We start from the raw sequence: 57671 nt of genomic DNA on the forward strand, positions 1-57671 counted from the left end.
AATGCGCCATAATGTCGGAACAACGGCAAGAGCGTCAAAAGCCTTGGCCGAAGCGAAGGTGAATATCGAGATGATCAACCAAGGCTCTTCGGAGGTAAGTATGATGTTCGGTGTGAAAGGGCATAACGAAGAGACGGCAATTCAGGCATTATATCACGAGTTCTTTTGAGTATGATAGTTTAGGGACCTCCTTTTAGAAGGGGGTTTTTTGTGATTAATCTTTTAGTCATTACATACGGCTAGTGGTCTTTTCATCTGGTTCTTTATGATAGTGGCAATGACCGTGGGGGAAATCATTCCAAGCTAACAGACGCGCTGTAGGGTTCAGGGCGTCTGTTTTAATTCAATACCCTTTCCTTCAAGTGGCTAAAGCAATTTGAGGGGAACGGAGTCGACGCTCTTGAAACGGATCAAAAGGGGCGTCCAACCTCTGAATACTTTTCTTTCACCAAATCATAAATGAAAGAGATGTCAATGGCGCATCAAGTTTCCGGGCCAAATGATTCACTGGCACCAATTGATTTAAAGTAATCACTTCGAGTTGCCTTTGCTGAATAGAATCATGTTTAGAAAGCATCCTTATCACCTCAAGTTTAATACCTCTATATCATACAAAAAAGAATGTAGGAATAAGTTCTATCAATATGTTAAAACAAAGTTGATTGGAGTGTAAGGTGCGGGACTCCTGCGGGAAAAGTCTAGGGGAGACACCTCAGAGGATTAAGCCGAGGAGGCTCCCGGACCGCCCGCGGAAAGCGAGTGCCCTACGTTACAATCAACGTTCGAATTGTAACAGCCATAAAAAAACTGTAGCCAAACTCGATTTTCATCGAGTTTGGCTACAGTCTGAGCCTCCAGTTGAGAATTGAAGGTTTCCCTTTTATATTAGTCCATAATGGTCAGTATTTGCTCGATCTCTTTCCTTGGACGTGGAGTGGGGATCATATCGGGATAGCCGACGTGAAGGCTGCCGACGATCTTCTCGCCGGGTTTCACGCCTAAAGCTTCACGAAACTCCATGCTGTGTATCATGCCGTATGTTTCCCATATCATCCCGATTCCTTTTTCCCAGGCAAGCAGGCTGAAATTCTGGATCAAGGCACTTGTAGCCGCATAATCTTCTTCACGTGTCATGGGATTCGGATTCTCTTCCATGATCACCGCAACAAACATCGGTACACCTATAAGTTTATTATATCCTCGCTGTCCGGCCGCTTTTTTCTTTTCAGGGTCCTTCTCTTTGCCTGCCATGAAAGCACTGGTTGCCTCCGCGAGTTTTAAACGGCTTTCACCATGCACCACGACGAAGCGCCATGGTTGGGTCATCTTATGGTTCGGTGCCCATGTCGCAGTTTCCAATAATGATTGGATGGTATCAATAGGAACAGGAATGTCCTTAAATCGTTTGATGCTGCGCCGTTCTTTAATGATATCTTCCAGTTTCATGATCATCCTGCTCCTTTAATCATATATGTAAGTTTAATAGTTGAAAAAAAATAATCCCCGGCTGCCTAATATGCTTTCAACGTGAATAAATTACTTGAATAAAGAGGGGGCAATATTCTAGTGACTTGCATTCGCTAATGAGCATATAATTTTACTAGGCACAGAGAAGCCGGGGCGACATTGTAGCTATGTACAATATCAAAAGGGTACGATAAGAGAATATCGTAATTGCTTATCAAATTTCAGAGATCGATAATGAAATTGAAAATCATTATCAATTAGAATTTTCGCTTATTTCGTGTAATTTGTCAAGGGTATTTATTAAAAAAAATTCAATATATTTACCAATCCTTTATAATAGTTAAATCTTTTAAAAAATCTGTATAAAAATGTATAATGAAAGGATGAAAAGATGCTATCTACATATGAATTAATCGAAGGGTGTCATAGATGAAAAATTTGTCCTCATTTCTTAAGCCATACTGGCTTTTGATCATTCTTGCTTTATCCTTAATGATTGTCGAGCTCGGGGTAGAGCTGTTACAACCTCTATTTATAGCAAAAATAATTGATGATGGCATTTTGCAGAAAGATTTATCGGTGGTGATTAAATGGGGAAGTGTCATGGTTGGACTTTCCGTTTTTTCATTCCTTGGCGGGATCGTTAATTCCTTTACGGCATCACATGTAAGTCAAAGCTTTGGACATGATGTAAGGAAAAGCCTTTTTGGTAAAATACAGGCGTTTTCTTTTGCGAATTTGAATAATATCCCTACTTCCTCGTTGATAACAAGGATGACGAATGATGTGACCCAACTTCAAAATACGGTTTTTATGGGCCTGCGTATCATGGCAAGGGCGCCATTGATCGTAATCGGCGGGGCGATAATGGCGATTACGGTCGATTTGAAACTATCCCTTGTTTTGGTCATTTCAATTCCAGTTCTTGTCTTCTTCCTTAGATGGGTGATGAAACGAGCGGCCAAGCTGTTTAAGCTCGTACAGAATAAACTCGATAATGTCAATGGCGTCATGAGGGAAAACCTGATAGGCATGCGATTGATCAAAGCTTTTCTTCGTAAGGAGCATGAAATCGGCCGATTTGACGATGCGAATGAAGAGTTGAAAAGAAAGACTGTGACTTCCCTTCGTTTAATTGAAACGACGATGCCTATGTTGATGCTTGTCATGAATGTGGCGATTCTGATCATTCTCTGGCTTGGAAGCGAATTTATAACAACGGGAGATATACAGGTAGGGGAGGTGGTGGCGATTGTCAACTATGCCACGAGGATTGCGGCATCCCTTTCCGTTTTTTCATGGCTGATCATGGTCATTTCCCGTGCGAAGGCTTCAGCGGAACGTGTGACGGAAATATTTGAAACTCCGATAGATATTGATGAAGGCAAGGCGGAAAGTAAGAGTGGGGACATCAATGGGGGAGGCATCAAGTTTCTGGATGTATCTTTCCGCTATCCTGGAACCGATACCCCGATATTGAAAAACTTGAGCTTCTCCATCGATCCTGGAGAATCGCTTGCCATCATAGGAGCGACAGGATCAGGGAAAACATCACTGTTTCAGCTGATTCCGAGATTATACGAAGTTGAAAGCGGCTCCATTCGAATTGATGACCAGGATGTGAAAGATATTCCATTGAATTCGCTGCGGAAAAGGATCGGCTATGTACCGCAAGAGGCCCTGCTATTTTCAGGAACCATAAAAAATAATGTCGCTTGGGGAAAAGAAGATGCCTCGATGGAGGAAATCATGACAGCGGCCATGCATGCCCAGGTCCATGAGACCGTAATGAAACTTCCGAAACAATATGAAACCCAGTTAGGGCAAAAAGGTGTGAATCTGTCCGGAGGGCAAAAACAACGCTTATCGATTGCAAGAGCATTGGTGCGCAGACCTAAGATTCTCCTTCTGGATGATAGTACGAGTGCCCTGGATTTGAAAACGGAAAGTAAATTGCTTGCCGCTTTAAAGGACTATACATGCACAACGCTCATCATTACACAAAAAATCAGTACGGCCATGGAGGCGGACAAAATATTGTTGCTGGAAAGTGGTCAAGTAATTGCGCTGGGGAAACATCAGGATTTGATGCAAATAAGCGATCTTTATCGAAAAATCGTACACTCACAGTTTGGCGAGGAGGGGATTTCTCTTGAGTCCAAGAACATCTCCCGATAAGGCAAGGACTAAACCGGTCAACTCCTGGAATACGATAAAAAGGATCATTCCCTACTTAGCAACGAATAAAAGCCTGCTATTTTGTGTCCTTTTCATGGTACTGATAAGCTCGGTTTTGGGATTGCTTGGCCCTTTTCTTGTTGGGATGGCCATTGATGATTATATTGTCACAAGAGATAGCGGGGGGCTGATAAGCCTTCTTTTCGGACTTCTCGGGGTCTATATATTCTATTCCTTATCCATGTGGCTTCAGAATTATTGGATGATCGGAATCGCGCAGGATACGGTTTATGCAATGCGCAATCAATTGTTCAAAAAGCTTCACCAGTTGTCCATTCCTTTTTTTGACCGGCGTCAGCATGGTGAATTGATGAGTAGGGTCACGAATGATATAGAAAATGTCAGTTCCACTTTGAATAGTTCAGTCATCCAGATTTTTTCCAGTGTTCTGACACTGGTCGGGACAATCGGAGTTATGCTGTATTTGAGCCCTTTATTAACTGTTTTAACCTTATTAATCGTTCCTCTTATGTTCTTCGGTCTGAGATGGATAACAAACCGGACGGGAAAGCTGTTTAAACAACAGCAGAAGAATCTTGGTGAACTGAATGGTTTTATAGAAGAAACGATTTCAGGACAACGGATCGTGAAGGCTTTTTCACAGGAAGATATAGTGATCCGGGATTTTGTCATCAGGAGTGAAAATTTAAAGAAAGCTGGTTTCTTATCACAATCATACTCTGGGCTGATTCCGAAATTGATGAATTTACTGAACAACTTAAGCTTTACGGTAATAGCCGCTGTCGGCGGGTTTTTGGCGCTGAGTGGCATAGGGACGGTTTCCATCGGGGTCATTGTCATTTTCACCGAGTATTCAAGGCAATTCACCCGTCCGCTCAATGACCTCGCTAACCAATTCAATACACTTCTCTCGGCTGTTGCCGGTGCGGAGCGGGTTTTCACCATACTTGATGAAAAAGAAGAGGAAGTGGATGAGAAACAGGCCTCTGAGCTTCGTGATATCCGTGGTGAGGTGGAATTTGAGGGTGTTTCCTTTTCGTATAATGATGAGGAGCAAACGATATATGATGTTGATTTCCGTGCGGAAAAAGGGGAGACCATCGCGCTTGTAGGTCCCACTGGGGCAGGTAAGACTACGATCATTAACCTTATTGCCCGTTTTTACGAGCCGAACAGCGGCCGGATATTGATTGATGGCCAGGATATCCAACAGGTGACGAGGTCCAGTCTCCGTAAGCACATGGGCTTCGTTTTACAAGATTCTTTTTTGTTTCAAGGTACGATTCGTGAAAATATCCGCTACGGTCGACTGGATGCCGAAGATGAAGAAGTGGTGGATGCAGCGAAGCTTGCCAATGCCCATTCCTTTATCATGAAATTGCCGGATCGGTATGATACCATCTTGAATCAGGATGGCAGTGGGATAAGCCAGGGACAACGCCAGCTATTATCGATTGCCAGGGCTATTCTAGCCGATCCCGTTCTCTTGATTTTGGATGAAGCTACAAGTAGCATAGATACGATTACAGAGCTTAAAATCCAGGAGGCTTTACACCGTTTGATGGAGGGGAGGACAAGTTTTGTCATTGCCCACAGATTGAATACAATTCAGCAAAGTGACCAAATCCTTGTTCTTGATGAAGGAAGGATCATTGAAAAGGGATCCCATGAAGAATTGTTGCGGCAGAGGGGTTTTTATTATGAACTGTTTCGCAGTTCATTAAGGGGAAACCAGATTGGATGAAGAAAGAATGTGTGCCGTCAGGGCGCACATTTTTTGTGTTGGTCCCCATTATTAGGATATTAAACTTGGGGATTGCATTCTATTCATATAATGAAAAACCTTCTAAAAAATGTGGATTTTTCACCCAATACGGCTTTATAAAGCGTGAAAATCATCAATTCCATCTTGGTGGGAACCGAGGGAATTATCGACAAAATAATGGAAAATACTTTACAAATTGACTAGTTTGCTATTGCTAAAAAACCTTAAGGTAACATATAATTCAGAATATATATAAAATTCTTTAAATTTAATGGGCTAGGGGAGGAATATAGCCCTGGCCCCTTATGAATGAGGTTTTTTATAGTTGCAACCAGTTCAATAGAGAGGAGATGGAAAAAATGAAAACGCTTAAATCGGTCATCCTTTGGGGGATCATATCTGCGTTGGGTGCGGTGAGTTTTGGTTTCGTCGCGCTAAACCGGGGGGAAAGCATCAATGCCATGTGGATTGTCACTGCAGCACTCTGTGTTTATTCAATTGCATACCGCTTTTATAGTAAATTCATTGCACGGAAAGTGTTTGAGCTAGATGACAATCGCCAGACTCCATCTGAAGCGAATAATGATGGGAAAGATTATGTTCCTACAAACAAATGGGTGTTGTTTGGTCACCATTTTGCAGCGATTGCCGGAGCTGGCCCTCTCGTTGGTCCCATCCTTGCAGCGCAAATGGGATATCTGCCAGGGACACTATGGCTTGTAGTCGGAGTTGTATTGGCTGGTGCCGTACAGGATTTTATCATTCTCTTCGGTTCGATGCGCCGTAACGGCAAATCATTGGGAGAGATGATCAAGGAGGAAATTGGACCGATTACAGGCTTGATAGCGATGATCGGTATCCTGGGTATCATGATCATTTTATTAGCGGTTCTTGCCCTGGTTGTCGTAAAGGCGCTCGTGGGAAGTCCGTGGGGGATGTTCACGATTGCCTCGACCATACCGATCGCTGTGCTTATGGGCATTTACATGCGCTATATAAGGCCTGGACGGGTTGGCGAAGGATCGATTATCGGAATCATACTATTGATGCTCGCGTTATATTTCGGTCGCTTTGTATCAGAGAGCGCAACATTGGCGCCAATGTTCACTTTCAGTGGGGAAACGATAGCCATCATGTTGATTGTATACGGATTCGTTGCCTCCGTTTTGCCTGTATGGATGTTATTGGCACCGCGTGATTACTTAAGTACATTCTTGAAAATCGGTACGATCATCGGGCTTGCACTTGGTATCTTTATTGTCATGCCGAGCCTTGAAATGCCTGCCGTCACTCAATTCATCGATGGAACAGGACCCGTATTTTCCGGAAACTTATTCCCGTTCCTATTCATTACGATCGCTTGTGGGGCGGTATCAGGTTTCCATGCACTCGTTTCTTCAGGAACAACTCCTAAAATGATCGAACGTGAATCCCATTCACGTCCAATTGGATACGGGGCGATGTTGACTGAATCCTTTGTAGCCATCATGGCGATGATAGCAGCTTGTGTACTGACTCCTGGTATCTATTTTGCCATTAATAGCCCGGGTGCCGTTGTGGGAACGGAGCCAGCACAAGTGGCTGCCACGATATCCGATTGGGGTTTCATTTTGACACCTGAGATGATTACCGGACTTGCTGACGATGTTGGGGAAGAGACCATTATATCCCGTACTGGAGGAGCTCCAACCTTTGCTATCGGCATGGCCCATATCTTTTCGCAAGTGATTGGCGGAGCATCCCTGATGGCGTTCTGGTATCATTTCGCGATCCTGTTCGAGGCATTGTTCATATTGACCACCATTGATGCTGGAACCAGGGTAGGGCGTTTTATGATACAGGATATAATCGGGACCTTTTACAAACCTTTTGCCGAAACGAATAAATGGCTGCCCAATATTATTGCGACTGCCATTTGTGTAATCGGCTGGGGGTACTTCCTTTATCAAGGGGTCATTGATCCTCTTGGCGGAATCAACACCCTTTGGCCATTGTTTGGAATTGCGAATCAAATGCTTTCCGCCATTGCGTTGCTGCTTGGGACGACGGTCCTTTTCAAAATGGGCAAAAAAGCGTACACATGGGTCACTCTTGTCCCTACTACATTCTTGTTGATAGTGACCATGACGGCTGGGTGGCAAAAGCTGTTTCACGAAAACCCCGCTATTGGCTTTTTGGCACATAAGGATAAGTTTAAAGCTGCCTATGATAATGGGGAAATTCTTGCTCCGGCAGCTAACCTTGCCGAGATGAAACGGGTTATCGTCAATGATTATGTGGATGCTGCCCTATGTGCCATCTTCATGATCGTGGTGATCACGGTCCTGATTTCCGCCATTAGGTTATGGATAAAAGTCTTGAAGAACCAAAAAATAGATTTACATGAAACACCTTATGTATCAAGGACGTCATAAGGGAGGGAAGGCAATGTTGAAAAGATTGATTAAAATTCTCAGCTACAGAAAGCAATTCGTCAGTTTGCTAGTCGGCGTGCCAAGTTATGATACTTATGTGGCCCATATGAAAATGCATCATCCTGAAGACCCTGTGAAAACCAGGAAAGAATTTTTCTGTGAAGCCCAGGATGAGCGGTATAATGCTAAGGGTGGAAAAGTGTCTCGTTGCTGCTAACTGAATATCTTTTGAAGGGCCCTCAATAGGAGGGTCCTTTTTTAATGGGGTTTTTTAGGACGGGACATAAGTAGAGGGGGAAATGTAATGGGAATGGAGTCGTGAAATTGGTGAAATGTATTTTTAAAACGAAAAAACCCATTATTTCTGATCCTTTATTCATATTGATGTGATATAACCTCACATATTTTCGTGAAAAATAAAAATTAAGTTGAATTTTTAGAAAATTAAGTATATGATAAAAAACATAACATTTAAGTGTTAATAAACATAACATATATATAAAACAAGGGGGAAAAAACAGTATGCAAATGGCGGATTCGGTATTCATGTTTTTGGCGACGATGATGGTTTGGCTAATGACACCAGGGATTGCCCTATTTTATGGAGGGATGGTAAAAAGTAAAAATGTCCTGAATACGGCAATGCATAGTTACATGCCACTGGCTGTTATTTCGATTCTTTGGGTGCTTATTGGATATTCATTATCATTTTCACCTGGTAATACATTTCTAGGCGGTCTGGACTGGGTTGGGTTAAAGGATGTAGGCTTTGCACCTGGACCATACAGCGAAACAATTCCTCATAGTTTGTTCATGTTATTCCAAATGACTTTTGCCGTGTTAACAGTCTCGATCATTGCAGGTGGCATTGCCGAGCGGATGAAGTTTTCAGCATTCCTGATTTTTACGATCCTTTGGTCTTTATTCGTATACGCTCCCGTTGCACACTGGGTATGGGGAGGCGGCTGGTTAGCGGAATTGGGTGCGCTTGACTTTGCAGGTGGCAACGTCGTCCATATTTCTTCAGGGGTTGCGGGTCTGGTTTTAGCGATCATGTTAGGTAAAAGAAAAGAGTCGGGTGACAGTGCACCACATAATCTTCCTTTAACATTCCTCGGAGGTTCATTAATTTGGTTCGGGTGGTACGGCTTCAACGTCGGAAGTGCATTGACAATCAATGAAGTGGCGATGAATGTATTCGTTAATACAGCAGTTGCAGCTGCTGCTGGTATCATAGGCTGGCTGATCGTTGAGTATATGGCTAATAAAAAGGCAACATTGCTGGGTGCGGTATCCGGAGCCATTTCTGGCTTGGTAGCCATTACACCTGCTTGTGGATTCGTAACCACTGCCTCTTCCATCATCATTGGTGTCGTCGGCGGTGCCGTATGTTTCTGGGGCGTATTCTTCCTGAAGAATAAACTGGGTTACGACGATGCACTTGATGCTTTTGGATTACATGGGATCGGTGGGACATGGGGAGGCATCGCCACAGGTTTGTTTGCGACCACTTCCGTAAATGAAAGCGGGGCAAATGGTTTATTCTATGGCGATTTCAACTTATTGTGGAAACAGCTTGTAGCGATCGTCGCGACATATATTTTCGTTGCCGTGGTCACTTATATCGTTGCGAAAGTCATAAACCTTTTCGTGCCGTTGCGTGTCAGTGAAGAAGATGAGTCAATGGGGCTTGATCTTACACTTCATGGAGAAAAGGCTTATCACGAATCCATTTAAAAGGGGGGGCTCATATGTCCGAGGTTTTAACGAAAATAGAAATCATTACTCGTCCAATCAAGTTTGAACAATTCAAAGCGGAACTTGCAAAAATAGGCGTAAGCGGAATGACAGTTTCGGAAGTAAAAGGAACGGGTCTTCAGAAAAGTTATGTGGAAACATATAGAGGCAGAAATCGTGAAATGTCATTGCATGACCGAATGAAAATCGAAATCGTCGTGTGTGAGGTGCCAGTTCAGGATGTTGTGGATGTAGCAAGGAAGTTCTTGAGTACCGGTAAGCCTGGGGACGGTAAAATCTTCATATATGAATTGGCGAATGTTGTGAATATCCGGACCGGAAAAGAAGGTCATGATGCGTTAAAGAATGATATCTGATGCTGTGATTAATTCGGCCGTATGTGCCGGATACAGTGGATAAGGAAAGGGAGCTGAAAATGGGGAGACTGGTCCGAATTGTTAATGCGAAAAAACAAAAGATCGTTAATACGCTCATTTCAGAGGATGTATATCAACCTGATGACCGACCCTTTTTATTGGAATTGCCACTGAAGAACTTAGAAGAGATATTATCCCTTCGAATAAAATCCTCGTTTCAAAATCCCCGTTTTAAAAAATAACCTTTCAGCCGTTATCCAATAAAGGGAGAGCGGCTTCTTTATGCTTTGATGCCCAACCTCGGCTATGGGGATTATATGTTAGGTATAAGGAAGCTTTTTTCTAGAATCCCCCATGGAAATCAGGGCGCTTTCCAACTATAATGAATAAGGATATAAATTTAAATACGATTTTTTTGCTTTTTTTGACGTTTTTCGCTTAGTTACTTCCATTTTTCTTTATTTTGCGAAACGCGAATTCAAAAAAATGTAAGTTTTCCAGAAAACGATGAATTATTTCATGAATGCCCTGTTTAATAATAGGGAAATTATTAATATGTTCTTTTAAGAGGTGAAAGGAAATGGATCAATTTACGGTCGAATCCGTTTTGAATATCATCAGGGAGTTTGTACCGAAGGATGCTTCAATTTCTGTGGCTGATTCTGAAAAATACATTTATTATCAACCGAGCAAACAAGTTGACTTAAGAATAAAACCGGGTGATTTAATCAGTGAAAAAACGGCGACATATAAAGCGTTGAGTGTTCGTAAAAAAATAGGGGTGCAAGTTGAAAGTAATGTATTTGGCGTACCTTACTATGGGCTGAGTGTTCCTATAATGGACGAGGGCAATCCTTTAGGGGCGGTAACGGCCATCTTGCCGTCAAAGCCATTAATTTTACCGACATCATTCTTGACCATTAAAACAGATGACCGCTGGATACCGCTTCCATATGATGAAATAATGTATTTGGAAGCTCAAAATAGGAAAACTAAGATTCAGTCCGAACGTGTGAGTGGATTTCATAAAATGAACTTAAGTGAACTGGAATTCATTTTACCTAGTGATTTATTCATTCGCGTGCATCGTTCGTACATCGTCAATATCAATTATATACAAGAGATCCTTCCCGATTTTCATTCTACATTTTTACTGATAATGAAAGACAATTCCAAAATCCAGGTCAGTCAAACATATGCAAGTCAATTTAGAAGGGCTTTGGGGTTTTAGTGATTCTCCTTTGTGTGAAAAAAATGCTGGTTTATGCTCTATTTAAGGCTTTTCATTCAGAATCGAATGTGATGATTACACAGGATTGGTAAAATTAAGTGTAAGAAAAGCGAAAAATGGGGGTCTTTTGTATGAACGAAAGCGTTTTCAAAAAAATTCGCAACGAACAATTTAAGGGGAAAGTAGTTACAGCGGAAGAAGCAGCTTCATGGATTAAAGATGGGATGAAACTCGGTATGAGCGGATTTACCCGTGCTGGGGATGCTAAAGTTATTCCGATGGCTCTAGTTGAAAGGGCTAAAACTGAAAAATTCAAAGTTGACGTATATACAGGTGCCTCATTAGGACCGGAAGTCGATCAACATATGGCGGAAGCGGGTATCATAAACAAACGTTTGCCGTTCCAAGCGGATAAAGGCATTCGCAATAAAATCAATGCTGATGAAGTCACTTATGTGGATCAGCATTTATCTCATACAGCTGAACAAGTTCGTCAGGGCATTGTCGGCCCTATAGATTTTGCAATCATCGAAGCATTGGCGATTACGGAAGATGGATTAATCATCCCGACAACTTCTGTAGGAAACTCAGCCATATTCGTTCAAGAAGCTAAACATGTAATCATTGAATTGAACGTGTCCCATCCAGAAGGATTGGAAGGGATGCATGATATATACACACCAGCTAAACAAGGGGAACGCGAACCGATCCCTATGACTAAAGCAAGTGATCGCCTTGGATCGATCGGTATTGCGGTTGATCCTGAAAAAGTAATGGGAATCGTCGTTTCCACGGATCTTGATGCACCTTCTACAATCGTGCCGCCGGATGAAGAAACAGCAACAATCGCCAACCACCTTATTAACTTCCTTCGTGAAGAAATCAAGGCTGGCCGTTTAACTGAAAGCCTTGCTCCGCTTCAGTCGGGTGTAGGTTCAGTCGCAAATGCAGTATTCGCTGGCTTCCTTGATTCTGAATTTAAAGATTTGGAAGTTTATTCAGAAGTGCTGCAAGATGCGGTATTTGATTTAATCGATGCTGGAAAAGTTAAATTCGCTTCGGGTTGTTCGATTACATTAGCTGAAGAAAAAGGTAAACAAGTTTACGGTGAGCTTGAAAAATACCGTGATAAACTAGTTCTTCGTCCACAAGAAATATCTAACCATCCTGAAATCATCCGTCGCCTTGGCTTGATTTCAATCAATACAGCGTTAGAGTGTGATATCTACGGTAACGTGAACTCGACACATGTTTCTGGGACAAGAATGATGAATGGAATCGGTGGATCTGGTGATTTTGCCCGTAACTCACGCCTAGGCATTTTCGTAACGAAATCATATGCAAAAGGCGGCAAAATTTCTAGTATCGTTCCTTTCGTTTCACATGTGGATCATACTGAACATGATGTGGATGTATTAGTGACAGAGCAAGGGATCGCTGATTTACGTGGTTTGGCACCAAAAGAACGCGTAGAGTTAATCATAGAAAACTGTGCGCATCCTGACTACCGTCCACAGCTTCGTGCATACTTCTCTGAAGCTGTTGCGCAAACTGGCGGGCATCAAACTCCACACATTCTTGAAAAAGCATTTTCATGGCATACAAACCTAGCTAAAAACGGTACGATGCTTGAAGCAGTACTTCAAGATCAAAAATAAGACTCAAAAAACCCCGCCAATACAGCGGGGTTTTTTTATTTGGGTCCGTGTCCCTTATTGGTGAAAACAAACCCATGAATCTTTCGACACCACTGGAAAGGAATATTTTAAAAAGAAGCTTAACCATCAAAAAGATAGGGAACTGTATCTTTAGGCTTTTTCTTTTATTTTTGTATATAATTATTCATTCAAGTTATGAAAATATGGTAAACTGCTAACAATGAGAGATTATCATACATAGGATTTTTCGCATTTATGATGTTGTTTCCTTAGAAATAGGGAGTTAAATAGAATGGTTATAGTGGAGGAGATAATTTGTTCAAGACAAAATTACATTTTTGGACGTTAGAGTTATTACTATTGTCTTTACTTTTTTATGTTGGTACAAAGATTTCTTTTCTTTTTGAACCGATAGTCATCTTTACATCTACATTGTTCTTTCCAATCTTGATTTCAGGTTTTCTCTACTTTTTGTTCAACCCCACTGTTGATTTCCTCGTTAAAAGGAGAATGCCAAGGGGATTGGCGATTTTATTGCTTTATGTATTTTTCCTGGGATTGATCAGTTTGTTGGTCGGTCTGGTCGGCCCGTCACTGTCCAAACAGGTTACGGATTTAGTCAATAACCTCCCGGATTATTTCAATCAAACAAGGAAGTTCATTGAAGATTCAGCTGAGTCAAAATGGTTTTTGTGGACGGTAGAACAAGATTATGTACCACTGCAAGAAGTAGGGGATTCGCTGCAAAAATATTTGACGAACTTACCTAGTAATATAACGAACAGTTTAACTTCCGTTTTCAGCGTGGTGACGAATATTACGTTAGTGGTCGTAACGGTTCCTTTCATCCTGTTTTATATGTTGAAGGATGGGGATAAACTTCCGGCCGCTATTATGAAATTCGTCCCGGTTCGCTATAGAAAACCGGCTTTAACAGTACTTCAGGAAACTGGCGGGACGCTTACCACATACATACAAGGGCAGATGCTTGTTTGCATGTTCGTCGGGATCGGAACGTTCATCGGGTATTTGATCATTGGTTTGCCTTACGCGTTCTTATTCGCGCTGATTGGTGCTGTAACCAATATCATCCCATATGTAGGTCCGTTTATCGGAGCGGCTCCTGCGGTCATTGTGGCGTTGATTCATTCACCGACCGAGGCGTTACTGGTCATTCTGGTTGTAACGGTCATTCAGCAACTGGATGGTAATTTCATATCACCGTTAGTCATCGGGAAAAAATTGAACACACATCCGCTCACCATCATCATCCTTTTGCTCGTCGCCGGAAACATTGCCGGTATCATCGGCATGATTTTGGCCGTTCCGACTTACTCTGTTGTTAAAACGATTGTATTGAATATCGTAAAATTCATCAGGATCCGAAAAGAAGAAAAGCTTGAAGAAGATATATTGGAATGAAAAAACGGGCCCGACTCAATTAAGTCGGGCCCGTTTTCTTAGTGAAGGAGCAAAAGCGCCTAAACAGGTTACAAACCTAAGGAAATATATTTTACTTCCAGGAATTCTTCGATGCCTTGATGTCCACCTTCACGGCCGAGCCCGCTTTGCTTGAATCCGCCAAATGGAGCTTGCGGAACGGAAGGAAGTCCATCGTTCAAGCCAACAATGCCGAATTCAAGTGCCTCGGTGAATTTGATGCCCTTGGTGATATTTTCAGTGAAGACGTAAGCTGCCAAACCGAAGATGGAGTCATTCGCCCTCTTGATTGCCTCTTCATCAGTCTTAAAGGAGGCGATGGGAGCTAGAGGACCAAATGTTTCTTCCTTCATGCAGAGCATGCTGTCATCAATGTTGGATAGTACAGTTGGTTCAAGAAAAAGACCGCTTATTGATTTACCGCCAGCTTCTAGCTTAGCACCGCTGCTGATTGCTTCATCAATTTGTTTTTGAACCTTATCAACTGCATTTTGATCGATAAGCGGACCGATATCGACACCATCCTCCAGTCCATTTCCTACCTTTAGTTCTTTGACCTTGGCAACGAGCTTTTTGATGAAGGCTTCTTGAATGGCTTCGTGGACATAAATGCGATTTGAACAGACGCATGTTTGTCCTGCGTTACGGAATTTTGAACTGATGATGCCATCAACCGCTTTATTAAGGTCGGCATCCTCAAGAACGATTGCGGGTGCGTGACCCCCGAGTTCAAGCGAAATTTTCTTTACCGTGTCAGCTGAGCCCCTCATAAGGGTTTTACCGACTTCTGTAGAACCGGTGAACGTCAATTTACGAACCCTTGTATCTTGAAGCCAAGTTTCGCCGATTTCTGATGATTTTCCTGTCACGACATTGATGACTCCTTTTGGAATGCCAGCTTCTTCAGCTAATTCAGCCATTTTTAGAGCTGTTATGGGAGTCAGGTTTGCCGGTTTAATGACGACTGTGCAGCCGACTGCAAGCGCTGGTGCAACTTTTCTTGTAATCATGGCTGCGGGAAAGTTCCAAGGCGTAATGACAGCTACAACTCCGACAGGCTGTTTTGTCACGAAAAGCCGCTTATTGGATACGGATGCAGGAATCGTTTCGCCGTATACCCGTTTTCCTTCTTCGGCAAACCAAGATAAAAAGCCATTTGCATATGTCATTTCACCAAGAGCCTCTTTAAGGGGCTTGCCTTGCTCTTCAGTCATGATTTTGGCTAGTTCTTCTTTATTATCATCGATCAATCGATGCCATTTCCAAATTAGTTCAGCACGTTCATAGACTGAGAGTGCAGCCCAGCCCGTAAAGGCTTCATATGCGGCATCTGCAGCCTTCGCCGCTTCAGTTGCACCGCCTTTAGGAACGGTGGCAACTACTTCATCCGTTGCCGGGTTTCTCACTTCAATTTTATCCAATCCAAAATCCGACCACTCACCGTTAATAAATAATCCGTAATCCTTCATGATAAAACCTCCCAATTTGGTTAAATCCATCAAACTACTAAAACTTTTAACTATATACTTTTACCTGTTACATAAAAGTATAAACACTTTTCAGTGATTCTGAAATTTATTTGATTGGCTATTTATAGAAAATCGGCTGTTCATTGATAGAATGGGAGCAAGACATAAAAAAAGAGGTGCAAGTTGCACACCCCTTCATTCAAGACTCGCTTATTTTTCCGATGAGACGGCCACTTCACCCATATCGCCTGAGATGGCTTGATTTGGATTGAATTCACCTTCCGATTTAGAAATGACCACTGTAGCAACACTGTTACCGATTAGATTGGTGATGGCACGTGCTTCAGACATGAAACGGTCGACTCCCAGCAGTAAGGCCATTCCTTCAACTGGAATCATTGGGAAGGCAGCTAATGTTGCAGCAAGTGTAATGAAACCGGATCCCGTTACACCGGCAGCTCCTTTGGATGTTAACATCAAGATTCCGAGAAGGGTCAATTCCTGCCAGATGCTTAAATCGACACCATAGGCTTGGGCGATGAAAATCGCTGCCATGGATAAGTAGATCGATGTGCCATCAAGGTTGAAAGAATAACCCGTTGGGACAACTAAACCGACTACCGATTTTGAACAACCATATTTTTCAAGTTTTTTCATTACGCTTGGTAAAGCCGATTCCGACGAAGATGTTCCTAAAACTAAGAGGATTTCTTCTTTTAAATAGGCTATGAACTTGAAAATATTAAAGCCGTATATTTTTGCGATCGAGCCAAGGATAATAATGATGAATAGTGCCATTGTGATATATACGCTACCCATTAATTGTCCTAAAGAGCTTAGAGAACCAAGGCCGAACTTACCGATTGTATAAGCCATTGCTCCAAAAGCCGCCAAAGGAGATACTTTCATGATCATACCGACGATGCCGAAGAAAATATCGGCAATATGCTGAAAGAAAGAAACGACTGGCTGCACTCTCGGTCCCATTGCCGCCATTGATAATCCGAATAATACGGCAAAGAATAGAATAGGGAGTAAGTCTCCGCCAGCAAGTGCGGCAACGGCATTATCAGGAATGATATTAGAAATGAAAGCAACGGCGCCGTGTTCCGTTTCGGAAGCGGCTGTTGTATATTGTGATACATCTCCGCCCTCGACTGAATCGATGTTAAAGCCTTTACCAGGTCCCAGCAGATTGACTACGATGATTCCGATGGCAAGTGCGAAAGTGGTTACGATTTCAAAATAGAGCAGGGCCTTTCCGCCGATGCGGCCAACCTTTTTCATATCACCCATACCGCCAATACCGATTACGACGGTTAAGAAGATGATTGGTGCAATGACCATTTTAATCATTTTAATAAATAAATCAGCTAATATCTTCAGCTGTTCACCGAAAGCAGGGAAGAAGAAACCGACTGTTATACCCAGAATGATACCGATGATGACCTGAACTGTTAGATTTTTTAATATTTTCAAGGTGCATTCTCCTTTGTTATATGATAGCGCTTTCTTAACCTGGTTATAGTGTAACAGAAGGAAGAATCAGAATATTCTTTTGGTGATATTGTTTTCTTTTTGTTCTTTTTGGTCTTGGGATTTTTAATAACTGAAGGGTGGAAGAGGAATTAAAGTGTCTATTAGGGTTCATGATAGATTGATAAACTGCAATAAAAAAATACCGGTGGGGCGCCGGTATTGGGAAAAATCAATTTTCGAATGGTTTTATGAGTGCATAAAGGGTTCCGATCACAGGAAGTCTCAAACCGGCCTTGTCGGCAAGGCGCAGTGCACCGCCCTGTAAATGTTCCACTTCCAGGGTTAGGCCCTTCCGGCGGTCCTGGTGCATGGAAGAGGTGGATTCATCAGGTAAACCTGCCATGTTTTCCATCGCCTGGGCAATATTCTCCATAGTAATTCCGACACCATGAGCATTTGCGAGCTCCTTCATTTCAACAAGGACCTTTTCCAGCAATCCATTGGTTTCAGGGAATCTCCGTATCGTGCCGATAGGGAGGTTGGAGGCAGTTGTCACACCGGAGAAAGCGGTGATGAACATGTATTTGATCCACATCCTGATCAATATGTTTTCCGTTCTGCCAGCCTTCATGATAGCTGATCCGGCCGCCTGTTCGAATTCATCACAAATCTTTTTTTGTGACGGATGAAGCGGGCCATAAATTAAATCGTGATTATCATTGGAGTGAATGACATGACCTTTTTCATCAAGAGTGGCGATGATAAAGGCGCTTCCTCCCAAGACGGCTTCATCGCCCAGTTCTTCCTGTAAAATGGATATATGTTCCAACCCGTTCAAAAGCGGGAGGACCTTTGCGCCTTTTTCGACAAGGACCTTTAAATCTTTAAGGGTGCCTTGCAGATGCTGGCCTTTTACGGCGAGAATCACAAGGTCGACCTTTTCGATATCATTTACGTTCTCTGTGATATGTAGGTCGTTAAATTGGTAGTTTCCATGTGGGCTGGTTATGCTGATACCGTTTTCTTTCAATTGTTTGGCGCGGTTTTTTCGGACAAGGTATTGAACATGCTGCCCCGCCTGCTGCAACCTGCCTCCAAAGTAGGAGCCGAGTGCCCCTGCCCCTATAATGACAATATTCAATGTGCACACCTCTCTTTTGATTAAGATGTACTAATCATAACATTGACTGAAATTTCAGTAAATATTTCCGTTTGAAGGGAAACTGGTTGTTTAGGTGTTTATAAGAATGGGAAAAACAAAAGACCAGCCTGAATTAGGTTTCAGGCTGGTGCTTATCATTATTTATAGATTTTTACTTTAACGGTTTTTCTGCCCCAATTGATAGCTTTTGATTGAGAAGAGTAGAAGACGTCAATTTTATTCCCTTTGATTGCGCCGCCTTTATCTGCCGCAATGGCATCCCCGTATCCTTCTACATGAACCTTTGTTCCTAGTGGAATGACCTTAGGGTCGACTGAGATGGCTTTTACGTTAGGGTTTTTCTTTAAGTTAAGACCCGATGCTGTAATACCGCTGCAACCTTTGCAGTTCGCAGTGTAAGCTGTTGCCTTCACCGTGATCGTTTTATATTTCTTGGATGATGTCGTTTTAGCTTTAGGTTTAGCAGAGGTCGATGTTTTCTTGACCTTTAAAACTTGTTTTGGATGGATGTTATCTTTTTTCAGGTTGTTCCAACTTTTGAGTTGATTGACTGTTATATTATGTTTATTGGCGATACCCCATAGTGTGTCGCCGCTTTTAACTTTGTATGTAGTAGTAGCAGCCGATGAAACTCCGGAAAAACTAAATACCAAAAAGAAAGCAGTGAATAGTGGAAGTAGTATTTTTTTCAAAATGAATAGTCTCCTTTGTTTTAAATCGTAGACTTAGAATAACAGGTCTTTATGACAACAATGTTTCGCTGGAATAGTAATTGTGTTACAAAAAGGTTTCCCTTGATAAATAAATGTAATATAAACTAGGACAAAAGGACTTATCTATTAAATGTAAATATATTATTTTTTTTGTCAGTATAGGCGTATTTTTGGTAAATAGTGTTGGTGTTGTGGCGTATCTTGTTTAATGAGGGAAAATGTGGATGTGCATTCCCTGGATTAAAAGTCCTGTATATTTTGTAAAAAAACTACGCAATAATGAACAATTGAGTGCCGTTTATTTTAGTAGGAAAGGATATTCGGAGCATGAAAAAAGCCGGCATCTATGTGATGCCGGCTTTTTTCATGTTTTGGATTAATTTAAAACAAATTCAGAAGCGAAATCGACTAGCATTTTTTGATAGACTGCTACTGATTCAAGGTTGACGCATTCCCTATCTCCATGCCAGTTCTCACCTTTTGGACCGAATTCAATGGCTGGGATACCATATGCCGCAAAAAACACGGTATCTGCGGAGCCGTGCTGCCCAAAAATGGCAGCGTCCTGCTTGGTGTTCCTTTCGATAATCGGGCGGAGCAGAGTGATGAATGGATCTGACTCTTCGGTTTTTACAGGTTTACTGTACATATTAATATGGACAGTATTTCCTGTCACACTTTCGATCTGAGCAATGATATCTTCCATTGTTTGCGTAGGAAGGTAGCGTATATCAAGGCTTAGCAAACAGGCATCCGGTACCTTATTATAAACATCCCCGCCTTTGATTTTTGCTAGGTTAAGAGAAGGGGAGGAGTAAAGGGGAGTGTGATCCCGGGTGAAAGGAAGTTCCTTTATTTTTTGATAGAGATCATAGGCCTTTTCAATCGCATTCACACCTTCCCATGGACGGCTTCCGTGTGCAGATTTGCCGGATACTTCAATATCGAGACGAAGGGCACCCTTTGCCTGGAGTCCGATCCCCAATTGCGTTGGTTCAGCACAGATTACAAAGTCCCCTCTATACCCATGTTTCGCTAAATATCCGGAACAGTTCAACCCGCCAATCTCTTCATCCGATACGATCTGCAACTGGATTTTTAAACCTAAGTCCTTATCTTTCAGTTCGGTAAATGCACACATCATCCCTGCAACTCCCGCCTTCATATCGGCTGTCCCGCGTCCATATAAGTTTCCTTCATGAATCTCAGGGAAAAATTGATCCGGCGTTCCGCTGACAACATCGACATGGCCATTCCAAATTACGGTTTTATCTCCGCTGCCAATCTCGCTAACAAGCATTTTATAACCGTTATTCACGATCACATTCACGGTAATTCCTTGTTTTTTAAGCCAGTCCGCACAGTAATCAACTGCCTGGTTGGCCCCTTCTTTCGCTGAACTGTCAATAGATACTAAATCTTTAAGTAACTCGATGAGCAAAAAGAAAACCCCCTAAAAATGTGCATACTATTATTATATATACCCTTTCTAAGTAAGGGTTAACTTAAAAATATTTTCCCGTTAAATAACGTTTTCCTTTTCATCCCCTGGGGTATGTAAAGGGGGAGCGACAATTTACATTCTTTAAGGAGGATGATAGATATGGATAAGCGTATAATTGGTGTATATGAAACTGGAGAAGAAGCCATAAAGGCTGTTGAGTCATTACAGGCCCAAGGGTATGATCGTGAAGATATTTCGGTGGTAGCTAAAGATAAAGAAGAATTAAATACAGTGAATGAAGAAACGGGTACAAAAGTTGAAGAGGGGCTCGCAGCTGGTGCGGCGACCGGAGGTATTTTGGGCGGTGCTGCCGGATTATTGGCTGGTGTGGGTGCTTTGGCCATTCCGGGAATCGGACCGGTACTGGCAGCCGGGCCGCTTGCTGCAACATTAGCCGGAGCGGCTGTAGGTGCTGGTACAGGAGGATTGGCCGGTACATTAATCGGAATGGGCATACCTGAAGACGAAGCTAATCGTTATGAAGCGGATGTAAAGAGTGGCAAGCTGCTTGTTTTAGTCGATTCTGATGCGAGAAAATCCAGTTCTTCTTACTCGGGAATAACTGAAACCGATGAAACGCTAACGAACAGTAGAAGAACTCTATAAATCGTAAGGTAAAAGGACGGGTCCCGTAGGACCCGTCCTTTTTTTGATTAGAATGTGAATTTCTTTATTTCTTTGTGCATTTCCTCGGATAGGGCATCCAATTCACTAGCCAGGGCATTTTATTGTTCCATGGAAGCTGATACTTCTTCAGTTCCTGTCCAAGTTTCCTGACTGATTGAATTTAATCTTTCTGTATTGCTCGCCATTCGTGTGACTTCGTTTACCATATCGTTCATCATCTTTTTGATTTCATCGAAATTGCTGAATGTGTTCGCGATAATGGATGCAATGTGACTGAAGGCATTCTCCGTATCCGTTACAGAAGTATCCTGAAGATGGATTTTTTAATTGACTTGATCAATCAATTGAACGGTATTGGTTGTATCGGTTTGCATGGCTTGAATGATTTCAGAGATTTCTTTCAGTGAGTTTTCCGTCTGTTCGGCCAATTTCTTCACTTCATCGGCAACAACTGCAAACCCTTTTCCGTGCTCACCGGCCCTGGCTGCTTCGATGGCGGCATTAAGAGCGAGTAAATTCGTTTGTCCTGCAATCCCGCTTATAGTCTTTACGATTGCACTAATATCATCTGAGCGCGCATCCAATGATTTGACTGCCTTACTCATCTTACTGGAAATCAGTGACGTTTCATTGAATTGCTGTTATAGGCCTTGCACTTGAGTGATTCCGTTTTCGGAAGCCTTGAACATATTTTCGGATTCCGTGGCCATTTTGCTCGCTTGTCCTTCAAGATCATTGATTTTGTCAGCCAATAGCTTTACAGCCATTTCGTTATTCTGCCCGACTTCAATTTGGTCTATGGCACCGGCCGCTATTTGCTCCATCGTCATGGCGACCTCGTTAGCCGCCGCTGAATTTTCATCTGCACTAGCCACTAGCGTCATGGAGGATTCCGATACTTTATTTTTATAGCTCATGTAAGAGATGGCCATTCCGCTTATCATGATCAATGCTAAAAAAGGAATCAATATTTGTTTTTTTAGCGAATTAAAATACCAGTCTGTCAGTCTTTTCATATGTACAATTCTCCTTATATACCTCAAATTAATTTAGGCTTCTATAGATATTTCGGCCTGCATTGACTTTTTTGAAGTTTCAAGTTAGAAAATTCCCAATATTAATTCTGAGGTGAGTGGAAGACAAATATTCAAGGTATAGAGGATGAAAAAAGAGCTGACTGCCACCGTCAACTCTTTGATTTTTGATTACTATTCGACTTGGATATTTTTTGTCCTGTCCATATACCATGTGTAAAACTCGTCTGCATATTCAACGGATACATCCTGGAGCTTTGTATGGTGTACAGGCTTGGAGCGGTTGATCGTTTCAATTGTGGCAAGACCGAAAAGCTTTTGCAACTTCGAACGTTCCACCTCAATTTGAATGACCTTGCTTCTTTTGGTAATGAATAGCGATGTTTCCAAACTTCCGGACTTGAACTGAATGAACTCATCATTTAACAAGTAACGGCTATTTTTGTAATCCATTATTCTCAATGAATAAATGAGGACGAGTAAAATCAGCGATATATACCATAGGGAGGGTTTAAAATAATAGATTGCCAATGTTGTGAGAATCCAGAAAAAGCTGGGCCGCAGCATTCGGATTTTGAAGGCCTGTTTCGATAGCGGCTCCATTGACCGTTCCACTTTGTAAGCGGGTAAAATCTCTTCTACCATCCCATATGCCCGTTCGATCGATAAAAAAGGATAGAGTGTATTCGTTTCCAACTCTTCACCGCCCGTATTTCCTGCACTGACCAGTTTCACTTCTGCCAAGCCTAGCAATCTTTTAATGATTGATTGGGTGATTTCTACAGCTTGTACTTTTTCTTTCTGAATGGAAAAAGCGGATTCATCCAATACACCTTTCATGATATATATACGCTCGTGATCGGATGAAATTTCATATTTTCCATATTTGACGAATGTGGAGACGATTCCGAAGGCAACGGCGACACATACGAAGCTTGCAAGAACGATGGTTATGATCCACCACGTATCCAACTTGGCAAGAAACCCTTCAGCGTTCTCCAAATTGATAAAATCATCGAGTGTATTATATAACGTAGCCAATATCGGGATAAGAGCCAGGAAGCTGAGTGATGTAAAGGAAGCTTTCAGCACATCTTGCTTGGTTGGTGTGAAATGGATCGTTTTTTCATTGATTGGTTCAGCTATTCGTTCTTCGGGAATATCCACTTCGATAACCGGAATTTCCTGTTTTGAAGCATATTCCCCCTCAAGCCGTTCGGCCTCTTTTCGGGAAATCACCTCGAAAGGTACGGTACCCTGATCACCAGTCATCCCCGTTTCGAATGTTAAAGAGGTTAAACTGAAAATCTTATGAAATAACGTCGTGCGTTGCTGAACGTTCTGTACCTTATGAAGCGGGACCGTCCGATACGATTTCGAGATGAGCCCTGAAGTAATATATATGGTTCCTTCTTTGATTTGGTATTTATACGTATACCATTTTAGGATGACGGAAATGACTTTCCAAATCAGATAAACTAGAAAGCCGACTTGGAGTACCATCATATACATCTTTTCAGAACCGAAGTTCAGGACATAAAGCATGATGATGAAAAACGCATTTCCTTTCAGCAATTTCCAAAACTCGAAGGGGATTTTGAAAGGGTGTAATCGTTTTGCATGTTCTTCCATCATTAATCCACTTCCTTAATTTTTGCGAAATGGGCAATTTTATCTCGTAATTCATAAGCTTCTTTCTCGGGGATGGCAGGTATGTCATGAGAGTCCCCCATTGTTCCGATGCTAAGGGAATAAAGGTTATATTTTTGCAAAAACGGTCCTTGGTTCAATTTGACGGATTGGACCTTCGTCATCGGAATGAGTTCATGCGTTTCACTCCAGGCTCCACGTTTTGTTTGAATGAATTATTCGTTCACATCGTAACGCCAATACTTTTGCAACAAGATCGGTTCAATGAAGATGGACCAGATTGCATGAAAAAAAGATAATGCGATAAGTCCGTTTAAAATCCATCCAATCCATTCTTTCCAAGTGAAATAATCATCAACAAATAATAGGATGCCAAGGACGGTGAGGATAATGAGATGGGTAATGGCTTCAGTCATCCGCCAAACCTTCACTGATTCTTTGGAGATTTTCTTGGTTGGTGGCTGTATCTTTGAATACATATATTCACTCCTTACTATGTCTATATACTTATACGGATTAGCCGACAAGAAAGTTCCTTATTATCCTTTTGTGCAAAGAAATCATGAAGTCGGGTTCCCTATCGATTCCGTGGGATGGCAGCCGAATAATCCTCCAGTTTCCTGAGTATGTATAAATAAGGACTTCGAGTGGATCTTTTCTTTTTATATGACTGTAAATTGGACAAGATAGAAGTGGTGAGCATTTAGAGTGGGAGTGATACGTTTGACATACAAAAGGAAGTTGAGTTTTATATTCTTCCTGTTTTTGATCTGTTTTTTTAATGGAGAATCGATGCAGGCTGCGAATGATGATGGAAACCTAGGGCAGGAAATTCAACAAATATTGGATGAATCGCCGGGATTGGCTGGCGCGTTAACGGGAATTTCCATCCGTTCAGCTGAAACGGGGGAAATGATTTATGAACGGGGGTCGCAAACGAGATTGCGTCCTGCTTCGAACCTTAAGCTATTGACTGCAGCAGCTGCGCTGGAAACTTTAGGGGAAGATCATGCTTTTGAAACGGAACTATACATAAAAGGAGTGCAAGTTGGCCAGGTTCTGCAGGGCAATGTATACCTGAAGGGAAAAGGAGACCCCACATTATTGGAAAAGGATTTCGATGAGCTGGCAGCTTCACTGAAGCACAGGCAAGTTAAGCTGGTTCACGGGGATCTTATAGGCGATGATTCTTGGTATGATGATGTTCGTTATTCCCAAGACTTAGTTTGGAGCGATGAACAGGAATATTACGGGGCAGCCGTTTCGGCTTTAACCGCTTCCCCGAATGAAGACTACGATACCGGTACCATCATCGTGGAGATATCACCTGGGAAAAAGGCTGGTAAAAGGGCAATGGTGAAGCTGAAGCCGGAAACGGATTATGTGAAGGTCATCAACAAAACGAAAACTGAATCGGAAGACGGCAATAATAAAATTGAAGTCGAAAGGTCTCATGGCACACAAGTCATTACGGTGACCGGAACCATTCCGGAGCATGCCGGGGTGATCAAAGAGTGGATTTCCGTGAAAGATCCCACAGTATATGCCCTGAGCTTATTTGAAAACTCAATGAATAAACAAGGAATTAAAGTGTTGGGAAAAAGGGAAAAAGGGAAAACGCCAGTAGGAGCGGACATGATTGCCACTCATCGGTCCATGCCGCTTTCACAACTGCTTATACCTTTCATGAAATTGAGCAATAACAGCCATGCCGAGGTTTTGGTGAAGGAAATGGGCAAAGAGGCAGAAGGGGAGGGAAGCTGGAAGGATGGTTTGAAGGTTGCTCGAAATCAGCTGAAGAGTATGGGTCTCGATATGCAAACGATCATGATGCGTGATGGATCTGGAATTTCACAAGTCAATATGATTCCAGCGAATGAAATAACGAAGCTGCTGTATGCCGTACAGGAAAAAACGTGGTTTACTGCTTACTTGAATGCTTTGCCGATTGCAGGCAACGACAATCGGATGGTGGGCGGTACGCTAAGAAAGAGGATGAAAGGAACATATGCAGCCGGGAATGTTCGCGCTAAAACAGGGACGATTTCAGGAACGAGCTCCTTATCAGGTTACGTTACGACCAAAAGAGGGGAAAAAGTCATATTTTCGATCATCTTGAATAATTTTGTAGAAGAAAAAGGCATTACGGCAATCCAGGATAAGATAGCCGTGATGCTCGCAGAAAAGGAAAACCGGTTGGGGAGTGGCCTTTAGTATCCATTTGGAAAACAAAGTTTGAAGTTCAGGGAAAGCTGCTAGAAACAGTTCGGCCTCTGCCATTTCATTTTCTTCGGCAAATCCGAATTGGCAGCAACTGCCGATAAGCCATTTATGACTCGATGTCGGTTTCGATCGCAAATCCGAATGGCGTATTCAATTCGATGGTCATTAGAATAACATTGCCAGCACCTCCATCTAGTTTTTTTCATTTTATCCTCTCAAGGAAGGATTTTGAGGGAGGGGGAATAGAAATAAGTAGTATAGGAGGAATGCTCATGAATTTTCCAACACTTGATGGACAGTATACGATTAGCAGCCTTATAGCTGAAATTCACGAAATTTCCAAAAAACGATTTCCATATATATTGGCCATAGATGGCCGGGGCGGATCTGGAAAAAGTACACTCGCTTCCCGTATCCAAACTGAGTGTCCGGGTAGCACGGTCGTTCATATGGATGATTTTTATTTGCCATCATCGGATAGGGTCCAACTGCCTCCATCCCAAAAGCAGATTGGTGCGGATTATGATTGGGAACGGGTGTTTAACCAAATTCTGAGACCGCTTACAAGCGGGCGGGATGCAAGGTATCAAAGGTATGATTGGAAAACGGACACTATGGCCGAATGGCATGATGTTCCTGCTGAAGGCCTTTTAATTATAGAAGGGACATATTCCATCCGTAAAGAATTGGCAGGGTACCATGATTTTACGATTTGGGTGGAATGTCCCCGTGATCAGCGTTTGAAACGGGGGCTTGAGCGGGATGGTGAAGAAGCGCGGCAAATGTGGGAGGATAATTGGATGGTGCATGAAGATCTTTATGTGGGTGCGCAAAGGCCTCAAGAAAGAGCGGATCTTATTGTGGACGGAACGAGCTGAATCCTTTGATTTCTGGAACTCGCTTTTAATTGTAAAGGTTTACCTATAAAATTGTATGTATGTTTAGATAAAGCCGAGAAACTTGGGGGGAAACTATGTTTACTAATGAAGAACAAGCTGCCGTTTATAAAGCCATTTATAACCGAAGGGATATCAGGAGTTTTTTGCCTAAGCCCATTTCAAAGGATATACTCCGCAGAATTTTGGATGCTGCACATCATGCGCCGTCTGTAGGATTCATGCAACCTTGGAGTTTCATCGTGATTTCATCTCAGGAAACCAAGAACAGTTTGGCATGGGCAGCGGATAAAGAAAGAAGGGCACTCGCCATTCATTATGAAGGAGATAAAGAAAATAAGTTTCTTAGTTTGAAAGTGGAAGGGTTAAAAGAAGCACCTTACACCATTTGTGTTACATGCGACCCGACACGGGGCGGCTCCCATGTTTTAGGGAGGAACTCCATTCCGGAAACGGATATCCTATCCACAGCCTGCGCGATTCAAAATATGTGGCTGGCTGCCTGTGCGGAAGGGTTGGCAATGGGATGGGTAAGCTTTTATAAGAAAAATGATATTCGTGATATTTTGGAGATTCCGCCGCATATAGAACCCGTCGCACTCCTGTCGATTGGCTATACGGATCAATATCCGGATAAACCCATTCTTGAACTTGCTAATTGGGAAAAAAGAAGGCCGATGGATGAACTTATTTTCAAAGATAAATGGGGTAATAAATAAAACTATATATTATGATTCTAGCCCCTGTTTCAGGGGTTTTTTGTTAGAGTGGAATTGATTTTTCACAAAAAAATGAAATGAAGCAGTGAAAAAGTAGAAGACCCTTACGATGGATACATCCTTTGTAAGAGTCTTTTAGAATACGTCATTCCGTAATGTGGACACAAAATTTGGTTGATTTTAAAATCTGCGCCGTTTTGAAGATCCCGGTATACCGAGATCTTCACGGTATTTTGCAATAGTGCGGCGGGAGATCTTCATCCCTTCATTTTCGAATATTTGACAAAGTTTCTGATCTGAAAAAGGCTTTATCTTATCTTCATCGGCAATCAAGACCTTTATTTTTTCCTTGATGGTGGTCGTTGATTCGGTTGCTTGGCTATTCACGCGGTTTACCCCTCTAGTAAAGAAGTTCCTAAGTTTAAAGAGGCCATGCGGCGTCTGGATATATTTATTGCTCGTGGCCCTGCTGATTGTTGATTCATGAACCTGAAGTTTTTCCGAAATGTCTTTCAGTGTCATAGGTTTTAGCCCCGTAATTCCCTTCATGAAAAACTCTTGCTGCTCGTCCACGATTGTCGCTGCCACCTTGTAAAGTGTCATTTGCCTTTGTTCGAGACCTTTTAAAAGTAATTGGGCATCATTTATATGCCTTTTTATATAATCTTTAGCTGGATTAACAGGATTCAGAGAGATGTGGTCCTTGTAGAAAGGACTGATGGAAAGTTTAGGTGTGCAGCTATCATTGACCGTTATCAGAAAACCTTCTTTTTCTTTTTCCACGTAAACGTCCGGAGTGATGTAATGAGTCAAATCATTGGAAAAGTGACTGACGGGACGCGGGTTTAACGTACGGATGAAATCCGCTGCTTCTTGTACTTCCTGAATGGTCACTTTGTAAAGGGCGGCAATTTTCCTGTAGCGTTTTTCTGCTAAGTCCGTTAAGTGCTTTTTAACGATCTTATACGCCAATTCATTGTGATCCTCATGCTCACGCAGTTGAATGAGTAAGCAATCGGTCAGATCTTTAGCCCCGACTCCAATCGGGTCAAGGGATTGCAAAACTTGAATCATTTTTTCTATTTCTTCGACGGACACGGAAAAGTGCGAGGCAGTCCAATTGGCATCCAATTCAAGAAACCCATATTCATTTAAGTTCCCAATTAAAAATTGGAGAATCCTCCTTTCAATTGCTTTCAACGAACTTAGTAAACTCAATTGTTCCAGTAAATGGCTTTCCAATGTTTCTGTGTTGATTGAATAATTGTTGATTGGGTTGTAATCATTATCCCCGTTGAAACTTTTACTTTTAGAGGACCGTTTCAGAGAATGTATTTTAGGTGTACGAATGCTAGATTCGGAAAGTGATGCGGAGGGGTCTTTAAAGCTTATTTCTAGAACGGGATTTTCATAAGCCTGTCGGTTTAGGAAACCTATTAGTTCATGTGTCGAATATTGAAGGATCTTGATCGATTGCTGTAATTCAGGGGTTAATGATAATTTCAAGGTTTGTTTTTGGTACAGTTCGAATCCTACCTGCATATACATCAACTTCTTTCGTTTAGATTAACATGGCGATTCAAGAGGGATGAAAAAATATTAACACGATAATAATACAAATCTTCCGAAAATTCAACATTATGTGTCAGGTTTTATAACATCAATTAGAAAATAAAGTGGGGGACTTGTAATTAAGTATTTATTCTTATGAATGAGTGTTGGTTGATTCGGATACGAATCAAATGATTTATATATGAATCAACTCAAACTCCTAATGATTTATATATGAATCATTTTAACTTGAATACCTTTAATATAAGGCACATATAATTTGGCATGCATCTTGCTATATCTAAATATATAAATAAAAAAATAAACTAGCTTGAAAAAATCCACTACAAGAGAAGGGTGTTTTTTACATGATCAAAGAAACGACGGGTATTCAGGAATTAATCGATTTGGATAAAAAGCATTTTATTCATCCGACTACGGCAATCGAGCAACAGCAAGCAGATGGTCCAAGTTTCATCTTTAAGGAAGGGAAGGGAATATATCTTACGGATGTCAAGGGCAGGACTGTCATTGATGGCATGGCTTCACTTTGGAATGTGAATATTGGGCATGGACAAGAAGAGATGGCTGAAGTCGCGAAGGAACAAATGACGAAGCTGGCTTTCACCTCAAGTTTCGCCACTTTCAGCAATGAGCCGGCAATCCGGTTGGCGGCCAAAATCGCTTCCATCGCTCCTGGGGATTTGAATGCAGTTTTCTTCACTTCAGGTGGATCGGAGTCGAATGATACGGCCATCAAACTTGCTCGTCATTACTGGCTTTTGAAAGGGCAGCCTAATCGTCAAAAAATCATTTCCCGCTCGAAATCCTATCATGGAGTGGCAATGGGAGCTACAAGTGCGACTGGCCTGAAGCCGTTCCGGGACTTCACGAATTCAATCGCACCGGATTTTTACCATGTGGACGGTTCCTCCATTGAGGAGTTGCGTAAGGTCATAGAACAGGAAGGGCCGGAAACGATTGCAGCATTTATTGCTGAACCGATTCAAGGGGCTGGTGGCGTGAACCTTCCTCCTGAAGGCTATTTTAAGGAAGTAAGGGAAATTTGTAATGAATACGGCATTTTAATGGTGACGGATGAAGTCATTACAGGTTTCGGAAGAACAGGGACTTATTTTGGGATTGAACACTTTGGGGTTGTACCTGATATGATGTGCTTCGCAAAAGGTGTGACGAGCGGATATGCACAGTTAGGCGGGGTCGTCCTGAATGATAAGATGCATCAGGATTTCATTGCCCTTTCAAAAGGCACGCTTTTACACGGCTACACATACAGTGGCCATCCTATGGCATGTGCGGTTGCTTTGAAAAATATTGAAATAATTGAACGTGAAAACTTGATAGAAAACTCAAAACAGCGTGGTGAAGAGTTGCTTGCCGGCTTTAAGAAGCTTCAAAGCAAACACCCGATTATTGGTGATGTCAGGGCACTTGGATTAATTGGAGGCATCTCCATCGTAAAGGACAAACAAACAGGCGAAGGCTTTGAGACACAGCTTGCTCCAAGACTGGTTGCTGAAGCGGCGAAAAACGGCTTGATTTGCCGGTCTGTTACGTTTGATCAAGATACACTCGTATTCGCACCGCCTTTAATCATTACTAAATCGGAAGTCGAAAGAATAATTGAAATCCTTGATGAGACATTTACTGCTGTCGAAAAAGAAATTTTATAAGAGGTGAAAGTGATGGTCATGACGGAAACGCTGAAAAAAAAATTATTCATTAATGGTAAATGGCAAGAATCTGAAAAGTTCACGACACTAAAGTCTCCCTATAGCGGGGAAGTTCTAGCGGAGATTCCTTCGGCAAGCCTTGAAGATGTTGAGTTGGCAATAGAATCAGCCCATCAAGCTAGAAAAACAATGGCAGCTTTACCTAGTCATAAACGTGCTGCAATACTTGAAAAGCTTGCGAGCCTTTTGGAGGGCCGCAAAGATGAGGCAGCTGAAATTATTGCTAAAGAGGCAGCGAAACCGATCAAAACGGCAATGGTTGAAGTATCCCGGACGATTGCCACATATAAATTTGCAGCAGAGGAAGCAAAAAGGATTCATGGGGAAACATTGACGATGGATGCTACAGCTGACGGAGAAGGAAGGATAGGATACACAGTCCGTGAGCCTCTAGGCGTTGTGGGTGCGATTACTCCTTTTAATTTTCCGATGAACCTGGTTGCCCATAAAGTAGGCCCGGCCATTGCTGCCGGAAATACACTTGTCCTGAAACCTGCGAGCCAAACACCGCTATCTTCACTATTTCTTGCTGAACTATTAGCCGAAACTGATTTGCCGGCAGGTGCGTTTAATTTAGTTACCGGAAGCGGTTCGGTCATTGGTGATAAATTAGTCACCGATTCACGGGTGAAGAGCATTTCATTTACTGGAAGTCCTGCTGTCGGAATCGGGATCCGCAATAAGGCCGGATTAAAGAAAGTGAGTCTTGAACTAGGTTCGAATGCGGCTGTCATCGTTGATAAAGGGATCAATATCGATAAAATCATCCAACGCTGTGTATCGGCAGCATTCGCTTTTCAAGGGCAGGTCTGCATTTCCTTACAGCGCGCATATGTTCATGAAGAGGTATATGATGAGTTCGTCAAAAAATTCACAGAAGCAACGAATGGCTTGAAACTAGGAGATTCTTTGGACCCGTCTGTGGATATTTCGGCATTAATCAGCGCTGGTGATGTACAGCGAAGCCTGGATTGGATCGGTGAAGCTAAACAACACGGTGCGATCGTTGCAGCAGGAGGTAAATCTGAAGGGAATATCCTGCATCCGACTGTATTGCTGGAAGTGGATGCAATGCTTAAGGTATCTTGTCAGGAAGTCTTCGCTCCCATTGTTTTGATCAATAAGGTTTCTTCTGTTGAGGAAGCGATTGACTTGGTCAACGATTCCGAATTCGGATTGCAGGCAGGGATTTACACAGAAAATATCAATCTGGCTCTTTCTGCTGCAGAACAATTGGAAGTCGGCGGTGTTATCATTAATGATATCCCAACTTACCGTGTTGACAACATGCCGTATGGCGGAGTCAAAAAAAGCGGGACGGGCCGCGAAGGGTTAAAATATGCCATTGAAGAAATGACGGAAATGAAACTGGTCATTATTAACCGAAATTAATCAGAAAAGAGATGAGCAGCCGCTCATCTCTTTTTTTGAGCTGCCGGTTTATTTTTCTATGAATCTTGAAAGAGCTTGAGATGAAGGATTGCCCATATATTATGCAAGAATGAATAGGTAATTCACGATTGAATTTAAATGAGACAGGAAAGGGTAAAAAAACGTGTTTTACCTATTATTTCAAACTGGCATGAATCTTGCTCATATCTTATATATAGGTAGATAACTTAAAACCGAGGAGGAATTTACATGCAGGAAACTTTGCAAAATAACACGAAAAAAGAAGGAACGGGAGCACTGGACTTAAAGATGTTCATCAATGGGGAATGGGTGAATTCGACTTCAGGAGAGAAGAGGGATGTATTGAATCCGGCCACCGGGGAAGTTATTGCCAAAGCTGCGGAAGGAACACAGGAAGATGTGGATGCAGCGGTCGAGGCAGCAAAATATGCTTTCTATGAAGGTGGTTGGTGGGGAACTCCTGCAGTGGAAAGAGCTCGCATTTTATTCAAAATAGCCGATAAAATAGAAGAAAAAGCTGAAGAATTAGCTGCATTGGAAACATTGGATAATGGGAAACCATTGCGTGAAGCTCGTTTTGATATAGCGGATTCAGCAGCCTGTTTTAGATATTATGCAGGATTGGCTACAAAACCGACTGGCCAAACTTTTGAAGTTCCTGACGGTCAGCAAGCGATGGTCGTAAGGGAACCGATCGGTGTATGCGGGCAGATCGTTCCATGGAATTTCCCGCTAATGATGTCAGCATGGAAACTCGCCCCGGCGCTTGCTGCAGGAAATTCCGTTGTGTTCAAACCATCTGAGATCACCCCTGTGACAGCGGTCAAACTATTCGAAATCATGGATGAAGTCGGATTGCCAAAAGGTGTCGCAAACCTTGTGTTAGGAGCTGGCCCAGTTGTAGGACAAGCCATTGCCGAACATGAAGAAATCGATAAAGTGGCCTTTACAGGAGGAACGGCAACAGGACGTAAGATCATGGAGGCTTCACTGGGTAACCTAAAGAAAGTGACATTGGAGCTCGGCGGGAAATCGCCTAATATCGTATTTGCGGACTCTGACTTTGAGACTGCCGTTGATTATGCTTTATACGGGATATTCTGTAATCAAGGACAAGTGTGTTCTGCAGGTTCTCGTTTACTGTTGGAAGAGTCCATTTACGATCAGTTCATTGCAAGTCTTACTGCGAAGGCGAAAAAGATCAAAGTAGGTTCAGGTTCTGATGAAAGCAGCCAGATGGGGCCTATCGTTTCAGAAGCCCATATGAACAAAATATTATCGTATATCCAAATCGGAAAAGAAGAAGGTGCCAAAATAATCGTCGGTGGAAATCGAATGAATGAAGAAGGCTTGGATAAAGGTTACTTTGTCGAACCTACTATTTTTGTTGATACGACACCGGACATGCGGATTGTGCAGGAAGAAATTTTTGGACCGGTGCTTGTCGTTCAAAAGTTCAAGGATGAAGCGGAAGCACTTCGACTGGCCAATGATACGAAATATGGTTTGGCGGGAGCGGTGTTCACGAATGATATCGCAAAAGCGTACCGTGTCATTAAAAAAGTGCGTGCCGGCATCACGTGGATAAACTCATATCATCCGACTTATAACGAAGCTCCTTGGGGAGGGTTCAAGCAAAGTGGAAATGGACGCGAACTGGGAACTTTCGGTTACGAAGCTTACACCGAAGTGAAGCAAATCAATAACAACTTGGATATCCAGCCAACAGGCTGGTTTGATGAAGAATAAATGGCTAGACGAAAAGGCTGTTCCTTTGGGAACAGCCTTTTTTTGTGAAACTGCAGATAAAATGCCGGAATCGGAAATATAATCCGGAAATCGCAGATATAACTCCGAAAAGTGCAGATATGATGCCAGAATCGCAGATATATTTCAAAAATCGCAGATATAACTCCGAAAAGCGCAGATAAAATGCCGGAACCGTAGATATATTCAAAGATTGCTATACATTGATTTACTTTTGGTGGACTTTTTCAAGATCAACCCGTCCTGAAAAGAAAACGGCGCCATTACCCATATCTGAGAGGCGATCTGGGGTAAGGGAATTGATGTGTTGTTTTGTTTCAGGTATATTCTGCCACAAGCCTTGGCTTACAAGAACGCCGGGTAACACATTTTCACCGGGAGCAGCGGTAAGCAAACATTCACCGCGACCGTTCCAGATTTTGACCATATCTCCAGAGGCTATCCCCATTGTTTTGGCATCGGCGGCATTCATGTGCAGCTTCGGTTCCTTTTCCATGGAGATATGTTTGGCATTATTTGAAAAGGTTGAATTCAAGAAATTGTGATTAGGTGCCGGAATGAATAAAAATGGCAGGTCGCTGTCTTTTATGATTGGCGTATATGTTGGCAAAGGCTCGTATCCATCCTGCTTCATCCGTTCGGAATAAAGTTCGATTTTACCGCTTGGTGTCGGGAGTTTGCCTGGGAACATCGGCTGCATTTTGGCTTTGACAAATTGATTCCTTGAAAGGGAGTCATAGGTGATGCCATCTAAATGCGGGTTATCGGGAAAATCCAGCGCCTGGCGTATCATCTCTTCCTCTGAATCTCTAAATGCTTGTTCCTCAAATCCCATTCCAGCAGCTAACAGTTTGAACAGTTCAACATTCGATTTCGACTCGCCATATTTTTCGATTACAGGTTTTTGTATTTGCACGTAATTATGCCAGTATGAATTATAAAAATCCTCCGTTTCATAAGATGATGTGGCAGGGAGGACGAGGTCGGCAAACATGGCCGTTTCGGTTAAGAATAGATCATGTACAACTGTGAATAGATCTTCCCGCATTAGGCCTTCCTGCACCATATTTGCATTCGGAGCGACAAGTGCTGGGTTGGAGCCGTATACAAACATGGAGCGAATCGGGTTTTCCTTTTTGAGGAGAGCTTGACCGATTTGGTTCATATTAATGGTCCGGGTAGCTTTATTATGCAATAAATCAGGACGTCTTAAGGCATTTGTATTAAAAGCCAGATATCCAGAATTCCCTTTGATGGCTCCGCCGCCTTCGGTCATCCATTGGCCGGTAAGTGCCGGCAGGCAAGCAATGGTACGTACCGCCATGCCCCCATTGTCATGGTGCTGCAGGCCATTGCCTATCCGAACGAATGATGGACTTGTGGTGCCGTACATCCTGGCTAATTCATATAAATCTTCAATTGGAACGCCAGTGATTGCGGATACGGTCGCAGGGTCATAGTGGCGGACGTGTTCACGCAATTCGGCAGCCCCCACTGTGTATTCATCCAAAAAGGGCTGGTCGACTAGATTCTCGGCATATAGTATATGCATTAATCCGAGGGCAAGCGCACTATCGGTGCCAGGCAGAATAGGAATGAACCAATCTGCCCACTTGCCGGTTTGGTTTTTATGTACGTCAATGACAACTACTTTGGCCCCGTTTTTTCGGGCTTGCTGGGCAAGTGTCACTTGATGCATATTTGTGCTCACAGCGTTAATGCCCCACATGATGAAAAGCTTTGTATGAATCGTTTCTTCTGGATCGATGCCGAATGAACCACCCATTGTATAGCTGTATCCGACTGAGCCTGCCGCGTTACAAATGGAACGCTCGAGCACGCTTGCACCGAGTTTGTGGAAAAAACGGCGATCCATACCCTCGGCGCTGAGGTTGCCCATGTTTCCGTAAAAGCTGTAGGGAAGTATGCTTTCCGGACCGTGCATTTCGATCAGGTCTTTCCATTTTGAAGTGATTGTGTCAATGGCCTCTTCCCAGCTTATTGGAGCAAAATTCCCTTCTCCTTTCGGACCGATGCGCTTTAATGGCTGTTTTAAGCGATTGGGGTCATATAGGCGGGCAGTCATGTTTCGGACTTTGTTGCAAATATTCCCTTTTGTGACTGGATGATCAGGATCTCCTTGAACTTTAATGATTTTCCCGTCTTTTTTGTGCAGCAGTAAACCGCATTGATCAGGACAGTCAAGAGAGCAAACAGAGGGAAAAACTCCATCTGGCTGATTGATATAGGATTGCATGGCGTATTCCTCCTAATGATTTAATCTAATAAAATGAATTTTCTTAATTATATTGAAAGTGAAATCGTTGAAAGGTGCAAGAACTTCTTAACATATGTTTTTTTTTCTGATAAGCTTACAAGATGAAAATTAACCTATAAATAGGAGGATTCATTTTTGGATTATGGAATTATAATATCAATTGGAATATACATGGCAGGCATGCTGTTAATTGGTTATTTAGCCTATCGGAAAACGGCCAACTTAACCGATTACATGCTTGGCGGCCGGAACTTGGGCCCGGCTGTAACTGCATTGAGTGCAGGAGCTTCCGATATGAGCGGCTGGCTGTTGATGGGTCTTCCCGGTGCTATGTACATAAGCGGGTTAAGTGCTGGCTGGATTGTCGTCGGCCTGTGTGCAGGGTCTTATTTAAACTGGTTATTCGTGGCACCAAGACTTCGGACATACACGGAAGTGGCCGGCAATTCGATTACGATCCCGGACTTTTTGGGAAATCGGTTTAAAGATGGCTCTAGGGTCTTAAAAGTGGTATCAGCATCGGTCATTTTAATTTTCTTTACCTTTTACACATCTTCAGGCATGGTAGCGGGCGGTGAGCTTTTCCGCTCCGCTTTCAATTTGGATTATCGGTGGGGCATCTGGCTGACGGCGAGCGTTGTTATTCTTTATACATTATTTGGCGGATTCCTGGCTGTTAGCTGGACCGACTTCGTACAAGGTACAATTATGTTCATTGCCTTAATTCTAGTACCAGTTGTCACGATTGTAAATATTGGTGGCTGGGATCCTACCTTCAATGAAATAAAATCGATCAACCCGAATTTATTGCATGTTTTTGAAGGAACATCGACCATTGGAATCATATCTCTTCTGGCATGGGGGCTTGGTTATTTCGGGCAGCCTCATATTATCGTTCGATTCATGGCGGTTTCATCTGTTAAAGAATTGAAAAGTGCACGCCGAATCGGTATGGGCTGGATGATTTTTGCTATCGTCGGAGCAATGTTCACCGGATTGGTGGGGATAGCTTATTTTAACCTGACAAATAGTCCTTTAGGGGAAAAAAATGCTGAGTCCGTCTTCATCATTTTATCTAAAGAACTGTTTCCTTCTTTAATTACAGGCTTCTTGTTGGCTGCTATCTTAGCAGCGGTAATGAGTACGATTGCATCACAGCTGTTAGTATCGGCAAGTGCTCTGACCGATGATTTCTATAAGCAGTTCATTCGGCCGAATGCATCTGATAAGGAATTAGTGCTTGTAGGTCGGTTTGGTGTATTGGCGATATCTGCCATTGCCTTATTATTGGCTTTTAATCCAAGCGGTACGATCCTTAAATTGGTGGGTTATGCATGGGCTGGTTTTGGAGCGGCCTTCGGTCCTGTCATTCTGTTAAGCCTGTACTGGAAACGGATGACGAAATGGGGAGCCCTGGCGGGAATGATTGTCGGTACGGCAACCGTGATCGTCTGGGATATGATCGATAAGTTCGCTGAAGTATACGAAATCATTCCGGGTTTCATCGCTGGTTCAATAGCGGTAGTCGTTTTCAGCTTATTATCGGCCAAGCCTACAAAAGATATAGAAGAAGAATTCAATCAAGCCATTAAAAACCTCTCTTGATCATTGAAGGTCCAGTAAAAATGGTGCTGGTTTTTTTAGCTATATAAAACAATGAATGCAATATATATGGTACAATACCGATAGAGTCCTTATGTTGAAAACATGAGGGCTTTTTTTGAGTGATTTGGGAATAATAAACCAAAAAACAATACAAAGGAAAAAATATGAACCAATCTCATAAAATTGCATGTAAAGTGGCTTTTATATATATAATCATTGGGGTCTTATGGATTATCGTTACGGATTACATCTCTATGACACAGGCAAGGGCAGATGTTCAGATATATGCAATGTTTCAACATTCCAAAGGGTGGATGTTCATTTTCATAACCGGGCTTTTCCTATACTTCATAATCAGGTATTGGACGGGGAAAATGTTGAGATCCCAACAGGAATTCATTCTGAAGGATGAACAGTATCGGTCGCTGTTCAAGCATAACCCGGATTGTGTCCTTGAGCTGGACCTCGAAGGAAATGTTGTTTCGATAAACCCTGAAGCTGAGAAACTATTAGGTCATAACAGTGACAATTTGAAAGGCAAGAATGCGAATCATCTCCTCAACTGGAATGAAAGTGATAAAGTATCTGTATTCTTTAAACAGTCCCTTCAGGGGGAGGCTGTAAAATTCGAAACGACCATCCAGAATGGCAGTGATGAAGAACGGATAATCCGTGTAACCTTTTTACCGATCATCGTTCACGCGGAAATGCTTGGAGTATATGCAATCGTTCGGGATATTACTGAATTGCGGCGCGAAGAGGAATTGATGATCATGTCTGAAAAGTTATCTGTAATCGGACATCTGGCTGCAGCGGTCGCACATGAGATACGGAATCCCCTGACATCGTTAAAAGGATTCGTACAGTTAATGGATATGACGCAGGAGGTGAACCCGCTGCATTCTGATATCATGTTGAAGGAAATTGACCGAATTAATATTATCTCAAGTGAACTTTTGATTCTTGGGAAGAAACAGGATGTTGCGTTCCGCAGGATCGATCTTGCCGACAGTTTACAACAGGTATTCACGTTGATGAAAGCAGAAACGAATTTGAATAATATCGAAATGGGGTTCAGGGTTAAAACCGCCGAACCGATTTATATTATGGCTGATCCAATTGAAATTAAACAGTTGATAATCAATATCGTCAAGAACAGCATTGAAGCGATTGAGGATAATGGGAAAATTGATATATCGCTGCAAAACGTCGATGGACAAGCAATGGTCAGCGTGAGTGATAATGGCATGGGAATGGTGCCCGAGCGTCTTGAACGGATTGGTGAGCCTTTTTATTCGACAAAAGAAAAGGGCACAGGGATCGGGCTGGCAATTTGCCGGAAAATCGTTCATCGACTTCACGGGGAAATGCATTTTGAAAGTGAGATAAACATAGGGACGACGGTTACAATTCGTATTCCATTGGCTACTGGACAAGAATAAATGGTACTATGAAAGATAGGAAAAGTTATATTTTAAAGGAGAAAGATATGAGCGAATTACCTGAATTAGTGAACGATAGAAAAGCATATATACAAGAGGTCTGGAAAAAGTCCGGATTCGGGCAACTTACCCCGATTCAAACGAAAGCGATTCCGGTGATTGTCGAGGGAAAAGACATCATGGCCGAATCACCGACTGGTACGGGAAAAACATTAGCATATTTACTGCCATTGCTAGAAAAGATAGATCCTGAAAAGAAATCGCCCCAAGCTTTGATTTTGGCATCATCACGAGAACTGGTCATGCAAATCAATGAAGAAATTCGCAATTGGTCAGAGGGAAGCGGCATTACGGGTGCAGCATTCATCGGCGGTGCCAATGTGAAAAGGCAGTTGGACAAACTGAAGAAGCGTCCCCAGGTGATTGCTGGAACACCGGGGCGGATTTACGAATTGATTGCCCAAAAGAAATTGAAGATGCATGAAGTTAAGACGATAGTACTTGATGAAGGTGACCAATTGATCACTCCAGAGCATATGGGAACGATCAATAATATTATCAAAACAACGCTAAAAGATCGGCAAATCATGGTATTTTCTGCGACCCTGCCGGAGGAAACGGAAAAAGCCGCCCGGGGATTCATGAATGAACCCGAAATGATCAAGGTCGATAAGCATGAAAAAATGGAATCAAAGGTGGACCATCTTTACTTTGTTGTCGAGAGACGGGAAAAGTCCAAGATTCTGGAGAAAATCACAAGAATTAAAGATGTGAAGGCCCTTGCCTTCCTGAATGATATAGCGGAGCTGAGCGTCCTGCATGAAAAGCTGAGTTATAAAGGTATTGAAATGGGCGTGCTTCACGGTGAATCCAATAAAGTCGACAGGGAGAAGGCGTTGCGCAAGCTTCGTTCGGGAAAATCCCCAATGCTGATAGCAACGGATGTAGCGGCAAGGGGGCTTGACATTAAAGGTCTTACTGCGGTCGTTCATATTGATATGGCTGACAACATCGAACAATATATCCATAGGTCTGGGAGAACTGGGCGAGCAGGTGCAGATGGCACTGTCATTTCAATCGTAACGGAAAGAGAAGAGCGAGAGTTGAAAAAAATGGCTCGTGAACTGGAGATTCCATTAACGAGAGTAACCTTCTATGGTGGAAACATCGTAGTCGATGAATGATTCGAAAAAAGGGACGGCCATGGCGGCTGTCTTTTTTTTTGCTAATGCCCGTTAAGATTAAAAATTTAAAAGTTGCTCATTGTACGGAATCCCCACTACATGCTTTTCCACTTTCTGAATATGGTGGGATTCCCAGTAGAAATGGGAAGGTGCTTGTTTTTTGAATAAAATTGAACGATGAGTGCCTAGGCAAAGGAATGTTCAAAAAGAAATGATCCAATAAGATCAGGATAATATAGCCGCATAGCATTTGACACTATAAATATTCGATTGTGAAATTAGACTAAATTCAGGAGTTCATTAATGGGGGATGATCATGAATGAAAACGCTTCCTTTATATGGTTTTTTGACATATGATAGCAATAGACATAGGTTAGGAGGAGACGGTATGACAGGAAAGCATAAACATTTTGAAACGGCAGTCATCCACGAAGGATATGACTCGAAGAAGCATTTAGGAAGTTTGGCAACACCCTTATTCCAAACCTCAACATTCACTTTCGAAAATGCCGAGCAAGGGGAAAGGCGTTTTGCCGGTATGGAAGATGGATATATTTATTCCCGCCTTGGAAATCCAACGGTACAAGTGCTTGAAGAAAAGATTGCCGCTTTGGAAGGCGGGGAAGCTGGCCTTGCTTTCGGTTCAGGCATGGCTGCCGTTTCAGCAGTGCTTTTTGCGTTAACAAAAACAGATGACCACATCCTGTGCTCACAGGGGCTATATGGTTGTACATTTGGCCTCCTGCAGCTAATGAATAATAAATACCGCATCACACATGATTTTTGTGAAATGGATTCAGAAGAACAGGTAAGGAAAATGATCCGGCCGGAAACGACCTGCATATATGTAGAAACCCCGATCAATCCGACGATGAAAATGATTGACTTGCAGATGGTGGTGAGAGTTGCGAAGGAATATAATGTGACGGTCGTAGTCGATAATACGTTTTCAACTCCCTACCTACAGAGACCGCTTGAATATGGCTGTGATATCGTCCTTCATAGCGCTACGAAATATCTTTGCGGGCATGGGGATGTCGTTGCGGGACTTGTCGTCGGTAAGAAGGAATTCATGAATCAGGTAGCTGGGACTACACAGAAAGATATCGGTGGTATCATTTCACCATTCGATGCTTGGTTACTATTGAGGGGGTTAAAGACCTTGCCTGTCAGGATGGACCGTCATTCGGACAATGCAATGGCAATCTTTCAAGAACTTAAGGAACATCCAAAGGTGAAAAAGGTATATTATCCAGGTGATGAAGATTCACCGGATCATTATATAAGGCAAAAACAAATGAAACATGGAGGCGGCCTTATCTCTTTCGAATTGCATGGCACAAAACAGGATGCACAGGAATTCCTCAATAAATTGAAACTTATCAAAATTGCAGTAAGTCTAGGGGATGCCGAAACATTGATCCAGCATCCCGCTACCATGACGCACTCTGCCGTTCCTGAAGATTCACGGGAACAAATGGGCATCAGTGACCAACTGGTCCGTCTCTCAGTTGGCCTTGAGGCTTGGGAGGATGTCTGGCAAGATCTTCAGCAAGCATTTTAGGGTACCATATCCCTCATTTGTTCCTCCTATTTTTAATGAAGATGGTGATGGATACGATAAAAGTGATGGCAGCCAGGATATAAGAAATATCTGTGATTACAGGATAGGCGTCGCTATTTCGTATCCCGATGCCTATGAACGCCCAAACGAATACGAGAGGATAGCACCAATCCCGGTTTTTACCTGCAAAGACAAAGGCCAAGGCTGTTGCTGCAATCAGCAGGACGATCGTCCAGATTATACTGGAAACCCCAAAACCATCCCATTTGATATAGGTGAGGTAATAAGAAATGTCAGCTATGGCTGCAACACTTACCCAGCCTGCATAAACGGAAAACGGAAATAGGTCGAAAGCAGCATGCTCCACTTTTTTCATTCTTGTATAAATGACCATTAAAGTAGCCAACAGGGCAAAGATAATGAATACGGATAACAAAAAACGTTCATAGTGCCAAGCCAAAAGCCAAGCGCCATTCAGGACACAGCTTAAAGTGAACCAAGGGAAGGATGCCTTATAAGCAGGGCTGTTTTGATGTTTACTTAAAAACTGCCTGAATACCCAAATGGCGAGCAGGAAATAGATCAAGCCCCATATGGAAAATACATAACCGGCAGGAGTGAAAAAGACATCAAGTTTATCGGAAATCTCTCCTGATGTTTGGCCGTTCAATGGCAGGAAGTTGGCTAAAAAATTCATCGTGACGACGAACAGGTAGAAAATCAAGTTAATGATGGAAATAAACATGGGCTTCCTCCTTGTATGAATTATGACCCTTCTAACCTTATTCCACATATTTAGCCTGGTTAATCTTTTCGGAGCACATCGGGGGTACTTGGGGGTCATTTTTCCAAAAAGAGAGGAAGTTCCTGTAACAATTGAACCATTTAAGGTTAGAAATTTTACACCTTCACTTTATGGTAATAAAATAATCAAAGATTCATATTATTTAGTCATTCGGGGTCGTAAGATATCATATAAAATAAAAACCCCCAAAAACCTTTGTGTAAAAGGGTTTTAGGCGGTTTTTGTTTGTGTATTTCATAGTTTGGTAGGAAATTCGGCAGGGAATCTGAAATAATAACAAAACACTGGAGTAATTGTTCAGCATTTTTTTAAGTACTTTAGCTGCATCATCCTGCATGTTTGGCATCAAATGAGAATAGGTATCTAAGGTAATTTTGATGGAATAATATAACAATTATTATGGGGCGACAATCCTTACAGATGTCGTCTTTAGTTGATTTACATAACTACCTCAGAGAACATTGTACTATGAGTGTTACAATTATCTTGAGGTGGTAACTTTGTTTATTTCTCCATTCAAACAGAGCAACCCTTCGAAGACGAAGATTTCATAACGGAACTAAAGTTATCAATTTTTGCATCTTAGATTCTGGGTTTATGCCAATTAAAGAACATAAATACTAAAAGCTTAATTAGTTTATGGAATAGAGCCGCCATTTGATAAAGTATCATTGGATATATTTACATTTACAATTGGATTACCTACGTTTGAAATAGTATCGGTATCATTTTGAGTCTGGGCCTGAAGTTGGGCCTGAAGTTGGGCCTGAAGTTGGGCCTGAAGTTGGGCCTGAAGTTGAGCTTGAAGTTGAGCTTGGGCTTGAAGTTGAGCTTGAAGTTGCTCTTGTTTTTGTTGTTGTTGTTGAAGTTGGAATTGAAAATTTTCTAATTTAGACTTACAATCATCATGAGTTTCATAATCGCAGCAATTTTTCTTCTTACAATAATCATCGTGAGTTTCATAATCGCAGCAATTTTTCTTCTTACAACAATCATCGTGAGTTTCATAATCGCAGCAATTTTTCTTCTTGCAACAATCATCGTGAGAGTCATAATCACGGCGTTTTCTCTTCTTACAACAGTCATCGTGAGAGTCATGATCACGGCGTTTTCTCTTCTTACAACAGTCATCGTGATAATACATAAAAATATCACTCCTTTTTTTCCTATACTTTAAGTTACTTTTTGAGGTGCATTCTTTTGGACAAGTATCCCTATTTTCCTATTATATGAACATTTTCAAAAAATGATTGAGCACTCTCCCTATTTTGATTTTTGATAGTTACTTAATTTCGATGCATGTCATAACCAGATTAAGAAAAAATGAATTTGGTTGTGCTTTTAGGGATTGAGGAAAATAACCGGATAAAGCCAGCTGGCATAATGGAGTTTGTCCCTTCTGCAGCGAGTCAGTACCAGGATTTAATTGTCATTTCTTTGGATCCAAAGATTAAATGTAAAGTAAAGATGGCTACACCAACCAGGGACGAGCTACAAGAAGCACTGGAACCAAAACACGTACAAGAGATATTAGGCATAGGACGAAGCCAGACTTATGAATTATTCAATAAACCTCCCTTTCACGTTGTAAAATCGGAAGGATATACAAAGTTTCAAAAATTACTTTTTTAATGGTTAGATGGAGAACAAGGAAATTGATTCCTTGTTCTTTTTATTTTGTCATGGTAATATGACATTAATTAAAAGCGAGCACAGTGGTAGGTTTTTGGTAGGATACTTGGTAGGAATGAGCAACATTCAACAGAATTACAAAACATTTCGAAAAATATCATAACCGTAAAAACCCTATAACAAAGGCTTTTAAATAACAACATAATACTAGAAAACACAGCGATGTGTTGATAGTGTCCTTCGGGGTCGGGTGAAAATCCCAACCGGCGGTGATGAAGAAATTCTAAGCCCGCGAGCCTGATAAAGGCAGGATTTGGTGAGATTCCAAAGCCGACAGTACAGTCTGGATGGGAGAAGGACGTGTGGAACCCAAGTGTATACGTACGCCTAATTTTTCAAAAATGAAAACATTAGGCTTTTTAGGTATACAATTTTTTTCACTCATTTCTCCTGCTAACTCCTTAGGTCATCCTAAGGGGTTTTTTATATTTTATAAAAGGGGGAAAAACATGTTTACGGGAATCATTGAGGATGTCGGTACCGTACATTCCTTGAAAAAAGGAAAAAGCAGTATGGAGTTATCGATTCGTTCTGAAAAAATCCTTGAAGATGTGCATCTGGGGGATAGTATTTCAGTCAACGGGGTCTGCTTGACGGTAACATCCTTCACAAAAAGTTTGTTTACGGTCGACGTGATGCCGGAAACGGTCAAAGCTTCCACGATCCGGACGTTAAAATTGGGATCACCTGTTAATCTCGAACGAGCCATGAGTGCACAGGGAAGGTTTGGCGGTCATTTTGTTTCAGGTCATATCGACGGAACCGGAACGATCATAAAAAAAGAACGGAAAGAAAATGCCGTATATTATGTAATCCAATTGGAAGAAGGGCTTAATACATTCTGCATTCCAAAAGGTTCCGTGGCCATTGATGGAACGAGCTTGACGATATTTGGGATCGAAAGGAACCTTTTGACTGTGTCACTGATTCCATTGACTCATCAGGACACCATATTGGGACAAAAAGCGGCTGGCGATATTGTTAACATCGAAAATGACATGATAGGGAAATATATAATACATCAAATGAAAAATGGCAATCCAAAACCAGGACTGAATTTAGAGTTTTTGGCAGAGCATGGATTCTAATAATAGGGCGGTGTAATGATGTTCCATACAATAGAAGAAGCAATAGAAGATTTGAAGGCTGGCAAGGTAGTAATCGTATCCGATGATGAAGACCGTGAAAATGAAGGGGATTTTGTAGTGTTGGCCGAAAAGGCGACACCGGAAGCGATTAATTTCATGGCGACTCATGGACGTGGTTTGATTTGTACAACCATCACTGAAGAACTGGCAGCGAAATTGAAACTGCATCCTATGGTAGGTGAAAATACCGATCATCATGGCACTGCTTTTACGGTAAGTGTCGATCATAAAAGCACCTCTACAGGAATCAGTGCTTTTGAACGGTCCTTGACCATCCTTGAACTTCTTAATGAAGATTCTGTGGCTGAAGATTTCCAAAGGCCTGGTCACACTTTTCCGATAGTCGCTAAAGAAGGCGGCGTATTGAGAAGGGCAGGACATACGGAGGCATCGGTGGACTTGGCGAAGTTATGCGGTGCCGCTCCAGCGGGTGTCATTTGTGAGATCATGAATGAAGATGGATCGATGGCCCGCGTATCCGATTTAGAAGTCATCGCTGATAAATTTAACCTGAAATTCATTACGATAGCCGATTTGATTCGGTATCTTGAACAAAATGATTCAATTGGGAAACAGGAACTTGAACTGAACATCCCGAAAGCTTGAAGGGTTATTAGGAATTAAGTCTTAACGTGAAAAAATGATATTGTTTTTTAAAATTAGGAGGAATTGGACATGGGGAAAACTATTGAAGCACAATTAATCGGATCAGGTTTGAAAGTCGGAATCGTGGTAGGAAGATTTAATGAGTTTATCACAAGCAAGCTTTTAGGAGGGGCATTGGATGGCCTTAAGCGTCATGGCGTTGATGAGAATGATGTTGACATCGCTTGGGTCCCGGGTGCTTTTGAACTTCCGTTAATTGCTAAGAAACTTGTGAATACAGGTAAATATGATGCGGTAATCGGTCTAGGGACGGTAATCAGGGGTGCCACTTCACATTATGATTATGTATGCAATGAAGCAGCTAAAGGCATGGCTTCCGTGTCATTGGAAACAGGTGTACCGGTTATCTTCGGTTTGCTGACAACTGAAAATATTGAACAAGCCATTGAACGTGCAGGAACGAAATCAGGTAATAAAGGCTATGAAGCTGCGGTTAGTGCGATTGAAATGGCCAACCTTGGAAAATTAATAGAACAGTGATTTCACATAAGGAAGCCGCAGGGAATAACATTCCTGCGGCTTTTTTAATTGTCAGATTGTAAATACCTCGATTTCAAAGTTATGTGGTTTCATTAAATACCGGTATAAATCATGGAAAATAAAGAATCATTAGGGGATTTTCAAAAAAAAAACCGAACAAAAGCATCACGTAATGGAACCAAGATAAAATATGCGGATATGATTATGCTACAATTGTAAAGATTGCAATTGAAATTCATGACTTTAGGGAAAAGTAATTTTATTAGTTATTAGGAGGGGTTTGTGTGTACCATCTCTTTACACATAATGATTTAGATGGAGTCGGCTGCGGCATTGTAGCTAAGCTGGCATTCGGAGAAGAAGTAGTGGTTAGTTATAATTCAATTGGCCGCCTTAATCAGAATGTAGGAGCATTTCTTGAGCAGGCTAAGATTGAAGATACATTGATTGTTACTGATCTATCGGTTGATGAAGATAACGAAAAAATGATTACTCAGTTTGTGGAAGATGGAGGCAAGGCATTGCTGATTGATCATCATAAGTCAGCACTGCATTTGAACGAACATGATTGGGCATCTGTAACTGTCGAACAGGAAGATGGTAAACAGACGGCAGCGACATCATTATTCTATCAGTATGCAGTTGAAAATAAATTGCTGGAACCATCAAGCATTGTCGCTGAATTCGTTGAATTGGTTCGTCAATACGATACTTGGGAATGGGAAGTCAATAAAAATACAACGGCAAAACGATTAAATGACCTGTTTTTCATGATTCCGATAGAGGAATTCGAAATGAAAATCGCAAATAAGCTGTCCACGGCTGAAAGTTTTACTTTTGACGAAGTGGAGCAAACCCTTCTGAATGTTGAAGAGAGTCGAGTAGATCGGTACATAAACAGGAAAAAAAGAGAAGTCTATCAGGCTACGGTCGGTCCCCATACGGCTGGTGTGGTCCATGCAGAGTCATACCACTCGGAATTGGGTAATGAACTGTCGAAAGAGTTCTCGCATCTGGATTATATAGCCATACTGATGGTAGGAAGTAAAAGAATCAGCTTCCGGACAATCCACGATGATATAGATGTTTCTGAGGTTGCCGGCAAGTACGATGGGGGCGGTCACCAAAAAGCAGCCGGTTGCACCATGTCCGAAAAGGCATATAGCCAATATGTCGAAAAGACCTTCCATGCCGAGCCCCTTAAACGCGACGCACATAAGAATCAATTGAATGTAAAGGAGTCCCCAGAGGGTTGCCTATATTCAACGAGAGACAAACAGGACATATTCATCTATGAAGATGAAGAAGAGGAATGGATTGTTGAAATCAACGGAAAACAACAGAAAAAAACCTTCGATACATTTGCGGAAGCGGAAAAATACATGAAGCGGAAATACGCTGCATGGCTGGCGCATGATGAAAGATATGAAGAATTTATCAATAAGGGGTGAATAGGAAAGCGGCTGTCCAAATGGGACAGCCGCTTTTCAATCTTCCATTGTCATTCTTGATTTACCTTTTAAGCGGGACAGGATGAACGATCGTGCGGGACTGTTTTTTCGGAATGGAATTTTGGCGATGTAGAATTGCATTGATTTCTCCTCCAATCACAAAAATGAGACCACTCAAATACAGCCATAGCATCAAGATGATCACGCCTCCTAAACTGCCGTAAGTGGAAGAGTAGTTGGCAAAGTTACTTACATAGAATGAAAATCCAAGTGATATTCCCAGCCAAAGTACAGTTGCGGTCACTGCCCCAGGGATGACGTGTTTTATGGGAAAACTTTTATTCGGTGCAAAGCGATATAGAAAGGCCAGGACAAGTGAGATGACAACAATCGCGATAACCCACCGTAATAAGCTGAATAATATTTGCGTTTCTTCAGGGATCGGAATGACTTGCTGTAATAAATCGATGATGACTTTTCCGAAAACGGGGAGACCCAACATGACGATGAATGCTACAACCAGGCCTAATGTCAATACAATGGAAATGATGCGGGCTTTGATGAAATTCCTTGTTTCTTCTACATCATAGGCGATATTCATGGAATGGATGAACGCATTCATTCCGTTGGAAGCGGACCAAATGGTTCCGAGGAAACCAAAAGTCAGTAAGCTGCCGTTCCGTTCGGATAATATGTTGATGATATTTTTCTCGACGACTTCCATCGTTTCCGCAGGCATGAAGGTTTTTATCGTGTCAAGGGCTGTTTGAATATCGATGTTCAGATAAGGTAATATGGACAGAAGTAAAATGAGCAAAGGGAATAGCGCCAGTAAATAGTAATAAGCTTGTTCTGCCGCTAGCCCGGTTACACGATCTTCCTTTATTTCCTTAATCAGTTTCTTTGAAAATTTTATCGACTTATTCAACTGGCATCACTCCTGAATAGTTACTTAGGCTTTCTCTTCTTTTCCCTCTGGTCATGTAAGTTAATCCTCAAAAGAAAAGAAATTGAAAGTTCTGATCCTCGCTCTTGTAGAAGCTTGTGATAATGACATAACCTTCAACCTTCAACTACTCCATTGATCGAATGTAACGTGTTTGATCTCTTTGCTTCGTAACAACCAAAAACAAATTTGGGGAGAGGCAAATCAATTTTTAATGTCCCAGTAAAGTGCAAAATCGGAATGATGGAGAGGTGAAGAAATGGCAAGCCAAGGATGATCAAGAAGGTTTTGCGATTAACTGTAAATAGGTGCTGCTGATCCTTCAAGCTTATAAATAAAACGATCAAACACTACTACTAGGTATGATTTTATGCCTTCTTTATAACAAGTATAATAATTATTATGGTAGCAGGTTATGGAAGGTAAACAGAAAAAAGGCCAGACAGCAATGTGAAGTGAACCCAAAAAGTTAGACACTTTATTTAATTAGGCAACCTTGAGGGCATGAACCCGGTAATCTACTGGGCTCATGCCTTTTAGTTTTACTTTGATTCGTCGGTGATTGTAATAATGGATATAATCTTCCAGTTCTTTCTTGAAATGCTCCATGCTGTCGAACTTCTGTAAATAAAGTAATTCCGATTTCAGTAAGCCAAAGAAGTTTTCTATGACGGCATTGTCTAAACAATTTCCTTTGCGGGACATGCTTTGTATAATGTTATGTCTTTTCAAATCATGTGAGTATTGTTTCATCTGGTAATGCCAGCCCTGATCTGAATGGAGAACGGGGGAATCTTTCGATTCCAATCGCATAAAGGCTTGGTCTAGCATCTTGGAGACTAAGGGATAAACAGGACGTGATTCGATATTGTAAGCAATGATCTCTCCATTAAATAAATCTAGAATGGGCGATAAATACAACTTCTCACCGTGTAAATGAAATTCAGTTACGTCCGTAACCCATTTTTGATTTGGCTTTGTTGCCTTAAAATTACGATTGAGGATATTAGGCGCAACCTTTCCAATCTTGCCTTTGTATGAACGGTATTTCTTCATACGGACCAGACACTTTAGTCCCAACTCCTTCATCAATCGAAGGACCGTTTTATGGTTCATTGAAATCCCTCTATTACGTAATTCCAATGTAATGCGTCGATACCCATATCTCCCTTTATTCGTATGAAATATCTCCTGAATAACTGGCTTTATTTCTTCGTATTTATCCTGACGCCCGAAGGCGTTTATCCAATAATAATAGGTACTCCTTGCCAGATTTGCGACGGACAGAAGTAGCTTTAAATTAAAATCTCCCCTTAGCTCATGTACTACTTTCGCTTTTTGCGTTCGGACGCTTCGCTTTCTTGAACTAAGGCTCTCAACTTTTTTAAATATGCATTCTCTGCACGTAATCTTTCATTTTCAGCCTGTAACGCCTCTAATGACCCTTCTACTGGTTTTTTCTCCGTTTCTTTTTTCATGGATGGACGCCCCTTTTTCTTCGTTTCAAGAGCGTCAACTCCGTACTCCTCCAATTGCTTTAGCCAATTAGTAATGGTAGAAGGAGAAGCAATGTTATACACAGCAGCTGCATGGGTACTAGACACTCCAAAATCGTTCATATAGTTTAGTACATCCATCTTAAAGCTAATATCATAATTTGTATAGGTAGACATTAGCCCATCTATCCCATGTTCTTTATAATGCGCCACCCATTGCTTTAAAGGAGTCAAACTGATATTAAATTGATTGGCTACAGTTCTAAATGAGTCCATTCCTTCTAAATAAACAAGGACAGCTTTTAATTTCAACTCTAATGAATATTTTGTCATAAAAAAAGCACCTCCAATTGTTAGATGGTGTCTAACAATTGGGGTGCAGTTCAAATGTCTGGCCTTTTTTTCTATTGAACTTCTTTTCCCTGTTCCTTTTGAACCTTCGGAGGGGTCCATTTGAATACTTTATTTAGGATATTATAGATGTGTTTGGATTCTTTTGTAAGGATCGGTCCAAGAATCGCTAAGGTTAAAACGTAAAGTGCCGCAAACGGGGTTAGTATAGGCATTAAACCGCCTGCAATGCCTAAGTTGGCTAGAATGATGGAGAATTCGCCGCGTGAAACGATCGTTAAACCGATGTTTGCGGAAGCTCTGTGAGATAAACCGGATTTGCGTCCGGCAATCATACCAGCTGCAAAGTTGCCGATTATGGTGATGATGACTGCTCCAAGAACCATCCAGACAGCTCCCCCAAGGGTCGTCGGATCGATACTCAAGCCAAAGCTGAAGAAGAATATGGCCCCGAAGAAGTCTCGAAAGGGAATGACAAGTTTCTCAATCCTGTCGCTATGTTCCGTTTCAGAAAAGACTAGGCCGAGCAGTAGTGCACCGATGGCTTCCGCAACATGAATCGTTTCCGAGAAACCGGCAATGAAGAATAGTAATGCGAACACGACGATGATAAAAATCTCATCGGAGGTTATATTGAATAATTTGTTGAGGACCCCAGATGCTTTCCGGGCGATAACGAAAAATATCAGCATATACCCAATCGCGATAAATGTAGAAAGTAATGTTCCCCAAACGGAACCAGAAGAGCTTAATACCAATCCGGATACGACTGATAAATAAACGGCGAGGAAGATATCTTCAAACATGATGATGCCAAGGATTAGCTCCGTTTCATTGTTACCGGTCCTTTTAAGGTCCACAAGTACCTTTGCCACAATGGCACTTGAAGAAAAACTGATGATCCCGGTTAATATCAGAACCTCTTTTAATGGAAGGCCGAGCAGGAAACCGTAGAGCAAGGCCATTCCCACGTTGATTAAAATGTAATAGGTTCCGCCTGTCACGATATTTTTCCCGGACTTCATGAGCTTTTTGACGGAAAATTCAAGCCCTAGGTAAAACAGAAGGAATAAAATACCGACACGACCGAGGAATGCTATGATTTCATCACTTTCAATAAAACGCAGGTCAATTAATCCGAAGTGCGGGGCATGGGGGCCAACGAGCATCCCGATGATAATTAATAGTGGAACATTTGATATTTTGAATTTACCTGCTACGAGAGCGGCTAATGCCACTAGAAGTAGGGCAGTACCCACTTCAAAGACTAAATGGTCCATATGTGCTTAGTCACTCCTTTCGTCGGTCAGTAATTCTCTTGTCAGGTTACGGATATCTTTTCTTTCACCGGATATCACAAGAGTGTCGCCTGTTTCGATGATCGAGTCAGGACCAGGATTATTCATTTGTTTTTTTCCTTTTTTAGAATGGGCGATGACGGTCACATTATAATTGCTCCTGATATCAATCGAACCGATCGTTTGATTGATGGCCTTTGAACCTGGTTCGACTTTGAACCATTCAATCACCAAGTCACCCAATGACATTTCAATCGTTTCAAGTGCTTGTGGTTTATAAACCATACCGCCTATGATGGAAGCCATTTGCCGGGATTCCTGATCGTTAAGGGTGATGCTCGATATGACGTCTTCATGTTCATTATCAAAATGGTATAATTCCCGACGGCCGTCATCGTGAATGACGATTACTAACTTTTCATCATTTCTCGTTATGATTTCGAATTTTTGGCCAATACCAGGAAGTTCACTTTCTCTAATTCTCACTGGAATTCCTCCTTAAAATGTTGGTTAGAGTTAATAGAAGATAGCAGGTTGTTTATAAGTTAACGTCAATATTGGTCTTGAATTTCTTCTCCTTGGATATGCCGATGTATTTTAATGTCTCCGATGGACTGGAATGATGGTAATGCTTCTGTATCAAGGCCAGTGAAACTCCTTGTTTATAGGCGTGGTAGCCAAAAGTTTTACGCATCGAACTTGCTCCGAATTTGCCTGTCAGCCCTGCACCTTCCACAGCATCATGGATGATTCTGTGCGCCTGTTGACGTGTTATCGGCTTTTTTGTCTTAGGGGAAAGAAATAAAAATTGACCTTCGATAACCTTAGAGCCTTTAAGGTATTCTTGTAACGCGGTACGGACCTTCAGGTTCAAAAAAATTTGATTGACTTCGTCATTTTCCGTCCGTTGTTCATAGAACTCCTTGATTTTGCCCGTTTCATCCAGAACGCTGGCCACGGTGATTTCAAGCATTTCATTTATCTTCATACCTGTATTGATGCCGAGTACAAACAATAAATAATCCCGACTGGAGTGGGCGCGTAAGTATGTTTTGATTTTGCTGATTTGATTGATATCCTTAAAGGCTTCTACATATTCCATAGATCTTCTCCTCTTGCCAATGTAACATAATTACATTATAACACAAGTTATGTAACATTGCATGCGTTTAGTCCTGCAGGTAATGCATGCTTCGAACGTAAAAAAATCTTTTCCTTATTCTCTGCTCAATCGAGGTAAAATATTTCGGGGAAGTTATTTAATGTAGAGGTTGCTGTTTGCATCATCGGGGACATCAGCCTGGAATGATAAAAAAAAGAAACCCCAAGTTGGGGTTTCCTCATTTTTTTAGTACACGGCTTTTTGTAGTTTGTGAATGACCTCAAGTGAAAGTCCGGTTCCGATGGCAACTGATTCAAGAGGGTTATCTGCAAGTTGGACTGGGACGACAATTTCATTCGTCAGCCACTCTTGTATCCCGTTGAGAAGTGCACCCCCGCCGGATAAGATGACACCTTGATCGACGATATCCCCGCTCAATTCAGGAGGACAATCCTCCAAAGTGGCCCTGATTGCTTCCAGTATATGAAGAAGCGATTCCTGAATGGCTTCCTGGACGTCAGTGGATGATATTGTAATCGGCTTTGGAAGACCCGTTACAAGATCGCGGCCCCTGACTTCCATGCTGATCACGGAATGTTTAACGAGTGCGTAGCCGATTTCTTTTTTTATTTCCTCGGCTGTTCTTTCCCCAATCAGCACATTATGTTTTTTTCTAACATATTGGCTGATATCTTCATCCAATTGATCTCCGCCAATTCTGATTGAATTGCAAGAAACGACGCCGCCATATGAGATGATTGCGACCTCAGTCGTTCCGCCGCCGATATCAACGATTACATTGGCAACGGGCTCTTCGACAGGCAGGCCCGCACCTATTGCTGCTGCTACTGGTTCCTCGATAAGGTGGACCTGTTTCGCTCCGCAGGTTTTGACTGCATCCTGAATGGCCCTTCTCTCAACTGATGTGGAACCCGATGGTGTACAGACCACTACACTAGGTTTGCGAATCGATAAACCTAGGGCCTTACTTGCTTTTTTCATGATTTCCCGAAGCATTTGCGCGGTTACATTAAAATCCGCAATGACACCATCCTTAAGCGGACGGATTGCCACGATATTTCCGGGTGTTTTCCCGATCATGTTTTTTGCATCCACACCGACTGCCAATACTTTATTAGTCTCTATATCAATGGCCACCACAGATGGCTCATTAAATACGATTCCTTTATTTTTACTGTAAACTAGCGTATTCGCAGTCCCTAAGTCAATGCCTATTTCTGTATTTGATAACATTTAGTCACCCCTCCATAAGAGTTTGACCCCCTATATACTCATTCTACCTTTTATTGCGAGTTTGTGGGGGTGGGAAATCTAGTAAATGGTGGAATTGCCATGCCGTTTATTTTCATAGAAAGAAAACATGATGAAATATAAGAGTGCACTGGCGAGGGCAAGCGCGCCTATAACGGCAAATGTCCAGCATTTTTAGTGAAATTCACACTGCCGCACCTCGCTTCAGTCGAAAACAAGTGTGGATGGCAGCTTTGGACCAGCTTGTTTTATGTTAAGATATAGATGAAAATCCGCATAGATAAAGAAGGTAATTTTGTGAGTGCAAATTTAATCGAGAGAAAGAGTTTCAGAGTCATCTTTACCGCTTTTCTAGCTTTCCTAGGTGGTTATGCATTTGATAGCCTTGGAATATACTTGCCATGGATGCTTGGACCATTATTCGTCGTGATGATCGCGAAAGTGAAGTTAAGGAAGTACTTGTTTTGGTCTAAAACCTTTAGGAGTACTGGATTGGTCATTTTAGGTTTACAACTGGGCAGTTCATTCACGAAACAATCGTTAAATGAGATGATTGAATATTTGCCGGTTATGCTTTTTACGACCATTGCAATCATTTTATTTACAGTTTTGACTGGCTGGTTTGTCGGGAAACGAATGAACTTATCCTTGGGCACATCCATGCTTGGCAGTTTTCCGGGAGGGCTTTCCCAGATGGTGGTCTTAAGTGAGGAAATGAAGGATAGTGATGAAACGGTTGTTGGTTTCATGCAAACACTGCGGGTCATCCTGGTGATATCCATTGTTCCTTGGATCGTGACCCATGTAATGTCAGTTGGATCAGGTACGGTAATGACCATATCGGAGCGGCCGTTTTTCTTATTTGATTATGATGGGAAATTAGCCATCATGATGTTGTTAACCTTGCTAATATTCATCTTCTTCACAAAGAAAGTGAATTTTCCGCTGCCCTTTTTGCTAGGACCTCTCATGGCTGCAACACTATTCAATTTAGCAGGCCCAGGTGCCCCGCAGATTCCCGATTTTTGGTTGAACTTGTCACAATTGTTGATCGGCGCACATTTAGGCTATACACTGAAGGTTGATAATCCCCGACTTTTCAGAAAGATGTTTGGGGCTGTATTCGTCGGTAATGTCCTATTGATTGGATTTTGCTATTATCTTTCCGTTCAGTTTGCCCCTATCCTATCTTTGCAGCCGAACGAATTATTTTTGAGCATGGCGCCAGGCGGCGTCGCCGAAATGGCCGTAACAGCCATGTCTGTGCATGTGGATTTATCCGTTGTCACAAGTTTTCATTTATTCAGGATCCTATTCATTTTATTTTTTCTGTCACCCATCATAAAATGGCTTGTTGGGAGAAACCACGGGAAACAAGAGCAGGGACAAAGCTGACAGGCTTTGTCCTTTTTTCTTTTCGGAAAAACTGAAGAGTGAAAAGAGCAAATGCCAGGTGTTATGCGGAAAAATCGCTAAGGAAATCTCGGATTTATTGGTCAGGACTTACCCAGAAACATTATCGTAAGCGGACATACCGATAATATTCCGATTAAAAATTACCAATATGAATCCAACTGGGATCTGAGCGTGATGCGATCCGTGAATTTTATGAAACTTCTCCTGGAAAATAAAGAGTTGGATCCCGAAATGTTCAGGGCTAAAGGACATGGGGAATTCAAGCCGGTTGCTTCTAACGAAACGAAAAAAGGAAGGGCAAAAAACCGGAGAGTCGAAATCCTGATTGTTCCACGGACAGAGATAAATAAGTGAAAACCTGTCAGGAATGGTCGGGTTTTTCTTTTTGAAGGAGAAAATATAGAAAGAGAATATACGAATGTGATGGAAGAAATCGTTGTGACATAGGTACAGGTATTAATGTCAGGTATGGAATACCAAACATTTTGTTCGTGCAGGAAATGTAAGAATGACATCATCACATTATCATTGAATAACCTGCCTAATTACTATGTAACCACGGAAGAAGGGAGGAAAAGGATATTTGGAAATTTGAATACAGAAGAAAACAGAAAATGGATCAATAAAAGAATCATCAATGCGATACACGTGGTTGGACAGTATCCTAAACATTGATCAAAAGGTGGACAGCGAACGCCGAAGGGATGTCGGAAATATAGCGGTATATTACTTATAAACAAAAGGGTCAACCATTAATTATGTGTTTATTTATGGTGGCAGAGGGAACATAAATAAAGTACAAAGTTGGTTCATTCGATCAAATATTGAGGAGATGAATTATTATGGGTAAAAATATCGCATGTGTTGTAACAAATATGTTTGAGGACTCGGAGTATAGTGAACCGGCAAAAGCATTCGAAGAAGCCGGCCATACGGTAACGAGGATTGAAATGGTAAAAGGAAAAACTGTTAAAGGGAAACAAGGGGAGGTAGAAGTCGAGATTGATGAAAGCATCGACTCGGTAAAACCAGAAAATTTCGATGCATTATTCATCCCCGGCGGTTTTTCCCCTGATCAACTGCGTGCTGACGAACGCTTCGTATCTTTCGCCAAATCGTTCATGGATGATAAAAAACCAGTATTTGCGATCTGTCATGGACCGCAGTTGCTGATTACGGCCAAAACACTTGAAGGACGCCACGCAACAGGATATACATCGATTAA

50 protein-coding genes, 2 pseudogenes and 1 riboswitch (2 of these 53 running past the window's edge) are annotated in these 57671 nt (G+C 42.0%); of the genes and pseudogenes, 31 read left to right on the forward strand and 21 right to left on the reverse strand.

The genetic code is table 11. The features are described 5' to 3' along the window. Positions 1–169, forward strand: partial view of an aspartate kinase gene (locus tag QNH43_RS02660; protein WP_283916706.1) — the 3' portion only. The gene continues 1178 nt to the left of window position 1, outside the view; 169 of the gene's 1347 nt are visible here — the last part of the coding sequence; its start codon lies beyond the left edge, outside the window; it ends in the stop codon at positions 167–169. Positions 170–885: 716 nt separating this feature from the next. Here the strand turns inward: QNH43_RS02660 and QNH43_RS02665 are convergent. Further along, entirely contained in the window at positions 886–1446 is a 561-nt protein-coding gene (locus tag QNH43_RS02665; RefSeq protein ID WP_283916707.1) for a nitroreductase family protein, read from the reverse strand. 450 nt (positions 1447–1896) lie between these two features. On the opposite strand from QNH43_RS02665, the gene QNH43_RS02670 reads away from it, so the two are divergent. The 10 genes from QNH43_RS02670 to QNH43_RS02715 all read left to right on the forward strand — a co-directional run bounded on the left by QNH43_RS02670 (position 1897) and on the right by QNH43_RS02715 (position 14270). Then, entirely contained in the window at positions 1897–3645 is a 1749-nt protein-coding gene (locus QNH43_RS02670) for an ABC transporter ATP-binding protein (RefSeq protein ID WP_283916708.1), read from the forward strand. Next, on the forward strand, positions 3620–5410 hold the full coding sequence (locus QNH43_RS02675) for an ABC transporter ATP-binding protein (RefSeq protein ID WP_283916709.1): 1791 nt from the start codon (positions 3620–3622) through the stop codon (positions 5408–5410). The genes QNH43_RS02670 and QNH43_RS02675 overlap by 26 nt, the downstream gene beginning before the upstream one ends. After that, a complete protein-coding gene (locus QNH43_RS02680; protein WP_076370797.1) occupies positions 5407–5631 on the forward strand; it encodes a hypothetical protein in 225 nt (74 codons plus the stop codon). The genes QNH43_RS02675 and QNH43_RS02680 overlap by 4 nt, the downstream gene beginning before the upstream one ends. A 159-nt stretch (positions 5632–5790) precedes the next feature. Next, a complete protein-coding gene (locus QNH43_RS02685) occupies positions 5791–7845 on the forward strand; it encodes a carbon starvation CstA family protein (RefSeq protein WP_283916710.1) in 2055 nt (684 codons plus the stop codon). Between the two features lie 13 nt (positions 7846–7858). After that, positions 7859–8062, forward strand: a complete 204-nt coding sequence (locus QNH43_RS02690) for a YbdD/YjiX family protein (RefSeq protein WP_076370801.1) — start codon at positions 7859–7861, stop codon at positions 8060–8062. Between the two features lie 305 nt (positions 8063–8367). Further along, positions 8368–9582 (forward strand): ammonium transporter, encoded by a 1215-nt coding sequence (locus tag QNH43_RS02695; RefSeq protein ID WP_076370817.1) that lies wholly within the window; start codon positions 8368–8370, stop codon positions 9580–9582. A 14-nt stretch (positions 9583–9596) separates the two neighbouring features. Beyond that, a complete protein-coding gene (locus tag QNH43_RS02700; RefSeq protein WP_063235326.1) occupies positions 9597–9959 on the forward strand; it encodes a P-II family nitrogen regulator in 363 nt (120 codons plus the stop codon). A 580-nt stretch (positions 9960–10539) separates the two neighbouring features. Next, the gene (locus QNH43_RS02705) at positions 10540–11190 is read left to right on the forward strand and encodes a LytTR family DNA-binding domain-containing protein (protein WP_076370821.1); all 651 of its coding nucleotides are present in this window, start codon (positions 10540–10542) and stop codon (positions 11188–11190) included. Between the two features lie 131 nt (positions 11191–11321). Then, positions 11322–12848 carry a succinyl-CoA:acetate CoA-transferase ScpC gene (locus QNH43_RS02710; protein ID WP_076370823.1) on the forward strand — a complete coding sequence of 509 codons (1527 nt, stop codon included), beginning with the start codon at positions 11322–11324 and terminating at the stop codon, positions 12846–12848. A gap of 315 nt (positions 12849–13163) precedes the next feature. After that, on the forward strand, positions 13164–14270 hold the full coding sequence (locus tag QNH43_RS02715; protein WP_076370825.1) for an AI-2E family transporter: 1107 nt from the start codon (positions 13164–13166) through the stop codon (positions 14268–14270). A 68-nt stretch (positions 14271–14338) separates the two neighbouring features. Here QNH43_RS02715 and QNH43_RS02720 read toward each other — a convergent pair whose 3' ends face one another. From QNH43_RS02720 to QNH43_RS02740, 5 genes are all read right to left on the reverse strand, one after another. Next, on the reverse strand, positions 14339–15757 hold the full coding sequence (locus QNH43_RS02720) for an NAD-dependent succinate-semialdehyde dehydrogenase (RefSeq protein ID WP_076370827.1): 1419 nt from the start codon (positions 15755–15757) through the stop codon (positions 14339–14341). A gap of 210 nt (positions 15758–15967) precedes the next feature. Further along, positions 15968–17236 (reverse strand): dicarboxylate/amino acid:cation symporter, encoded by a 1269-nt coding sequence (locus QNH43_RS02725; RefSeq protein ID WP_283916711.1) that lies wholly within the window; start codon positions 17234–17236, stop codon positions 15968–15970. Positions 17237–17465: 229 nt separating this feature from the next. Beyond that, positions 17466–18386, reverse strand: a complete 921-nt coding sequence (locus QNH43_RS02730; RefSeq protein ID WP_349654799.1) for a ketopantoate reductase family protein — start codon at positions 18384–18386, stop codon at positions 17466–17468. Between the two features lie 149 nt (positions 18387–18535). Continuing rightward, positions 18536–19090: a 3D domain-containing protein gene (locus tag QNH43_RS02735; RefSeq protein ID WP_283916713.1), complete on the reverse strand. Its 555-nt coding sequence runs from the start codon at positions 19088–19090 to the stop codon at positions 18536–18538. Positions 19091–19487: 397 nt separating this feature from the next. Continuing rightward, positions 19488–20552, reverse strand: coding sequence for a M20 family metallopeptidase (locus QNH43_RS02740; RefSeq protein WP_283916714.1), 1065 nt, complete (start codon positions 20550–20552; stop codon positions 19488–19490). Between the two features lie 162 nt (positions 20553–20714). On the opposite strand from QNH43_RS02740, the gene QNH43_RS02745 reads away from it, so the two are divergent. Beyond that, entirely contained in the window at positions 20715–21221 is a 507-nt protein-coding gene (locus tag QNH43_RS02745) for a general stress protein (RefSeq protein ID WP_283900546.1), read from the forward strand. 344 nt (positions 21222–21565) lie between these two features. Here the strand turns inward: QNH43_RS02745 and QNH43_RS02750 are convergent, their stop codons facing one another. From QNH43_RS02750 to QNH43_RS27610, 5 genes are all read right to left on the reverse strand, one after another. Then, entirely contained in the window at positions 21566–21847 is a 282-nt protein-coding gene (locus QNH43_RS02750) for a methyl-accepting chemotaxis protein (RefSeq protein WP_283916715.1), read from the reverse strand. A 36-nt stretch (positions 21848–21883) separates the two neighbouring features. Next, entirely contained in the window at positions 21884–22258 is a 375-nt protein-coding gene (locus QNH43_RS02755) for a hypothetical protein (protein WP_283916716.1), read from the reverse strand. A gap of 192 nt (positions 22259–22450) precedes the next feature. Further along, positions 22451–23911 (reverse strand): PH domain-containing protein, encoded by a 1461-nt coding sequence (locus QNH43_RS02760; protein WP_283916717.1) that lies wholly within the window; start codon positions 23909–23911, stop codon positions 22451–22453. Then, positions 23911–24138, reverse strand: a complete 228-nt coding sequence (locus QNH43_RS27605; RefSeq protein WP_349654813.1) for a PH domain-containing protein — start codon at positions 24136–24138, stop codon at positions 23911–23913. The genes QNH43_RS02760 and QNH43_RS27605 overlap by 1 nt, the downstream gene beginning before the upstream one ends. Before the next feature lie 3 nt (positions 24139–24141). Beyond that, positions 24142–24405: a hypothetical protein gene (locus QNH43_RS27610; protein ID WP_349654800.1), complete on the reverse strand. Its 264-nt coding sequence runs from the start codon at positions 24403–24405 to the stop codon at positions 24142–24144. Between the two features lie 313 nt (positions 24406–24718). Here QNH43_RS27610 and dacB point away from each other — a divergent pair, with 313 nt between their 5' ends. The 3 genes from dacB to bluB all read left to right on the forward strand — a co-directional run bounded on the left by dacB (position 24719) and on the right by bluB (position 27764). Next, on the forward strand, positions 24719–26140 hold the full coding sequence (dacB, locus tag QNH43_RS02770; RefSeq protein ID WP_434060183.1) for a D-alanyl-D-alanine carboxypeptidase/D-alanyl-D-alanine endopeptidase: 1422 nt from the start codon (positions 24719–24721) through the stop codon (positions 26138–26140). Between the two features lie 281 nt (positions 26141–26421). Further along, a complete protein-coding gene (locus tag QNH43_RS02775; RefSeq protein ID WP_283916719.1) occupies positions 26422–27027 on the forward strand; it encodes a uridine kinase family protein in 606 nt (201 codons plus the stop codon). Positions 27028–27122: 95 nt separating this feature from the next. Next, positions 27123–27764, forward strand: a complete 642-nt coding sequence (gene bluB / locus QNH43_RS02780) for a 5,6-dimethylbenzimidazole synthase (RefSeq protein ID WP_098370466.1) — start codon at positions 27123–27125, stop codon at positions 27762–27764. A gap of 180 nt (positions 27765–27944) precedes the next feature. Here the strand turns inward: bluB and rpoN are convergent, their stop codons facing one another. Then, positions 27945–29306, reverse strand: a complete 1362-nt coding sequence (gene rpoN, locus QNH43_RS02785; RefSeq protein ID WP_283916720.1) for an RNA polymerase factor sigma-54 — start codon at positions 29304–29306, stop codon at positions 27945–27947. 377 nt (positions 29307–29683) lie between these two features. Here rpoN and QNH43_RS02790 point away from each other — a divergent pair, with 377 nt between their 5' ends. The 3 genes from QNH43_RS02790 (at position 29684) to QNH43_RS02800 (ending at position 34231) form a co-directional block, all read left to right on the forward strand. Continuing rightward, the gene (locus tag QNH43_RS02790) at positions 29684–31009 is read left to right on the forward strand and encodes an aminotransferase family protein (protein ID WP_283916721.1); all 1326 of its coding nucleotides are present in this window, start codon (positions 29684–29686) and stop codon (positions 31007–31009) included. 18 nt (positions 31010–31027) lie between these two features. Continuing rightward, positions 31028–32461: an aldehyde dehydrogenase family protein gene (locus QNH43_RS02795; protein ID WP_283918268.1), complete on the forward strand. Its 1434-nt coding sequence runs from the start codon at positions 31028–31030 to the stop codon at positions 32459–32461. Between the two features lie 249 nt (positions 32462–32710). Further along, positions 32711–34231, forward strand: coding sequence for an aldehyde dehydrogenase family protein (locus tag QNH43_RS02800; protein ID WP_283916722.1), 1521 nt, complete (start codon positions 32711–32713; stop codon positions 34229–34231). Positions 34232–34457: 226 nt separating this feature from the next. Here the strand turns inward: QNH43_RS02800 and QNH43_RS02805 are convergent, their stop codons facing one another. Next, a complete protein-coding gene (locus tag QNH43_RS02805) occupies positions 34458–36506 on the reverse strand; it encodes a molybdopterin oxidoreductase family protein (RefSeq protein WP_283916723.1) in 2049 nt (682 codons plus the stop codon). Between the two features lie 156 nt (positions 36507–36662). Here QNH43_RS02805 and putP point away from each other — a divergent pair, with 156 nt between their 5' ends. The 4 genes from putP to megL all read left to right on the forward strand — a co-directional run bounded on the left by putP (position 36663) and on the right by megL (position 42323). Continuing rightward, on the forward strand, positions 36663–38132 hold the full coding sequence (gene putP / locus QNH43_RS02810; RefSeq protein ID WP_076370859.1) for a sodium/proline symporter PutP: 1470 nt from the start codon (positions 36663–36665) through the stop codon (positions 38130–38132). A gap of 164 nt (positions 38133–38296) precedes the next feature. Beyond that, positions 38297–39574 carry an ATP-binding protein gene (locus QNH43_RS02815; protein ID WP_283916724.1) on the forward strand — a complete coding sequence of 426 codons (1278 nt, stop codon included), beginning with the start codon at positions 38297–38299 and terminating at the stop codon, positions 39572–39574. Between the two features lie 47 nt (positions 39575–39621). Then, positions 39622–40758, forward strand: a complete 1137-nt coding sequence (locus QNH43_RS02820; protein ID WP_283916725.1) for a DEAD/DEAH box helicase — start codon at positions 39622–39624, stop codon at positions 40756–40758. 389 nt (positions 40759–41147) lie between these two features. Then, complete coding sequence (gene megL, locus QNH43_RS02825; RefSeq protein WP_283916726.1) at positions 41148–42323, forward strand: methionine gamma-lyase; 1176 nt, start codon at positions 41148–41150, stop codon at positions 42321–42323. A 13-nt stretch (positions 42324–42336) separates the two neighbouring features. On the opposite strand, the gene QNH43_RS02830 is transcribed toward megL, so the two are convergent. Both QNH43_RS02830 and QNH43_RS02835 read right to left on the reverse strand, forming a co-directional pair. Continuing rightward, entirely contained in the window at positions 42337–43068 is a 732-nt protein-coding gene (locus QNH43_RS02830; protein ID WP_283916727.1) for a TspO/MBR family protein, read from the reverse strand. 697 nt (positions 43069–43765) lie between these two features. Then, entirely contained in the window at positions 43766–44272 is a 507-nt protein-coding gene (locus QNH43_RS02835; protein WP_283916728.1) for a hypothetical protein, read from the reverse strand. 179 nt (positions 44273–44451) lie between these two features. Here QNH43_RS02835 and QNH43_RS02840 point away from each other — a divergent pair, with 179 nt between their 5' ends. The 5 genes and pseudogenes from QNH43_RS02840 to QNH43_RS02860 all read left to right on the forward strand — a co-directional run bounded on the left by QNH43_RS02840 (position 44452) and on the right by QNH43_RS02860 (position 48565). After that, positions 44452–44760 carry a hypothetical protein gene (locus tag QNH43_RS02840; protein ID WP_283916729.1) on the forward strand — a complete coding sequence of 103 codons (309 nt, stop codon included), beginning with the start codon at positions 44452–44454 and terminating at the stop codon, positions 44758–44760. Positions 44761–44992: 232 nt separating this feature from the next. Continuing rightward, a riboswitch (FMN riboswitch) is annotated at positions 44993–45123 on the forward strand. A 146-nt stretch (positions 45124–45269) separates the two neighbouring features. Continuing rightward, positions 45270–45908 carry a riboflavin synthase gene (ribE, locus tag QNH43_RS02845; RefSeq protein ID WP_283916730.1) on the forward strand — a complete coding sequence of 213 codons (639 nt, stop codon included), beginning with the start codon at positions 45270–45272 and terminating at the stop codon, positions 45906–45908. Between the two features lie 18 nt (positions 45909–45926). Then, positions 45927–46565, forward strand: a pseudogene (gene ribB, locus QNH43_RS02850) (3,4-dihydroxy-2-butanone-4-phosphate synthase); the annotation flags it as partial. 78 nt (positions 46566–46643) lie between these two features. After that, positions 46644–47114: a 6,7-dimethyl-8-ribityllumazine synthase gene (gene ribH, locus QNH43_RS02855; protein WP_048685088.1), complete on the forward strand. Its 471-nt coding sequence runs from the start codon at positions 46644–46646 to the stop codon at positions 47112–47114. A 284-nt stretch (positions 47115–47398) separates the two neighbouring features. After that, positions 47399–48565, forward strand: a complete 1167-nt coding sequence (locus QNH43_RS02860) for a DHH family phosphoesterase (protein WP_283916731.1) — start codon at positions 47399–47401, stop codon at positions 48563–48565. Between the two features lie 61 nt (positions 48566–48626). Here QNH43_RS02860 and QNH43_RS02865 read toward each other — a convergent pair whose 3' ends face one another. The 6 genes from QNH43_RS02865 to mreBH all read right to left on the reverse strand — a co-directional run bounded on the left by QNH43_RS02865 (position 48627) and on the right by mreBH (position 55012). Next, the gene (locus tag QNH43_RS02865) at positions 48627–49493 is read right to left on the reverse strand and encodes a YihY/virulence factor BrkB family protein (RefSeq protein WP_283916732.1); all 867 of its coding nucleotides are present in this window, start codon (positions 49491–49493) and stop codon (positions 48627–48629) included. A 504-nt stretch (positions 49494–49997) separates the two neighbouring features. Next, positions 49998–51340, reverse strand: a protein-coding gene (locus QNH43_RS02870) for an IS3 family transposase (protein WP_283916568.1) whose coding sequence is annotated in 2 segments (ribosomal slippage) — positions 49998–50899 and positions 50899–51340 — 1344 coding nt in all. Because the reading frame shifts where the segments join, the coding sequence is not laid out codon by codon here. A 71-nt stretch (positions 51341–51411) separates the two neighbouring features. Beyond that, positions 51412–52638 (reverse strand): cation:proton antiporter, encoded by a 1227-nt coding sequence (locus QNH43_RS02875; protein WP_098370480.1) that lies wholly within the window; start codon positions 52636–52638, stop codon positions 51412–51414. Positions 52639–52644: 6 nt separating this feature from the next. Further along, positions 52645–53142, reverse strand: coding sequence for a cation:proton antiporter regulatory subunit (locus tag QNH43_RS02880; RefSeq protein WP_076370883.1), 498 nt, complete (start codon positions 53140–53142; stop codon positions 52645–52647). 52 nt (positions 53143–53194) lie between these two features. Then, entirely contained in the window at positions 53195–53758 is a 564-nt protein-coding gene (locus tag QNH43_RS02885; RefSeq protein WP_283916733.1) for a tyrosine-type recombinase/integrase, read from the reverse strand. Positions 53759–54004: 246 nt separating this feature from the next. Continuing rightward, entirely contained in the window at positions 54005–55012 is a 1008-nt protein-coding gene (gene mreBH / locus QNH43_RS02890) for a rod-share determining protein MreBH (RefSeq protein ID WP_283916734.1), read from the reverse strand. Positions 55013–55327: 315 nt separating this feature from the next. Between mreBH and QNH43_RS02895 the strand changes: the two genes are divergently transcribed. The 4 genes and pseudogenes from QNH43_RS02895 to QNH43_RS02910 all read left to right on the forward strand — a co-directional run. Beyond that, positions 55328–56425, forward strand: a complete 1098-nt coding sequence (locus tag QNH43_RS02895) for an AbrB family transcriptional regulator (RefSeq protein WP_283916735.1) — start codon at positions 55328–55330, stop codon at positions 56423–56425. Between the two features lie 70 nt (positions 56426–56495). Continuing rightward, positions 56496–56800: pseudogene (locus tag QNH43_RS02900) on the forward strand (OmpA family protein); the annotation flags it as partial. Between the two features lie 114 nt (positions 56801–56914). Further along, a complete protein-coding gene (locus QNH43_RS02905; RefSeq protein WP_283918269.1) occupies positions 56915–57121 on the forward strand; it encodes a late competence development ComFB family protein in 207 nt (68 codons plus the stop codon). A gap of 167 nt (positions 57122–57288) precedes the next feature. Then, positions 57289–57671 carry the 5' portion of a type 1 glutamine amidotransferase domain-containing protein gene (locus QNH43_RS02910; protein ID WP_098370490.1) on the forward strand. Its footprint extends 133 nt past the window's final position, so only the first 383 of its 516 coding nucleotides appear in the window; it begins with the start codon at positions 57289–57291; its stop codon lies beyond the right edge, outside the window.

Origin of the sequence: Peribacillus simplex (assembly GCF_030123325.1) — a bacterium.
In the GTDB taxonomy this organism is placed as follows: Bacteria; Bacillota; Bacilli; order Bacillales; family DSM-1321; genus Peribacillus; species Peribacillus simplex_D.

Bases quoted from the DNA above. Each gene is read 5' to 3' on its own strand.
- QNH43_RS02760 (WP_283916717.1), bottom strand. From the start codon at position 23,911: ATGATGGAAGAACATGCAAAACGATTACACCCTTTCAAAATCCCCTTC.
- QNH43_RS02875 (WP_098370480.1), bottom strand. From the start codon at position 52,638: ATGGACCATTTAGTCTTTGAAGTGGGTACTGCCCTACTTCTAGTGGCA.
- QNH43_RS02775 (WP_283916719.1), top strand. From the start codon at position 26,422: ATGAATTTTCCAACACTTGATGGACAGTATACGATTAGCAGCCTTATA.
- QNH43_RS02690 (WP_076370801.1), top strand. From the start codon at position 7,859: ATGTTGAAAAGATTGATTAAAATTCTCAGCTACAGAAAGCAATTCGTC.
- QNH43_RS02840 (WP_283916729.1), top strand. From the start codon at position 44,452: ATGAATTTGGTTGTGCTTTTAGGGATTGAGGAAAATAACCGGATAAAG.
- QNH43_RS02700 (WP_063235326.1), top strand. From the start codon at position 9,597: ATGTCCGAGGTTTTAACGAAAATAGAAATCATTACTCGTCCAATCAAG.
- mreBH (WP_283916734.1), bottom strand. From the start codon at position 55,012: ATGTTATCAAATACAGAAATAGGCATTGACTTAGGGACTGCGAATACG.
- QNH43_RS02695 (WP_076370817.1), top strand. From the start codon at position 8,368: ATGCAAATGGCGGATTCGGTATTCATGTTTTTGGCGACGATGATGGTT.
- QNH43_RS02830 (WP_283916727.1), bottom strand. From the start codon at position 43,068: ATGTTTATTTCCATCATTAACTTGATTTTCTACCTGTTCGTCGTCACG.
- QNH43_RS02710 (WP_076370823.1), top strand. From the start codon at position 11,322: ATGAACGAAAGCGTTTTCAAAAAAATTCGCAACGAACAATTTAAGGGG.
- QNH43_RS02745 (WP_283900546.1), top strand. From the start codon at position 20,715: ATGGATAAGCGTATAATTGGTGTATATGAAACTGGAGAAGAAGCCATA.
- QNH43_RS02665 (WP_283916707.1), bottom strand. From the start codon at position 1,446: ATGAAACTGGAAGATATCATTAAAGAACGGCGCAGCATCAAACGATTT.
- QNH43_RS02820 (WP_283916725.1), top strand. From the start codon at position 39,622: ATGAGCGAATTACCTGAATTAGTGAACGATAGAAAAGCATATATACAA.
- ribE (WP_283916730.1), top strand. From the start codon at position 45,270: ATGTTTACGGGAATCATTGAGGATGTCGGTACCGTACATTCCTTGAAA.
- rpoN (WP_283916720.1), bottom strand. From the start codon at position 29,306: ATGCAGGTAGGATTCGAACTGTACCAAAAACAAACCTTGAAATTATCA.
- ribH (WP_048685088.1), top strand. From the start codon at position 46,644: ATGGGGAAAACTATTGAAGCACAATTAATCGGATCAGGTTTGAAAGTC.
- QNH43_RS02835 (WP_283916728.1), bottom strand. From the start codon at position 44,272: ATGTATTATCACGATGACTGTTGTAAGAAGAGAAAACGCCGTGATCAT.
- bluB (WP_098370466.1), top strand. From the start codon at position 27,123: ATGTTTACTAATGAAGAACAAGCTGCCGTTTATAAAGCCATTTATAAC.
- QNH43_RS02795 (WP_283918268.1), top strand. From the start codon at position 31,028: ATGACGGAAACGCTGAAAAAAAAATTATTCATTAATGGTAAATGGCAA.
- QNH43_RS02805 (WP_283916723.1), bottom strand. From the start codon at position 36,506: ATGCAATCCTATATCAATCAGCCAGATGGAGTTTTTCCCTCTGTTTGC.
- QNH43_RS02705 (WP_076370821.1), top strand. From the start codon at position 10,540: ATGGATCAATTTACGGTCGAATCCGTTTTGAATATCATCAGGGAGTTT.
- QNH43_RS02680 (WP_076370797.1), top strand. From the start codon at position 5,407: ATGAAGAAAGAATGTGTGCCGTCAGGGCGCACATTTTTTGTGTTGGTC.
- QNH43_RS02670 (WP_283916708.1), top strand. From the start codon at position 1,897: ATGAAAAATTTGTCCTCATTTCTTAAGCCATACTGGCTTTTGATCATT.
- QNH43_RS02885 (WP_283916733.1), bottom strand. From the start codon at position 53,758: ATGGAATATGTAGAAGCCTTTAAGGATATCAATCAAATCAGCAAAATC.
- QNH43_RS02905 (WP_283918269.1), top strand. From the start codon at position 56,915: ATGGAATACCAAACATTTTGTTCGTGCAGGAAATGTAAGAATGACATC.
- QNH43_RS02755 (WP_283916716.1), bottom strand. From the start codon at position 22,258: ATGAAAAGACTGACAGACTGGTATTTTAATTCGCTAAAAAAACAAATA.
- QNH43_RS02720 (WP_076370827.1), bottom strand. From the start codon at position 15,757: ATGAAGGATTACGGATTATTTATTAACGGTGAGTGGTCGGATTTTGGA.
- QNH43_RS27610 (WP_349654800.1), bottom strand. From the start codon at position 24,405: ATGTATTCAAAGATACAGCCACCAACCAAGAAAATCTCCAAAGAATCA.
- QNH43_RS02800 (WP_283916722.1), top strand. From the start codon at position 32,711: ATGCAGGAAACTTTGCAAAATAACACGAAAAAAGAAGGAACGGGAGCA.
- QNH43_RS02685 (WP_283916710.1), top strand. From the start codon at position 5,791: ATGAAAACGCTTAAATCGGTCATCCTTTGGGGGATCATATCTGCGTTG.
- QNH43_RS02790 (WP_283916721.1), top strand. From the start codon at position 29,684: ATGATCAAAGAAACGACGGGTATTCAGGAATTAATCGATTTGGATAAA.
- QNH43_RS02750 (WP_283916715.1), bottom strand. From the start codon at position 21,847: ATGAGTAAGGCAGTCAAATCATTGGATGCGCGCTCAGATGATATTAGT.
- megL (WP_283916726.1), top strand. From the start codon at position 41,148: ATGACAGGAAAGCATAAACATTTTGAAACGGCAGTCATCCACGAAGGA.
- QNH43_RS02815 (WP_283916724.1), top strand. From the start codon at position 38,297: ATGAACCAATCTCATAAAATTGCATGTAAAGTGGCTTTTATATATATA.
- dacB (WP_434060183.1), top strand. From the start codon at position 24,719: ATGCAGGCTGCGAATGATGATGGAAACCTAGGGCAGGAAATTCAACAA.